This is a genomic window from Flavobacterium sp. KACC 22758 (assembly GCF_028736135.1).
In the GTDB taxonomy this organism is placed as follows: Bacteria; Bacteroidota; Bacteroidia; order Flavobacteriales; family Flavobacteriaceae; genus Flavobacterium; species Flavobacterium johnsoniae.
Window position 1 is genome coordinate 346,029 of the sequence record NZ_CP117878.1, and the last position, 57,671, is coordinate 403,699.

53 protein-coding genes and 3 tRNA genes (2 of these 56 cut by a window edge) are annotated in these 57,671 nt (G+C 33.5%); 34 read left to right on the forward strand and 22 right to left on the reverse strand.

Annotated features, from left to right (window positions below; genetic code table 11):
- A protein-coding gene (locus PQ462_RS01550; protein ID WP_274252123.1) for a porin family protein crosses the window boundary here: on the forward strand, positions 1 to 425 show its 3' portion. The gene continues 283 nt to the left of window position 1, outside the view; the window shows 425 of its 708 coding nt (coding positions 284–708); its start codon lies beyond the left edge, outside the window; the stop codon is at positions 423 to 425.
- On the opposite strand, the gene PQ462_RS01555 is transcribed toward PQ462_RS01550, so the two are convergent.
- Positions 420 to 1,025, reverse strand: coding sequence for a hypothetical protein (locus tag PQ462_RS01555; RefSeq protein ID WP_012023397.1), 606 nt, complete (start codon positions 1,023 to 1,025; stop codon positions 420 to 422). The two genes, PQ462_RS01550 and PQ462_RS01555, sit on opposite strands and share 6 nt — an antisense overlap.
- A 299-nt stretch (positions 1,026 to 1,324) precedes the next feature.
- On the opposite strand from PQ462_RS01555, the gene PQ462_RS01560 reads away from it, so the two are divergent.
- From PQ462_RS01560 to PQ462_RS01590, 7 genes are all read left to right on the forward strand, one after another.
- Positions 1,325 to 3,793, forward strand: a complete 2,469-nt coding sequence (locus PQ462_RS01560) for a bifunctional UDP-N-acetylmuramoyl-tripeptide:D-alanyl-D-alanine ligase/alanine racemase (RefSeq protein WP_274252124.1) — start codon at positions 1,325 to 1,327, stop codon at positions 3,791 to 3,793.
- 68 nt (positions 3,794 to 3,861) lie between these two features.
- On the forward strand, positions 3,862 to 4,242 hold the full coding sequence (mscL, locus tag PQ462_RS01565) for a large conductance mechanosensitive channel protein MscL (protein ID WP_274252125.1): 381 nt from the start codon (positions 3,862 to 3,864) through the stop codon (positions 4,240 to 4,242).
- 172 nt (positions 4,243 to 4,414) lie between these two features.
- The gene (locus PQ462_RS01570; RefSeq protein ID WP_274252126.1) at positions 4,415 to 5,404 is read left to right on the forward strand and encodes an aspartate-semialdehyde dehydrogenase; all 990 of its coding nucleotides are present in this window, start codon (positions 4,415 to 4,417) and stop codon (positions 5,402 to 5,404) included.
- Between the two features lie 169 nt (positions 5,405 to 5,573).
- Positions 5,574 to 6,500: an SMI1/KNR4 family protein gene (locus PQ462_RS01575; RefSeq protein WP_274252127.1), complete on the forward strand. Its 927-nt coding sequence runs from the start codon at positions 5,574 to 5,576 to the stop codon at positions 6,498 to 6,500.
- Between the two features lie 209 nt (positions 6,501 to 6,709).
- The gene (locus PQ462_RS01580) at positions 6,710 to 7,117 is read left to right on the forward strand and encodes an SMI1/KNR4 family protein (protein ID WP_274252128.1); all 408 of its coding nucleotides are present in this window, start codon (positions 6,710 to 6,712) and stop codon (positions 7,115 to 7,117) included.
- Positions 7,118 to 7,225: 108 nt separating this feature from the next.
- Positions 7,226 to 7,735: an SMI1/KNR4 family protein gene (locus tag PQ462_RS01585; protein WP_274252129.1), complete on the forward strand. Its 510-nt coding sequence runs from the start codon at positions 7,226 to 7,228 to the stop codon at positions 7,733 to 7,735.
- Positions 7,736 to 7,914: 179 nt separating this feature from the next.
- A complete protein-coding gene (locus tag PQ462_RS01590) occupies positions 7,915 to 8,463 on the forward strand; it encodes a YcxB family protein (RefSeq protein WP_274252130.1) in 549 nt (182 codons plus the stop codon).
- A 101-nt stretch (positions 8,464 to 8,564) separates the two neighbouring features.
- Here PQ462_RS01590 and PQ462_RS01595 read toward each other — a convergent pair whose 3' ends face one another.
- The 4 genes from PQ462_RS01595 to PQ462_RS01610 all read right to left on the reverse strand — a co-directional run bounded on the left by PQ462_RS01595 (position 8,565) and on the right by PQ462_RS01610 (position 11,076).
- A complete protein-coding gene (locus PQ462_RS01595; protein WP_012023404.1) occupies positions 8,565 to 8,882 on the reverse strand; it encodes a 2Fe-2S iron-sulfur cluster-binding protein in 318 nt (105 codons plus the stop codon).
- Positions 8,883 to 8,938: 56 nt separating this feature from the next.
- Positions 8,939 to 9,418, reverse strand: a complete 480-nt coding sequence (locus tag PQ462_RS01600; protein WP_012023405.1) for a hypothetical protein — start codon at positions 9,416 to 9,418, stop codon at positions 8,939 to 8,941.
- A 213-nt stretch (positions 9,419 to 9,631) separates the two neighbouring features.
- Positions 9,632 to 9,871: a NifU family protein gene (locus tag PQ462_RS01605; RefSeq protein WP_012023406.1), complete on the reverse strand. Its 240-nt coding sequence runs from the start codon at positions 9,869 to 9,871 to the stop codon at positions 9,632 to 9,634.
- A 74-nt stretch (positions 9,872 to 9,945) separates the two neighbouring features.
- Positions 9,946 to 11,076 carry an Mrp/NBP35 family ATP-binding protein gene (locus PQ462_RS01610; protein ID WP_274252131.1) on the reverse strand — a complete coding sequence of 377 codons (1,131 nt, stop codon included), beginning with the start codon at positions 11,074 to 11,076 and terminating at the stop codon, positions 9,946 to 9,948.
- Positions 11,077 to 11,453: 377 nt separating this feature from the next.
- On the opposite strand from PQ462_RS01610, the gene PQ462_RS01615 reads away from it, so the two are divergent.
- On the forward strand, positions 11,454 to 13,073 hold the full coding sequence (locus tag PQ462_RS01615) for a L,D-transpeptidase family protein (RefSeq protein WP_274252132.1): 1,620 nt from the start codon (positions 11,454 to 11,456) through the stop codon (positions 13,071 to 13,073).
- A 61-nt stretch (positions 13,074 to 13,134) separates the two neighbouring features.
- Here the strand turns inward: PQ462_RS01615 and PQ462_RS01620 are convergent, their stop codons facing one another.
- The 3 genes from PQ462_RS01620 to PQ462_RS01630 form a co-directional block, all read right to left on the reverse strand.
- The gene (locus PQ462_RS01620) at positions 13,135 to 15,564 is read right to left on the reverse strand and encodes an ABC transporter permease (RefSeq protein WP_274252133.1); all 2,430 of its coding nucleotides are present in this window, start codon (positions 15,562 to 15,564) and stop codon (positions 13,135 to 13,137) included.
- A 134-nt stretch (positions 15,565 to 15,698) separates the two neighbouring features.
- Positions 15,699 to 16,406 (reverse strand): ABC transporter ATP-binding protein, encoded by a 708-nt coding sequence (locus tag PQ462_RS01625; RefSeq protein WP_012023410.1) that lies wholly within the window; start codon positions 16,404 to 16,406, stop codon positions 15,699 to 15,701.
- Positions 16,407 to 16,526: 120 nt separating this feature from the next.
- Entirely contained in the window at positions 16,527 to 17,765 is a 1,239-nt protein-coding gene (locus tag PQ462_RS01630) for an efflux RND transporter periplasmic adaptor subunit (RefSeq protein ID WP_073408110.1), read from the reverse strand.
- Between the two features lie 157 nt (positions 17,766 to 17,922).
- Here PQ462_RS01630 and PQ462_RS01635 point away from each other — a divergent pair, with 157 nt between their 5' ends.
- Positions 17,923 to 19,278, forward strand: a complete 1,356-nt coding sequence (locus PQ462_RS01635) for a sigma-54-dependent transcriptional regulator (protein ID WP_274252134.1) — start codon at positions 17,923 to 17,925, stop codon at positions 19,276 to 19,278.
- Between the two features lie 122 nt (positions 19,279 to 19,400).
- Positions 19,401 to 20,726, forward strand: coding sequence for a sensor histidine kinase (locus tag PQ462_RS01640; protein ID WP_274252135.1), 1,326 nt, complete (start codon positions 19,401 to 19,403; stop codon positions 20,724 to 20,726).
- A gap of 28 nt (positions 20,727 to 20,754) precedes the next feature.
- Here the strand turns inward: PQ462_RS01640 and PQ462_RS01645 are convergent, their stop codons facing one another.
- The 5 genes from PQ462_RS01645 to PQ462_RS01665 all read right to left on the reverse strand — a co-directional run bounded on the left by PQ462_RS01645 (position 20,755) and on the right by PQ462_RS01665 (position 25,052).
- Positions 20,755 to 21,081 (reverse strand): MGMT family protein, encoded by a 327-nt coding sequence (locus PQ462_RS01645; RefSeq protein WP_274252136.1) that lies wholly within the window; start codon positions 21,079 to 21,081, stop codon positions 20,755 to 20,757.
- Positions 21,082 to 21,216: 135 nt separating this feature from the next.
- Complete coding sequence (locus PQ462_RS01650) at positions 21,217 to 21,855, reverse strand: LysE family transporter (protein WP_274252137.1); 639 nt, start codon at positions 21,853 to 21,855, stop codon at positions 21,217 to 21,219.
- A 39-nt stretch (positions 21,856 to 21,894) separates the two neighbouring features.
- Positions 21,895 to 22,572 (reverse strand): tRNA (guanosine(46)-N7)-methyltransferase TrmB, encoded by a 678-nt coding sequence (gene trmB, locus PQ462_RS01655; protein WP_274252138.1) that lies wholly within the window; start codon positions 22,570 to 22,572, stop codon positions 21,895 to 21,897.
- Positions 22,573 to 22,918: 346 nt separating this feature from the next.
- Complete coding sequence (locus tag PQ462_RS01660; RefSeq protein ID WP_012023417.1) at positions 22,919 to 24,301, reverse strand: ammonium transporter; 1,383 nt, start codon at positions 24,299 to 24,301, stop codon at positions 22,919 to 22,921.
- Between the two features lie 262 nt (positions 24,302 to 24,563).
- Positions 24,564 to 25,052, reverse strand: a complete 489-nt coding sequence (locus PQ462_RS01665; protein ID WP_274252139.1) for a nuclear transport factor 2 family protein — start codon at positions 25,050 to 25,052, stop codon at positions 24,564 to 24,566.
- A 256-nt stretch (positions 25,053 to 25,308) separates the two neighbouring features.
- Between PQ462_RS01665 and PQ462_RS01670 the strand changes: the two genes are divergently transcribed.
- Positions 25,309 to 25,977, forward strand: coding sequence for a hypothetical protein (locus tag PQ462_RS01670; protein ID WP_274252140.1), 669 nt, complete (start codon positions 25,309 to 25,311; stop codon positions 25,975 to 25,977).
- Positions 25,978 to 26,146: 169 nt separating this feature from the next.
- Here PQ462_RS01670 and PQ462_RS01675 read toward each other — a convergent pair whose 3' ends face one another.
- Entirely contained in the window at positions 26,147 to 26,461 is a 315-nt protein-coding gene (locus tag PQ462_RS01675) for an HPF/RaiA family ribosome-associated protein (RefSeq protein ID WP_012023420.1), read from the reverse strand.
- A 218-nt stretch (positions 26,462 to 26,679) separates the two neighbouring features.
- On the opposite strand from PQ462_RS01675, the gene PQ462_RS01680 reads away from it, so the two are divergent.
- A complete protein-coding gene (locus PQ462_RS01680; protein ID WP_337992968.1) occupies positions 26,680 to 27,036 on the forward strand; it encodes a hypothetical protein in 357 nt (118 codons plus the stop codon).
- A gap of 108 nt (positions 27,037 to 27,144) precedes the next feature.
- Positions 27,145 to 27,876 (forward strand): PmeII family type II restriction endonuclease, encoded by a 732-nt coding sequence (locus PQ462_RS01685; RefSeq protein WP_149205680.1) that lies wholly within the window; start codon positions 27,145 to 27,147, stop codon positions 27,874 to 27,876.
- Here PQ462_RS01685 and dcm read toward each other — a convergent pair.
- The 3 genes from dcm to PQ462_RS01700 all read right to left on the reverse strand — a co-directional run bounded on the left by dcm (position 27,849) and on the right by PQ462_RS01700 (position 32,138).
- Positions 27,849 to 29,096 (reverse strand): DNA (cytosine-5-)-methyltransferase, encoded by a 1,248-nt coding sequence (dcm, locus tag PQ462_RS01690; RefSeq protein ID WP_274253742.1) that lies wholly within the window; start codon positions 29,094 to 29,096, stop codon positions 27,849 to 27,851. The two genes, PQ462_RS01685 and dcm, sit on opposite strands and share 28 nt — an antisense overlap.
- A 106-nt stretch (positions 29,097 to 29,202) precedes the next feature.
- On the reverse strand, positions 29,203 to 29,697 hold the full coding sequence (locus PQ462_RS01695; RefSeq protein WP_274252141.1) for a very short patch repair endonuclease: 495 nt from the start codon (positions 29,695 to 29,697) through the stop codon (positions 29,203 to 29,205).
- The gene (locus PQ462_RS01700; RefSeq protein WP_274252142.1) at positions 29,676 to 32,138 is read right to left on the reverse strand and encodes an AsmA family protein; all 2,463 of its coding nucleotides are present in this window, start codon (positions 32,136 to 32,138) and stop codon (positions 29,676 to 29,678) included. The genes PQ462_RS01695 and PQ462_RS01700 overlap by 22 nt, the downstream gene beginning before the upstream one ends.
- 243 nt (positions 32,139 to 32,381) lie before the next feature.
- On the opposite strand from PQ462_RS01700, the gene trxA reads away from it, so the two are divergent.
- Complete coding sequence (gene trxA / locus PQ462_RS01705; protein ID WP_012023423.1) at positions 32,382 to 32,699, forward strand: thioredoxin; 318 nt, start codon at positions 32,382 to 32,384, stop codon at positions 32,697 to 32,699.
- A gap of 189 nt (positions 32,700 to 32,888) precedes the next feature.
- Here trxA and PQ462_RS01710 read toward each other — a convergent pair whose 3' ends face one another.
- Both PQ462_RS01710 and PQ462_RS01715 read right to left on the reverse strand, forming a co-directional pair.
- Positions 32,889 to 34,979, reverse strand: coding sequence for an ATP-binding protein (locus PQ462_RS01710; protein WP_274252143.1), 2,091 nt, complete (start codon positions 34,977 to 34,979; stop codon positions 32,889 to 32,891).
- Complete coding sequence (locus PQ462_RS01715) at positions 34,980 to 35,684, reverse strand: LytR/AlgR family response regulator transcription factor (protein WP_274252144.1); 705 nt, start codon at positions 35,682 to 35,684, stop codon at positions 34,980 to 34,982.
- A gap of 202 nt (positions 35,685 to 35,886) precedes the next feature.
- On the opposite strand from PQ462_RS01715, the gene PQ462_RS01720 reads away from it, so the two are divergent.
- The 11 genes from PQ462_RS01720 (at position 35,887) to PQ462_RS01770 (ending at position 48,085) form a co-directional block, all read left to right on the forward strand.
- On the forward strand, positions 35,887 to 36,450 hold the full coding sequence (locus PQ462_RS01720; RefSeq protein ID WP_012023426.1) for a collagen-like triple helix repeat-containing protein: 564 nt from the start codon (positions 35,887 to 35,889) through the stop codon (positions 36,448 to 36,450).
- A 65-nt stretch (positions 36,451 to 36,515) separates the two neighbouring features.
- Positions 36,516 to 37,100 (forward strand): DUF4082 domain-containing protein, encoded by a 585-nt coding sequence (locus PQ462_RS01725; RefSeq protein ID WP_012023427.1) that lies wholly within the window; start codon positions 36,516 to 36,518, stop codon positions 37,098 to 37,100.
- Positions 37,101 to 37,234: 134 nt separating this feature from the next.
- Complete coding sequence (locus tag PQ462_RS01730) at positions 37,235 to 39,823, forward strand: M1 family aminopeptidase (RefSeq protein ID WP_274252145.1); 2,589 nt, start codon at positions 37,235 to 37,237, stop codon at positions 39,821 to 39,823.
- Positions 39,820 to 40,746 (forward strand): DUF58 domain-containing protein, encoded by a 927-nt coding sequence (locus PQ462_RS01735; protein ID WP_274252146.1) that lies wholly within the window; start codon positions 39,820 to 39,822, stop codon positions 40,744 to 40,746. The genes PQ462_RS01730 and PQ462_RS01735 overlap by 4 nt, the downstream gene beginning before the upstream one ends.
- Before the next feature lie 86 nt (positions 40,747 to 40,832).
- A tRNA-Asp gene (locus tag PQ462_RS01740) sits at positions 40,833 to 40,906 on the forward strand.
- 437 nt (positions 40,907 to 41,343) lie between these two features.
- Positions 41,344 to 41,417, forward strand: a tRNA-Asp gene (locus PQ462_RS01745).
- A gap of 265 nt (positions 41,418 to 41,682) precedes the next feature.
- A complete protein-coding gene (locus PQ462_RS01750; protein ID WP_274252147.1) occupies positions 41,683 to 42,504 on the forward strand; it encodes an AraC family transcriptional regulator in 822 nt (273 codons plus the stop codon).
- A 428-nt stretch (positions 42,505 to 42,932) separates the two neighbouring features.
- Positions 42,933 to 44,288 carry a TolC family protein gene (locus PQ462_RS01755; RefSeq protein WP_274252148.1) on the forward strand — a complete coding sequence of 452 codons (1,356 nt, stop codon included), beginning with the start codon at positions 42,933 to 42,935 and terminating at the stop codon, positions 44,286 to 44,288.
- Positions 44,289 to 44,422: 134 nt separating this feature from the next.
- Positions 44,423 to 45,472 (forward strand): HlyD family secretion protein, encoded by a 1,050-nt coding sequence (locus tag PQ462_RS01760; RefSeq protein ID WP_274252149.1) that lies wholly within the window; start codon positions 44,423 to 44,425, stop codon positions 45,470 to 45,472.
- Position 45,473: 1 nt separating this feature from the next.
- Positions 45,474 to 47,057, forward strand: coding sequence for an MFS transporter (locus PQ462_RS01765; RefSeq protein ID WP_274252151.1), 1,584 nt, complete (start codon positions 45,474 to 45,476; stop codon positions 47,055 to 47,057).
- A 362-nt stretch (positions 47,058 to 47,419) separates the two neighbouring features.
- Positions 47,420 to 48,085, forward strand: coding sequence for an HAD family hydrolase (locus PQ462_RS01770; RefSeq protein WP_274252152.1), 666 nt, complete (start codon positions 47,420 to 47,422; stop codon positions 48,083 to 48,085).
- A gap of 314 nt (positions 48,086 to 48,399) precedes the next feature.
- On the opposite strand, the gene PQ462_RS01775 is transcribed toward PQ462_RS01770, so the two are convergent.
- Positions 48,400 to 48,630 (reverse strand): helix-turn-helix domain-containing protein, encoded by a 231-nt coding sequence (locus PQ462_RS01775; protein ID WP_274252153.1) that lies wholly within the window; start codon positions 48,628 to 48,630, stop codon positions 48,400 to 48,402.
- A gap of 86 nt (positions 48,631 to 48,716) precedes the next feature.
- Here PQ462_RS01775 and PQ462_RS01780 point away from each other — a divergent pair, with 86 nt between their 5' ends.
- Both PQ462_RS01780 and PQ462_RS01785 read left to right on the forward strand, forming a co-directional pair.
- Positions 48,717 to 48,950, forward strand: a complete 234-nt coding sequence (locus PQ462_RS01780) for a hypothetical protein (protein ID WP_274252154.1) — start codon at positions 48,717 to 48,719, stop codon at positions 48,948 to 48,950.
- Positions 48,951 to 49,348: 398 nt separating this feature from the next.
- Positions 49,349 to 49,804, forward strand: a complete 456-nt coding sequence (locus PQ462_RS01785; RefSeq protein WP_274252155.1) for a hypothetical protein — start codon at positions 49,349 to 49,351, stop codon at positions 49,802 to 49,804.
- A gap of 47 nt (positions 49,805 to 49,851) precedes the next feature.
- On the opposite strand, the gene PQ462_RS01790 is transcribed toward PQ462_RS01785, so the two are convergent.
- Positions 49,852 to 49,933 (reverse strand) — tRNA-Leu (locus tag PQ462_RS01790).
- Between the two features lie 110 nt (positions 49,934 to 50,043).
- On the opposite strand from PQ462_RS01790, the gene PQ462_RS01795 reads away from it, so the two are divergent.
- From PQ462_RS01795 to PQ462_RS01810, 4 genes are all read left to right on the forward strand, one after another.
- On the forward strand, positions 50,044 to 51,435 hold the full coding sequence (locus tag PQ462_RS01795; protein WP_012023440.1) for a dipeptidase: 1,392 nt from the start codon (positions 50,044 to 50,046) through the stop codon (positions 51,433 to 51,435).
- A gap of 523 nt (positions 51,436 to 51,958) precedes the next feature.
- Positions 51,959 to 52,921: a DUF6624 domain-containing protein gene (locus tag PQ462_RS01800; RefSeq protein ID WP_274252156.1), complete on the forward strand. Its 963-nt coding sequence runs from the start codon at positions 51,959 to 51,961 to the stop codon at positions 52,919 to 52,921.
- Positions 52,918 to 53,292: a BlaI/MecI/CopY family transcriptional regulator gene (locus PQ462_RS01805; protein ID WP_012023442.1), complete on the forward strand. Its 375-nt coding sequence runs from the start codon at positions 52,918 to 52,920 to the stop codon at positions 53,290 to 53,292. Before PQ462_RS01800 ends, PQ462_RS01805 begins: the two co-directional genes overlap by 4 nt.
- Complete coding sequence (locus tag PQ462_RS01810; RefSeq protein ID WP_274252157.1) at positions 53,289 to 54,509, forward strand: M56 family metallopeptidase; 1,221 nt, start codon at positions 53,289 to 53,291, stop codon at positions 54,507 to 54,509. The genes PQ462_RS01805 and PQ462_RS01810 overlap by 4 nt, the downstream gene beginning before the upstream one ends.
- A 137-nt stretch (positions 54,510 to 54,646) precedes the next feature.
- Here the strand turns inward: PQ462_RS01810 and PQ462_RS01815 are convergent, their stop codons facing one another.
- Entirely contained in the window at positions 54,647 to 56,011 is a 1,365-nt protein-coding gene (locus PQ462_RS01815; protein ID WP_274252158.1) for a saccharopine dehydrogenase family protein, read from the reverse strand.
- Positions 56,012 to 56,198: 187 nt separating this feature from the next.
- On the opposite strand from PQ462_RS01815, the gene PQ462_RS01820 reads away from it, so the two are divergent.
- Entirely contained in the window at positions 56,199 to 56,585 is a 387-nt protein-coding gene (locus PQ462_RS01820) for a DUF423 domain-containing protein (RefSeq protein ID WP_012023445.1), read from the forward strand.
- A gap of 204 nt (positions 56,586 to 56,789) precedes the next feature.
- Positions 56,790 to 57,671: the 5' portion of a phosphoenolpyruvate carboxykinase (ATP) gene (gene pckA, locus PQ462_RS01825; protein WP_121362528.1), read on the forward strand. It continues 723 nt past the right edge of the window; the window shows 882 of its 1,605 coding nt (coding positions 1–882); it begins with the start codon at positions 56,790 to 56,792; its stop codon lies off the right edge, out of view.

The following is a 57,671-nucleotide window of genomic DNA, read 5'->3' on the forward strand; positions in this document are numbered from 1 at the left end:
ATTATCAAAATTTTGCAGTTTCAAAAGATGGAAACGGAACAATAGTTTATAATGTTGTAGATGCTGGAGAAATTGCTTCAAACCGATACAGACAATATTCTGTTGATCTTCCAATAGAATTTAGATGGCGTAATTCAACTTATGAAAGCACAAAATTCTGGAGAATCTATGCAGGAGTAAAGTTGAGTTATTTATTCTCAAACTCTTCAATTTTAGATGATGGTGAGAATAAGTACAAAATAAATAACAACCCTGCTATTAATAAATTTCAGTACGGTCCGTATCTTTCTGCAGGATACAATACATGGAATTTATATTTGTATTATGGTTTGAGTCCGCTGTTTAAAGACGGAACCACAACATTAAACGGAGAAAAAATAAGCATGAAAACCTTAAATGCTGGATTAATTTTCTACATTTTATAACCACAAATATAAAAACAGCACCTGCGGTAAAACGCCTACAAACAATCCAATTAATAATTCTTTTGGAGTGTGTGCATTCATTTCTAATCGTGATGAAGCCGTGATTCCGGACAATAAAATTAAAAGCGCTCCCCAATACGGATTATGTAACTGCAGATGAAGGTTTAATCCAACTGCAAAAATTGTAAAACCGCTTATTGCTGCCATATGCAGACTTGCTTTAATTTTAAAAAGAGAAAGCACCAAGGCCAGAATAGTGGTAAATAAAGCGCCCAGAAAAAAGAAATGAAGTTCTGGATAACGCATAATCACAATGCTTCTTTTTACCAGTAGAATATATAAAAAACATTGTAAAATAAGAGGAATACGGCGCTGGGAGTTCTCTGGCAGCATCATCGATTTTACATGACCTGTTGAGCGAAGAAGCATAAAAAACAATATTGGAACGATGATCGTTATGACCAATATTTGAAATAAAACAAAGTATTTTTCCTGGGTTGTAAAAATGTCATCCTTGCAATAAAGATAAAACAATGTTGCGTACATCGATATAAAAATCGGATGAAGTATATAGGAGAATAGTGGAAGTATTTTTTTCAAAACGAATTATTTTGTGGTATTTAACAAATATAATAAATTAATGTTTTTTGCTGTGAATATTTAGTTTTCCGGCGCGAATTATACAAATTTTCACAAATTATTTATTCGTTGAATGCTTAAAAATTAGCCACAGATTAAAAGATTATCACAGATTAGAAATCATTTAAATCCTTTTAATCTGTGGCAAAAAATAAAAAATAATTTGTGGAAATTTGTGTAATTCGCGGCAAACTCTTTTTTATATCTAAAAATGAATTCGTGGCAAACCTTTTTTTAAATTTGACAAAAAGAATTTCTAAATGAGCATAAATTTAAAAAGCCTGATCCCGGTTTTAAATGCCGAGTGGACAGGCTCAGATACTGATATTTTTGTAGATCATATTTCGATCGACAGCCGTTCTTTACAAAACGGACCTCAAACATTGTTTATTGCCCTTTCCGGTGCTAATAATGACGCTCATTTATATATTGCCGAGTTAATAGAAAAAGGCGTTCAGAATTTTGCAGTTCAGTATATACCAGAAAATGTAAAAGGAAAAGCCAATTTTTTTGTTGTAAAAAATACGCTGAAAGCATTACAGGAATTAGCAGCTTATTATCGTGATATATTCGATTTTCCTATTATTGGTTTAACCGGAAGCAACGGAAAAACCATCGTAAAAGAATGGCTTAATTTTCTTTTAAGCCCTGATTATAATATTATCCGAAGCCCAAAAAGTTATAACTCACAAGTTGGTGTTCCGCTTTCTGTTATTGCTATAAATGAAAAACACAATTTAGGAATTTTTGAAGCCGGAATTTCAACGGTTAACGAAATGGTTAATCTTGAAAAAATCATCAAACCCAATATTGGAGTTTTAACCAATATAGGTTCTGCACACGATGAAGGATTTGAAAATCTGACTCAGAAAATCAACGAGAAATTATTGCTTTTCAAAAAGTCAGCAGTAATTATTTATCAAAAAAATGAATTGGTAGATAAATGTCTTTTAGACTTTTCTGCTCAATATCCGCTAGAAAACAGAACCTTATTTTCATGGAGTTTTGCAGATGCCTCTGCAGATGTTTTTATTCTGAAAAAAGAAACTAAAAACGATTCAACCACAATAAAATATCAATACAAAGACGAAATTTTTAATTTAGAAATTCCGTTCAGCGATTCTGCTTCTATCGAAAATGCCATTTCATGTTTATTGGTTTTACTGCATTTTGAATATGATTTTACCGTTATTCAAAACAGAATGGAAATGCTTTATCCGGTTGAAATGCGTCTTGAAGTTAAAAACGGAATCCACAACTGCAGTTTAATCGACGATAGTTACAGTTCTGATTTTCAATCGCTTAAAATTGCTTTAGATTTTCTGGAAAGCCAGAAAAAAAATGCTTCAAAAGCCGTTATACTATCAGATATTTTTCAAAGCGGATTTTCAAATGAAGAACTCTATTCAAAAGTTGCACAGTTAATTTCAGATAATAAAATAAACCGTGTCATTGGAATTGGAACTACAATTTCATCTTTTCAGGATAAGTTTCCAAACAGCACCATGTTTCAAAATACAGCCGAATTTATTGCTGAAATCGAAAACCTGAATTTCAATAACGAAACCATATTGATAAAAGGCGCAAGATCATTTCAGTTTGAAGAAATTGTTTCGCTGCTTGAAGAAAAAACGCATGAAACAGTTCTCGAAATCAACCTGGATGCTATAAATCACAATCTGAATTATTTTAAATCAAAACTGGCCGATGATGTAAAAATCATGGTTATGGTAAAGGCTTTTGGTTATGGAAACGGCGGACTCGAAATTGCAAAACTGCTCGAACATAATAAAGTAAATTATTTAGGTGTGGCTTTCGCCGATGAAGGAATTTCGCTGAAAAATGGCGGCATCAAACTGCCAATTATGGTTTTAAATCCAGAATCGACCAGCTTTCCTTCGATAATTCAATATAAATTAGAACCCGAAATTTACAGCATAAAAGGCTTAAATGCCTTTTTGAAAATAGCCAGAGAAAAGAACTTAAAAGATTTTCCTATTCATATAAAAGTCGATACAGGAATGCACCGTTTAGGTTTTGAGGATAATACGATCGACGAATTAATTGAGACTTTAAAAGGAAACTCAACCGTTCGTGTTCAAAGTATTTTATCGCATTTGGCAACGAGCGATGATCCGAAGCATTTTGGTTTTGTAGAAAAACAAATCAATTTATTTGAAAGATTATCTTCAAAATTAATGTCAGAATTAAATATAAACCCAATCCGCCATATTTTAAACACTTCCGGAATCAGTAATTTCCCAAATGCACAATACAATATGGTGCGTTTAGGAATTGGTTTATATGGCGTTTCCAACGATCCGGCCGAACAGAAATATCTGGAAAACGTAGGTACCTTAAAATCGATTATTTCGCAGGTTCGAACTATTCCCGCAGGCGACAGTGTAGGGTATGGACGCCGTTTTATGGCAGATAAAGAAACAAAAATTGCAACCATTCCAATTGGTTATGCAGACGGAATTTCGAGATTATGGGGCAATCAGGTTGGTTTTGTAAACATCAAAAATCAAAAAGCCTACATCGTAGGAAGCGTTTGTATGGATATGTTAATGGTTGATGTAAGTCATATTGACTGCAAAGAAGGCGATTCGGTAATTATTTTCGGCGAAAGCCCAACGGTTATAGAAATGGCTGAAGCATTAAAAACCATTCCGTATGAAATAATGACCAGTATTTCACAGCGTGTAAAACGAGTATTTTTTAGATAGAGTACCGAACTTTCAGGAAAATTGCGTATTTTCGATATTCAATTATTATAAACAAAAACAGATCGCATATGGGATTTTTTTCAGAATTTAAGGAATTTGCAATGAAAGGCAACGTGGTTGATCTTGCTGTCGGTGTAATCATTGGAGCTGCTTTTGGTAAAATCGTGAGCTCATTTATAGAAGATGTAATTACGCCACTATTATTGAAACCGGCTTTAGATGCTGCTAATTTATCAACTATTGAGCAGTTAACTGCTTTTGGAGGAGTAAAATACGGACTGTTTTTATCGGCTGTAATAAACTTTATAATTGTTGCATTTGTTTTATTTTTGATCATTAAAGCAATGAACCATGCTAAAAAGAAAGATGTTGCGCCGCCACCGCCTCCAGCTGGGCCAACTCAGGAAGAATTGCTTATACAAATTAGAGATTTATTAAAAAATAAATAAAAATATACCGCTGCACTAAGTCTAACTTAACCGCCTTCTAAAGAGGCGGTTTTTTTACAAATTGTTTAAAATATAACATTTTGTTATTTTTTGTGAATCACCTTGCCAAGACTTTTATTATACTTATTTTTGCGATATAAATTAGATTAATTGATTATTTAAAAATATAAAAATGAGAATTGCAGTTGTAGGTGCTACCGGAATGGTTGGCGAAGTAATGCTTAAAGTTTTAGCAGAAAGAAATTTTCCTGTTACGGAATTAATTCCTGTTGCATCAGAAAGATCAGTTGGAAAAGAAATCGAATACAAAGGAACCAAATATAAAGTAGTAGGATTACAAACAGCTGTTGATATGAAAGCTGATATCGCTGTTTTTTCTGCTGGAGGAGATACATCTTTAGAATGGGCTCCAAAATTTGCTGCTGCCGGAACTACCGTTATCGACAACTCATCTGCATGGAGAATGGATCCTACTAAAAAATTGGTAGTTCCAGAAATCAATGCTTCTGTATTAACAAGAGAAGATAAAATTATTGCAAACCCAAACTGTTCTACTATTCAAATGGTATTGGCTTTGGCTCCTTTGCATAGAAAATACAACATTAAAAGAATTATTGTTTCTACTTACCAATCAATTACTGGAACTGGTGTAAAAGCAGTTAAACAATTAGAAAACGAATACGCAGGAATTCAAGGTGATATGGCTTACAAATATCCAATTCACAGAAATGCAATTCCACACTGCGACAGTTTTGAGGATAACGGATACACTAAAGAAGAAATGAAATTAGTTCGCGAAACTCAAAAAATCCTAGGAGATAACACTATCAGAGTTACAGCTACTGCAGTTCGTGTGCCAGTTGTAGGTGGACATAGTGAGGCTGTAAACGTAGAGTTTACAAATGATTTTGATGTAAATGAAGTTCGTGAAATCCTTCATAATACAGACGGAGTAACGGTACAAGATAATTTGGATACCTTTACGTATCCAATGCCATTATATGCAGAAGGTAAAAATGATGTTTTTGTTGGAAGAATCCGTCGTGACGAAAGCCAGCCAAATACATTAAACATGTGGATTGTTGCCGATAACTTAAGAAAAGGTGCTGCAACAAACACAATACAAATCGCTGAATATTTAATTCAAGCAGGTTTGGTATAATTGAGAGATTAAATAAAATTGTTATAAAGAGAAAACCGTAATTGCAGTAATGTGATTACGGTTTTTTTGTTTTGTATAATTGTCTTATTTTGATAGTTTTATGTCTTTCGTCGACATTTTTTTAATGGCTTTGAAATTATTTTTGTATAATAATTTTAATTAATTTGACATGGATTTAATTCAAAAATGGAATGCAATTTTAAATAAGAGACAAGATGTTTTAAACCTTAATGATACTTTAGTAAACAAAGGAATTACTCTAGAAGAAATTAATACGATAGAACAATTATCAGGTGAAAAATTGCCAGACTCTTTTAAAACATTTTATACATATTCAAATGGCCAGCCTGATAAAAGTCCCCTGCTTTTTTTTAACGAAAAGTTTATGGCTTCAGATGATATTATCAATACTTTAGAGTTTGCAAAAAAGCTCCAAAAACCCGAGATTCGAACAATAGTTAATCCAGAAAAATCAGATTATTATTTAAAAAAAATTATTGAATTTTATGTAATAAACGCACTTGTAAAAAATCAAGAATCTCAAAGTTCCTGGTATAAAATGGTCTTTTCTTGTGGGGTAGGTTTCTTCAGTCACCCTTCATTATACAGAAGCAAGGATACAGAACCAAGAGAAAAAGAATTTATAAATATTGCAGATTATAGCCCTCTGATAAGTATAATTAATGAATTTCATCAATTAGAATATGAATGTTACAATTGGGATAAACTTAATTTTACAATATTTTCTGACGGTAGATTTGAAGTAAATAGAACAGATAACGATTACAATGAAATGTCATTTACATCGCTACCGGCAAATGCAATAAAAAAGAAATATTTTAATCATAAATGGATACCAATATTCTCAGATTCTGGAGGAAATTTTATAGGAATTGATTTAGATCCCGATGTAAATGGAAAGAAAGGGCAGATAATAATTTTTGGTAGAGATGAAGAAGATATGTGTGTGATAGCCAATGATCTGGAAAGTTTTTTTGCTTTTATTTTAGATGAATTTAATTATAATAATGGTGAATCTTTAGTGAAATATCATTTACATGATAGTATAAGAGAAATAATCAGAAATAAACAGTAAAACCAAATATTTGAATATTTAATTAAAGCTGGTTTGGTATAATCGAGAGATTAAATAAAATTGTTATAAAGAGAAAACCGTAATTGCAGTAATGTAATTACGTTTTTTTTGATTTTATAATTGGCTTATTTTGTTGGTTTTAAAATTTATCTAGGTAATATTTTAATTCATATAAAGTTATTTTTGCTGAAAATATAAATTAAAAATTTATGGCATTTCCAATAGATATAAAATATATAATTGAAACTGAAGAAGAATTAGACATTAAATTTCCTCCTTTATTTAAAGAAAAAATGATAGAAGAAAATGGTGGTGAAGCAGTAACCGAAGATGATGATTGGAATCTTTATCCTTTTTTTGATAAATCTGATAAAAAGAGAATCAGTAGAACTTGTAATCATATTGTTTTAGAAACTAATGAAGCAAGAAAATGGTCTAATTTTCCGTTATCAGGAATTGCCATTGCGAGTAATGGTTGTGGAGATCAATTAATTCTTCTTCCTTTCGATAATAATAGTCAAAAACTAAGCGAAAAGATCTATTTCTGGAGTCATGAAACAGGAGAGATAAAAGAAGTGGCAGAAAATATTCAAGAACTAATAGGACTAAATAGTTAAATAGTTAATTGTTATAAAGAGAAAACCGTAATTGCAGTGATGTAATTACGGTTTTTTGTGAGAAATATTTTTAATAAATAGTAACTTAGCAATTAAAACTTAAGCGTTATGAATTTCGATAACTACAAAATAATCCCTAATTATAATACCAATAAAACAGATCTTTTTATAGCTGATGAAGAAGATATATTGGCTTGCGAAAAAACATTAAACATAACTTTTGACGAAGATTATAAAGAATATGTTCAAACCTACGGAAGTGGAATTTTAGGAGGAACTTATGTAAGGGTTTATCTTCCTGAGAATATTATTTTAACTCTAGAAGAATGGAAAAACCGTATTACTGAATATTGGTTTTGGGACGAAGGAAAAGAAGTTTTAACGAAAGAAGAAGTGCTAAAATCGATTAGAGTTGGAGATACTTTTGATGGAGATGAAATAATTCTTCTAAACAATCAATATTATGTGCTGCCAAGATATAGTGAAATGATTTATAAAGTTGGAAATACGTTAGAAGAAGCAATTACCTGGTTGTGTTCGTCTGGTATTTTGACAGAAGCATTTTCAGAAAGAGAATTTGAACCTTTTGATCCGGCAGATTTTTTAAAAAATAACTAAAGAAGAAAAGAAGATAAGACAAAAGAACCGTAATTACATTACTGTAATCACGGTTCTTTTTATGTTTTATAAATGGCTTATTTTGATAGTTATAAAGCTGATTAAGGCTTCTTTAAAAAGTTATTCCCGGTATTTTTGCTTTTTAAATAAAAGCAATTATTGTGTTATAAATTAAAGAAATGGAACTAAAATATACTTTAACAGAAAACGATTATTTACAGCAGCAATTATATCTCGCGTCAAAAAGCAAGTTGATCAAGAAACAGAGAATAAAAAGCAGACTCCTTGTGTTTATAATGCTATTAGGGATAGGGTTTATATTTTATATGGCTCAGAATACACTCTTAACTTATTATTTTGGAGGTTCTGGTATTATTTGTTTTTTCCTATATCCTATTTATTTAAAAGATTATTACCAGAGGAACTTTAGAAAATATGTAAAAGAGAATTTTAAAAATAGAATAGGAATTATTTCTACATTGTTGTTTAAAGAAGATATACTAGAAGCTTATAGTGAGAATATTGGAAGTTCGGAGATAAATTTTTCTGCGTTTGAAAACATAAGTGAGATAAAAGATTATTTTTTTATCGCCTTAAAAACGGGTGTGAGTATTATGATTCCAAAATCTGAAGTTATTGATGTTGAGGCTGTGAGAACTGAATTAAAAATGATTACTGAAAAAATTGGAATCAATTTTATATCAGAGTTAGATTGGAAATGGAAATAAGATTTATTAGTCAAGTAAACCCGATAGGTTTCTAAAACCTGTCGGGTTTAACATGTAACAGCATAAAAAAAGCGGGAATCAATTGATTCCCGCTTTTTTTATTAATATTCTGGAGCAAGCTCCAGTTCTAAACCTTCTAATTCTTCAGTAATTGGTATCTGACAACCTAAACGGCTGTTAGATTTAACATAAAATGCTTCCGACAGCATGGCTTCTTCTTCATCTCCCATTTCTGGTAATGCAACATCATTTAGAACATAACATTGGCAGGAAGCACACATTGCCATTCCTCCGCAAGTTCCTTCAACAGGAAGTTCGTATGCTTTGCATAACTCCATTATATTCATTGCCATATCAGTTGGAGCTTGTAATTCGTGTATAACTCCTTCTCGATCTTTAATCTTAATTAATACATCCATTTATTATGGGATTTTATTGGTAGGATTCTATAACGTGAAAAAATCCTGTATTTATACTAACTAGCAGGTTTAGTGCTAAATGCGTATTCCTTTCTGTTACCTTCTTTAAGGCGCATTTTTACTCCTAAAACACTGTCGCTTTTTTCAAGGATTGTAATAACTGCAATAACCGAATAATAATCTCTATCTGATTGAAAAATCAATGTACCTTCATAAGTAGAGTTTAAAACTCCCTGCTTGTCTGTAGTTACAGAAATTTTTCTTGGATTTGAAAACTGGGCAGCACTATAAGTTGCCTTGTTTGAAAATTTACCCTTTCCGTCAACAAAGTCATATAAGAAATCATAATTTCCAATACTTAAGGTTCCTGGAGTATCATTAGGATTAATTGAAAATACAATTTTTCCTGAATATGTAAAATCTGACCATTCTTCAGATTCGCTTACCCAAGCTTTGTCAACAATAACTGTTTTGTTCTGAGCATAATTCACAGCTGCAAAAAACAATAATAAAAATAGAGCGTAAAACTTTTTCATAGATTTAAGATTTAGGTTATGTCACAAATTTAAGTTAAAAATGTAACAAATAGTTAACTAAAACTCTTAAATCTTCATATTGTTTTTTGCTAAATCCTCAAAAAACTATGATTATTAAGCTTTTTATTGAATTTTTACAAAAGTTATTGTATAAAGGCCTATTATTCTTGTTAATTCAGCAGAATCAATTCAGGGGCCTAAATACGGCTTTTGTTACATAATATTTACCACAGTTTCAATTTGCGGTGCATACTTTTTTATAGTTGTTTCTACCCCAGCTTTAAGTGTCATCTGGTTAACGCTGCAGCTTATGCATGCGCCCTCAAGACGAACTTTTACATGCTTATCATCGTCGATAGAGATTAGTGTAATGTCTCCGCCGTCGGATTTTAAGAATGGCCTGATTTCATCTAAAGCCAATAAAACATTATTTGTTAATTCTTCTGTTGTCATAATTATAATGTGTCAATTGTGAAATGTGCCAATTAGAAAATAGTATCTAATTGGCAGATTATCTCATTATCTAATTAATTTTTCTTTACTGCAGAACAACCTGCCATTGTTGTAATTTTGATTGCCTCAGTAGCCGGAAGACTTTCGTTTCTGTTTACTGTTTCCTGAACTACATTTCTTGTAATTTCTTCAAAAACAGCTTCGATTGGCGAAGCCGTCTGCAATGCTGCCGGGCGTCCGTAATCTCCTGCTTCACGAATAGACTGTACAATAGGAACTTCACCTAAAAATGGAACGTCTAAGTCTGCTGCAAGATTTTTTGCTCCCTCCTGACCAAAAATATAGTATTTGTTATTTGGTAATTCTTCGGGTGTAAAGTAAGCCATGTTTTCGATAATTCCCAAAACAGGAACATTAATATTGTCCTGCATAAACATCGAAATTCCTTTTTTAGCATCGGCAAGAGCCACAGCCTGCGGTGTACTTACTACAACAGCTCCGGTAATTGGAAGCGACTGCATGATAGAAAGGTGAATATCTCCTGTTCCCGGAGGTAAGTCTAGTAACATGAAATCTAATTCTCCCCAGTCAGCATCAAAAATCATTTGATTTAAAGCTTTTGCAGCCATTGGACCTCTCCAGATTACAGCCTGACTTGGTGATGTGAAGAAACCGATAGAAAGCATTTTAATTTCATAACTTTCAATTGGTTTCATTTTTGATTTTCCGTCAACTGTAATTGATACTGGTTTTTCATTCTCAACATCAAACATAATCGGCATAGATGGTCCGTAAACATCGGCATCTAAAACACCAACTTTAAAACCCATTTTAGCAAGCGTAACGGCAAGATTTGCAGTTACGGTAGATTTCCCAACTCCTCCTTTTCCAGAAGCAACAGCAATGATATTTTTAATTCCAGGAATAGCACGACCTTTAATTTCTGCTTTTTCCGGAGTTTCTACTTTAATGTTAACTTTAATTTTTGCATCGGCAGATATTAATTCGTGAATCGTTTTTTTAATATCGTCTTCTGCTCTTTTTTTGATATGCATAGCCGGCGTGTGCAATACTAAATCGACAACAACTTCGTCGCCAAAAGTAAGTACGTTAGCAACCGCACCGCTTTCAACCATATTTTTTCCTTCTCCGGCTATAGTAATTGTTTCTAAAGCTTTAAGAATTTCTTTTCTATCTAATTTCATTTTATTGTGCTATTATATATGGAAAGAAATCAATTTAAAATTTCTATGTTAATTTAAACTGATTTCAGACTGCAAAGATAACAGATTAAGTTCGGATTCAAACGCTTTTAAATTGTATTTATTGATATTGAGATTAGTCAAAATGATGCATGTTATTTTAAAACCTCAATTTTTAACGCTTTTCATTTTTTAGAATTCGTATGAAATTTACATCAATAAATACAAAAATGTCAATTATCTTAGTTAAATTTGAGCTCCCTAAATCGAAGATTTCCAAATAAAACAAAAAAGTTATGAAAACTTGTTTTGGAGCTTCATTATAAGTTTTCGGTATTTTTTAAAATAATTTTTGTTCAAAAAATTTAAAACTTAAAAATATGCGAAATTTTACTTTTTTATCTGTAATTATTGCCTGTAGTTTTTTAATGTTTTCCTTTAACTCGGCAGGCAATGCTCTTAAATTTAAAAACGAAATCAACGAATTTGATAACATTTTAAATGTCAAGACAACTATTGTTTTTGGAACAATCGATGCGGCTTCTATCAATTCTTTTTATAAAAAATATCCCAAACTAAAAAAATACCAAAAAGATGTAGAAGATCTTTATAAAAAGAAAGACTATAATACAATTTGGTACGACGATAAAAGTGTCAGCGAATTTGGAGCACTGTTATATCACAAAGTCGGTCTTTTAGAAGATCAGGGAATAAATGCCGAAATGCCTTATATGAATTTGGTTGATGATGTTTTTAATGAAAACGTTACAAACAAACTTCCTAAAGCAGATACAGAATTGTTATTGTCTAATATGTATGTTTTTTATGCCAGTAATGTTTACTCTGGTGTCGATCCGCAGACTTTAAAATCAATTGGCTGGTTTCTGCCAACAAAAACTATTTCTTATGATAGAATTTTAGATTCATTAATGGGCGATCCAAGCCGATTAAATAAAGATGAAAATCTTCTTTTTAGTCAATATTATAAACTTCAAAATGTATTGCAGAGATACCGAAACATTGAAAAAAACGGACTTTGGAAAAAAATTGAAATCGACGAAGCAAATTATAAAGAATTAAAACCTTTAGACAGTGGTAAAGTTGTCCAGCAAATTAGAGAACGCTTATTTGTTGTCGGCGATTTAAAAGAAGATTCAAAAAGCCAGTATTATGATCAGGAAATGATGGATGCTGTTTTAAAGTATAAAAAACGATATGGACTAAAATTGAATTATACTTTTACGAAAGAGCAGATAGACCAAATGAACGAACCAATCAGCAACAGAATTAGAACTATTATGCTGAATATGGAACGATGCAGATGGATTCCTGCTAAACTAGCTAAAGCAGACGAATATGTAATGGTTAATATTCCTTCGTTCAGGCTGATTTATGTTAAGGATGGAAAATATGATTTAGTTTCAGATGTTTTTGTGGGAACCCGAATGACAGAAACTGTAATTTTTAGCGGCAATATTGACCGAATCGTTTTCAGTCCTTATTGGTATGTTCCGGCAAGTATTATTAAAAATGAGCTGAAACTTAAAATGGCCGAAGATAAAAATTACCTTGCCGATCATAATATGGAGTGGAATGGGGGAAACGTAAGACAAAAGCCTGGGCCTAATAACTCTTTGGGATTAGTAAAATTTCTGTTCCCTAATCCAAACGATATTTATCTGCATGATACACCGGCAAAAAGTTTGTTTGATTTTGAAAAAAGAACTTTCAGCCACGGATGTATTAATGTAAGAGATGCTAAAAAATTAGCATTAGAAATACTAAAAGACAATCCAGACTGGCCTGTCGATAAAATAAATGATGCCATGAGCGGTGAAAAAGAAACTACCTGCATGCTCAAAAATAAAATTCCAATTTATATAGGTTATTTTACAGCCTGGGTTACAGACGATGGCGAAATTGGTTTTTATCCTGATGTTTACGATCGTGATAAGCAATTAGACAAACTTTTGTATGGAGATTCCGTTGCCTTAAAATAAAAAAGAAACCCTCGTTAGAATTGATTTCCGGCGAGGGTTTTTTAAAAAAATGGTCTACAAGTTATTCATATTTTAAATATTTCAAAATATCGATTTTAGTAACCTGATAGGCTTTAGTTATTACAATTAATAATGTAAGGACTAAAAGCGAAACCAATGCAATACTAAACGGAACGATTGAAATATTGACTCTAAAAGCAAAATCCTCCAGCCATTTTTGCAATAAAATATATGCTGGAACAATTCCAATTAAAAATCCCATTCCGCAGAAAACTATATATTGTCTGGATAATTCTTTCAATAAAATATCCGTTTCTGCTCCTAAGGTTTTTCTAATTGCAATTTCTTTCAATCTTCTCTCCATCGAAAATGATGCCAAAGCAAACAATCCGAAGATAGCAATTATAATTACGACTAAATTTAAGATAAAAAACAGATTTTTTTGTTTGACCTGTTCTTCATAAGTTTTGGCAAATCCTTTGTTAACAAATTCATAATCAAAAGGATAATCAGGATTTATGTTTGTCTCCCAATAAGTTTTTAATTTTGCCAGAGTTTCTGATAAATTATTTGGAGAAACTTTTAAATATACATTTTGAAAATTATTCCATTTTAAAGTTTTTAAGTTTATAAAAACCATTGGCGGAACTTTATTCTGCAGTCCGGTAATATGAAAATCTTTAACAACACCTACTACTTTAAATTTTAAATTTCCTTTTTCATTTCCCCAGCCCGAAGAAATAACAGTATTTATAGGGTTTTTAAGGCCCAAAGTTTTAGCTAAAGTTTCGTTTATAAGCCAGTTGTCAATTGTATCCGAGGCAAATTTTGGAGATAAATCACGGCCTTGGACAATTTTAATATTCATCATTTCCAGAAAATCAAAATCCATTTCAACATTTCTAGGCTGAACAGAAACCCCGTTATGCGTAAAACCTGAGCTCGAATTTGTACTGTTTCCAAAAGTACCGGCAAAAGTAGAAACCTGCTGTACTCCGGGCATTTTAAGAATTTCCTGTTTTGTTGTTTGGTATTTTTCTCCTTTTTTATCGTAATCCTGATAGTTAAAAGGAATTCGTATTACCTGATCGCCGCTAAAACCAAGGTCTTTATTCATCATAAAATCTACCTGAGAATTTACAATTAAAGCACCAATGATAAAAAATGCCGCGATTCCGAATTGAAAAATAAGCATCGAATTTCGAATCCAGATACCACTTTTACTTCTCGAAAAATTACCTTTTAAAACTTTTAACGTCTCAAAATTTGAGATATAAATGGCAGGAAATATACCCGCAAGAATGATTACTAATCCAAAAATCAAAATGAGCTGCAGATAAAATTCACTGCCATTCATAGTCAAAGTTTTTCTTAAAAAGGTATTGTAATAGGGTAATGAAAGTTCTACAATGGCCAAAGCAAACAAAATCGCAATGGTTACAATTATTGCCGTTTCAAATATAAACTGCGCAATAATCTGCTTTTTTGAAGCTCCCACAATTTTGCGTACGCCTACTTCTTTAGCACGTTTTATAGCAGAAGCCGTAGCCAGATTAATATAGTTTACTAATGATAAAACTAAAATTAAAAGAGATAAACCGGCCATAATATAAAGAAGCTGTAAATTTCCTTTTCCTTCAGGAGTGGCTGATCCAGAAGATTTTGTACCATGAAGATGCAGCGTTTTTAACTGATCAAGATAAATTTTAATTTCTCCGTTTTCTTTAATGTATTGTTCGATAGGCTGTCCGCTTTCTTTAGCATCCTTCAAAGTTCTGTTTACATAATTTACATGATGCATTTTCTTTGAAACCGTTGCAAGATCAGCACCTTTTTTGGTCTTAATCATTAACCCGTAGCTGAAATTTCCCCATTGAGTAAGATCATGCTCACGAACAATGCCTCCAAAAACATAATTTGGCTCAACAGAAGAAGGGCGCATAATTCTGTAAACCGCTTTTACAGTGTATGGCTTATTGTCATAAGTAATAGATTTTCCTATTGGATCCTCATTATTTTTAAAAAGCAGTTTTTCCTGATCTTCAGAAATTGCAACACTATTTTCTTCTTTTAAGATGTCTTTTTTGGCACCTTTTAAGATTGGAAATGGATAAAAATCGAAAAAGTTATTATCAGAAACAGTTATCTTTTTATCGATTACTTTTTTGTTCTGATATTTTATTACCCCCTGACTGTACCAATCATTAAGAAAACAAATTTGATCTATTTCGGGAATAGTTGCTTTACAAGTCATACCAAACGGAATTGTGCTGGTAGTCCATATATCGCCCGTTTTGCCCATTCCGTTCAGTACTTGATATACATTCTCTTTTTCAGGATTCCATTGATCGTATGCATGTTCATTATTCCAGTACAAAATCGCGAAAATCACACCTGAAATCCCGATACTTAATCCTAAAACATTTAAAAACGAAAACAATTTGCTTTGCTTTAAATGATAAATAAATATTTTAAACCAGTTAAAAATCATGGTATTTTATAATTATGTTAGTTATTTTTTTGATCTAAAGGCTGGTTCTGCCTTTTTAAAGAAGAGTAAAAATTTTGCACACAAATCCCACCAGAACTAATATTGCAGTAATAACAAATTTTATCATTTTCGAATTATTTAGCGTCCATAAAAACATCAACATTTCGCTGATTTAGCTTTTCAGAAAAAATAACACCGTCTTTCATATGAATTGTTTTTTGTGAAAAAGAAGCATCATAATCAGAGTGGGTAACCATCAAAATTGTAGCACCTTTTGCGTGCAGATCTGTTAGAAGTTCCATTACTTCATTACCATTTTTACTGTCCAGGTTTCCTGTTGGCTCATCGGCAAGAATAATTTTAGGATCGTTTACCAAAGCTCTGGCAACAGCAACTCTTTGCTGCTGACCTCCTGAAAGCTGCTGCGGGAAATGTTTTAATCGGTGTGAGATATTTAGTTTTTCTGCAATAGCTTCAATTTTTTGTTTTCTTTCAGAAGCTTTTACATTGTTATAAAGCAAAGGAAGTTCGATATTGTCGTAAACTGAAAGTTCATCGATTAGATTAAAATTCTGAAAAATGAATCCGATATTTTCCTTACGAACCTGAGCTCTTCCTTTTTCTTTTAAACCAATCATTTCCTGATCCAGCAATTTATAACTTCCGCCGTCTGCACCGTCCAAAAGACCGATAATATTCAATAAAGTCGATTTTCCGCAACCAGAAGGCCCCATAATAGTTAGGAAATCCCCTTTTTTAATCTCTAAGTTAATTCCGCTTAGTGCAGCAGTTTCAACTTCTTCAGTTCTAAATACTTTGGTTAAATTTTGTATCGTTATCATATTTTTTTAAGATTAGTTATTGATTATGTTTTTTGATTGATGATTGAAACCTTGTTTTATAATTGTGAATTGTAAATGATTAATTGTGAATTGTAAACTGAGACTGCGACTGAAAACTAATTACTGTATCGAAAGCTCCTCAATATCCTTATAATCTGAATAAGAGGAAATCACTACAGATTCGCCTTCTTTTAATCCGTCCAGAACTTCATAATACGAAGGATTTTCGCGTCCTAATTTTATATTTCTTTTTTCGGCTTTATTTCCTTTTACTACAAAAATCCATTTTCCTGCTGTTTCCTGATTAAAGCTTCCTTTTTGAACAACCAGAATTTTATTTTTCTCAGATAAAATCAGCTTAACTCCAAAACTTAAACCGTCTTGCAGGGCAATATTTTCTTTAGATGTAAAAGCCAGTTCTACAATAAAATGACCGTTTTTTACTTCAGGAATCACTTTAGTAACCACAACTTCAAGCGTTTTTCCTTTAAATTCTACCTGGCCTTTTAAACCTTCACGTATTTTTTCCAGATAAAACTCGTCAACATTGGCAGATAATTTATAACCTTGTTTTGAATCAATTCTACCAATACTTTCTCCAGCCTGAAATGTTTTTCCCAGTACAGGTTCAAAAGAAGTTAATCGGCCGGATTCTGGAGCGGTAATCAAAAAGTTCTTTTTGTTGTTTCTTAAAATATCCAAACTTTTTTCCATGGTTTGAATCGAACGGTTAATTTGCGAAATCTGCAATTGATTGGATTGTTTTTCCTTTTGAATGCTCTGCTGAATTGTTTTGCGACGTTCTTCCTGAAAACGTAAACTTTCTTTAAAAGTATTCCAGTCGTTTTTAGAAATCACATCTTTAGCGAACAATTTTGCATTTACATCGTATAATCTTTTGGCATCATTATAATCATGTTCGATTAAAACCAAATCTTTAGTCAAATTCAATTCCTGATTTCTAATGTTTAGTTTTCCTGTATTTAAATTATTGATTTGCTCAATAATAGCCGTTTCCTGAGTTAAGTAATTTAGTTCTGTATTTGGGTTGTACAAACGAGCCAGCGATTGGCCTTTTGTAACCGTTGCACCATTTTCTACAAAAATCTCTTTTACAGATCCTCCTTCTGTAACGTTTACAAGCATAACGTTAAGAGGTTCAACTTTTGCCTGAAAAACAACAAAATCTTCAAAGAAAGCTTTTTCGACTTTTTGAACCGAAAGTTCATCGGCTTTTACATTTAAACTTCTTTTTGAATTAAAAGAAAAAAACACGATTACAGCCAAAGCTAAAAAAACTCCAATTGCTATTGTGAGATATCTAAATTTTCTATTTTTACGAGGAATTACCTTGTCCATTTTTTAAATAATTTACTGATAATCAATAGGTAAATACTGTGCCATAAAATTTATTTTTTGTAAAGTACTGATTTTAAAGAAGCTCTAAAAACCATTCAAAAAACAAGTGTTCGATAATGAACAGTTGACCGTTCAAAAGCGGACAAAAAAATACAGCATGAGAAAAAAGCAAGCCCAAATATTAGTTGTTGACGACCAAGAAGAAATTCTTTTTTCGGCAAAAATGATTCTCAAAAAACATTTTGAAACCATTTTTACGACCAACAGCCCCAAAAAAATCATTTCAATTTTGAATGAAAATGAAATAAATGTGGTTTTGCTGGACATGAATTACCGAATTGGTTTTGAAGACGGACGCGAAGGAATTCATTGGCTGAAAGAAATAAAAACGCTTTCGCCTAATACAATTGTAATTTTAATGACCGCTTTCGGAAAAATAGAAACCGCTGTTGAAGGCATTAAAATTGGCGCTTTTGATTATGTTTTAAAACCATGGCATAACGAAAAATTACTTGAAATTATTGATAAGGCTGTCGCCGAAAGCAGAAAAAACACTAAAAAGGTAATTACAGAAAAAACAGAAAAACGATATTTTACAGGAACTTCCCAAAAAATAAAACAAGCCTATTCTGTAGCCGAAAAAGTCGCCAGAACCGATGCTAATGTTTTGATATTGGGAGAAAACGGAACCGGGAAATATGTTTTTGCCGAATTTATCCATCAAAATTCTGAAAGAAAAAATCAGCCTTTTGTACATGTCGATTTAGGATCGTTGAGCGATAATTTATTCGAAAGCGAATTGTTTGGCTATGCAAAAGGAGCTTTTACAGATGCTAAAACCGATACGCCGGGAAGATTTGAAACAGCGCAGAACGGCACTATTTTTCTGGATGAAATAGGAAATATTCCGTTGCATCTTCAGGCTAAACTACTTCATATTTTACAAACCAAAACATTGACCAGATTAGGAGAAAGTAAACCACGTCTGTTAAATGTTCGTGTTATTGCGGCGACAAACAGTGATATTAAATCTGAAGTAAAAAATAAAACTTTCCGAGAAGATTTGCTTTACCGAATTAATACAATGGAAATAAATCTTCCGCCTCTGCGTGAACGAAAAGACGACATCGTTCCGATGGCAAATTTTATATTAGAAAATATTGCCGAAAAATACAATCAAGGTCCCGAAGCTTCGGGATGGCGTTTTGACGAAAACGTATCGACATATCTGGAAAGATATCCGTGGAAAGGAAATGTTCGTGAAATGGAAAACAAAATCGAACGCGCTCTTATTTTAGCTGAAAACAATACGATTTCTGTAACCGATTTAGATATTCTTGATTTTGAGGAAATTCAGGAAAATGACGATAATCCGTTATCTGAAATGGAGAAAACAGCAATCGAAAAAGCACTTTTTAAACATCACGGAAATATCTCTAAAACCGCCGAAGAACTAGGATTGTCAAGAGCTGCGTTGTATAGAAGAATTGAGAAGTACGATTTGAAGAATTAAAAAGAAAAAGCAAGAGGCAAGAATAAAGGTTTTTTTATCGACTTAAATCTGCAAAAATCTGTGTGAAAAAAAATAAAGACAAGAGCTAAAATCATTTTAATCTGTGGCTAAAAAATAAAGGAATGAAAAACTGGAAATTTTATAATGCATTTTTTGTGAGAGTTCTGTTCGTTATGACACTCTTCTTTATCTGCTTTTTCCTTATCTATAAAATGTTTTATTTCAATGCGCTTTTGGTTGGTTTTTTCGCATTTTTAATGCTCGCCGAAATGTATTTTTTTGTAAAAAACCAATTGCAGTTTTACGACAGAACTTTGTTTTCGATTTTACAGAATGATTTTTCAACCAACTTTCCTGAGGAGAATAAAAGAGATAATTTTAAAAGTTTATATCTTTTATATGAAACGCTCAAACTACAGCAGCAAGAACAAAAATCGAAAGAATTAATTTATCGTTCGCTTTTAAACAATATTGATTCTGCAGCTTTAATTCTGGAAAAAGAAAATAATGACTGGAATATTTTCCTGCTGAATGACTGCTTCTCGGACCTATTTAAAGTGCCAAAAGTAAGTCATTGGAAATATCTTAAAAACTACCTGCCTTCGCTTTGCAATGAAATTGAAAAAACGGAATTTGGCGAATTAAAATCGGCAATTTCGATTAAAATTGAAGATCAGGATCTACAGACTTTTATGCTCCAGACTTCCAGAACACAAACCTATAACAAAGAATATTATATTATTTTATTAGACAGCATTCAGCGTGTTATTGAGAAAAAAGAAAAAGAAGCCTGGATTAATTTGATGAAGATTATTTCGCATGAATTAATGAATTCCTTAACGCCAATTCGAGCGCTTTCGCAGAATCTGCTTCATATTGTCGATCAGGAAAATTTAGAAGAAGATGATTTTGATGACATTAAAAGCAGTATTTCGACCATTATAAACCGAAGCGATCATTTGCAGGTTTTTGTTGAAAATTACCGAAAACTGGCCATGCTGCCAACTCCATCTAAACAAATGACGCCAATTAATGCTTTATTTGATGACTGTCTTAGAATCATGAGTCCTATTTTGAAAGCAGAAAACATTGAATTAATAAGTGATATTCATAGTTCGCGTTCGATTTTAATAGATAAAAACCAGATGGAACAAGTAATTATTAATTTGATTACCAACAGCGTTTATGCTTTAAAAGAAAAGAATGAAAAGAAAATGTATGTGTCGAGTTATACCGAGAACAATCGTTTTTTTATCACGATTTCTGATAACGGAAAAGGAATCGATCCTGAAATTCAGGACAAAGTATTCCTGCCTTTTTTCACCACCAGAAAAGACGGTGCGGGAATTGGTTTAACGCTTTCTAAAAATATCATCGAAGCGCACGGCGGTTATTTAAGCTACCAAACCGATGAAGATAAAACCAGTTTTGTGATCTGTTTGATCTAGTTTTTTGAACCATATAAGTGATATAAGTCTAACTCTGGATTTCCGGTTTCCAAAAGTGCTTTTCAAAATCTACAATTTGATTGTCAACCACTTTAATGCCTTCGCTCTCTAAAAGCTGCTGCATTAAATTCGTTCCTTCAAAATGATGTTTTCCTGTCAAAAGTCCTTTTTGGTTTACCACTCTGTGTGCCGGAACATCGTCCATGTTATGACACGCGTTCATTGCCCAGCCCACCATTCGTGCCGAACGTGCTGTTCCTAATGCTTTTGCAATTGCACCATAAGAAGTTACCTTTCCGTACGGAATTTGTCTGGCAACTGCATAAACTCTTTCGAAAAAATTTTCCTCAGCCATAAATAAGTCTTTTGCTGCAGATTAATTGGATTAATATTTAAAAAAAAATCCTTTATATCTGCAAAATCTGCGGGAAAAAATATTTACCACAAAGTAAAATAATCAATTTAATTCGTGTAATCTGCAGCCCTATTTTTATCCGAAATAATAATTCAAAATATTAAAGAGTGTTACAATCGCAACAAGGCCTGTAATGCTTCCTATAATTGTGTTCATGTTTCGCATTAGATAATCGGTTTTCTTTTCAATTTTTCCAAAGAAAGCGATGTAACTGTATAAAACGGCAAAAGAACCCAGAATAGACCCTAAAACAAAGGTGAAAATAATTATATTTTCAAATACAAAAAGATGGTATGAGGCCAAAGTTACACTCACAACAACATAATACGGAATGGGAAAAAAGTTCAATGCAGAAAGCAGCATTCCTAAAAAGAAACGGCTTTTTTTACTGCTTTTTTTAATCTTTGATTTTTTCTTGGTTTTGGGGTCTTTGGCAATAAACAAAAAGTAAATCGTTAAGATCGCAAAAATAACAAAACCAACTTCACGCAATAAAGTTACAACATCTGGTCTGTTGTCGATTACTCTTGCAAATAAAACCGCAACATAAACCTGAAAAAATATTACCAAAACGGCACCAATAACAAACCAAAACGCATTCTTTTTTCCTTCTTTCAGGTTTATTTTGGCTGCCGTCATGTTGATTAGACCTGGCGGAATAATCCCAATTGCAGCAGCAATAAAGCCCGAAAGTAATGGAGTAAGATATACCATTCAGTTGTTTAAGCGGTTAGAAATGTTTCGAAAATTAAATTAGTCTTTAATTTTGAAACGAATATACGTAATTGCCTTGTTAATTTCTAAATATTGTTTCTCGTAAAAAGTCTGGATAGAAGTTACAACTTCTGGACTTCCTTCGTTTTTGTAAACATTATGATTGGCATATAAAACTTCGTGTCCTTCACCATGAAGAAGCCCAAGCGTATAGCCATGCATAAATTCGCTGTCGGTTTTTAAGTTTACGACACCGTCTTTTTTAAGGATTTTTTTGTACAATTTCAAGAACTCAGAATTAGTCATTCTGTGTTTTGTTCTCTTGTATTTAATTTGCGGGTCCGGAAAAGTAATCCAGATTTCGTCTACTTCACCTTCGGCAAAAATATGATTAATTAATTCGATTTGAGTTCGAACAAAAGCAACATTATGAAGGCCGTTTTCGACAGCAGTTTTCGCACCACGCCAGAAACGCGCACCTTTAATGTCGATTCCGATAAAATTTTTGTTGGGATATTTTTCTGCTAATCCAACTGAGTATTCACCTTTTCCGCATCCTAATTCTAAAACCAGAGGATTATCATTTTTAAAGAAATCAGAATTCCATTTTCCCTTCAAAGGCATTAAGTTGCCTACAACTTCTTCTCTTGTTGGTTGAAAAACGTTTTGAAATGTCTCGTTTTCTCTGAATCTTTTAAGTTTATTTTTACTTCCCACTTTTTATAAAAATTTTGAGCAAAATTAAGGAATATAAACGAATGAAAATAGCAGAATTAGGTTTAAAAAGTTTTTGCCGCAGATTTTGATGATTAAAAAGATTTTTTTTAAATACTAATCTGGTGTAGTCCCTACGGGAGAACTTCAAGATGATGACGTTGATTTTACCAATATATAATCTCTACGAGATATCTTCCGTTAGGAGCTAAATATTTGGTAGAAAAAAGGTATGTTAAGAGTAAAATGTCCCGTGAGGGTATATGGATATGAAATTTTAACCGCAGATTTCACAGATTTCAAGGATTTTTTAATCTGTTTAATCCGTGAAATCTGCGGCCTATTCTTTTTAACCGTAATGCGGTTCAGTAATTGGTTTTAATTTTGGATCAAGGGTTTCGTCGTGCTGTGATAAATCCAATCCAATGTGTTCAGATTCTTCTGAAACTCTCAAAGGAATAATGAAATTGGTTACTTTAAATAAGAAATAAGCGCCGAAGAAAGTAAATACAGAAACTAAAACAAGCGCCATCATGTGATGACCAAAAACGTTCCAGCCTCCGTGCAGTAAACTTGCATTTTCACCATGAGCAAAAATCGCCGTTAAAATCATTCCCATGATTCCGCCGACACCGTGGCAGGCAAAAACATCAAGCGTATCATCAAATCTTTTAGAGTATTTACAATTTACAGCTGTGTTTGAAACCAAAGCCGTTACAAATCCGAAGAACATACTTTCTGGCACAGAAACAAATCCTGCAGCCGGAGTAATAGCAACCAGACCCACAACAGCTCCAATACAGGCGCCAAGAGCCGAAACCTTTCTACCGTTCATTCTGTCGAAGAAAATCCAGGTTAACATTGCAGCGGCAGATGAAGTAGTGGTAGTAGCAAAAGCCATTGCAGCAGTTCCGTTAGCAGCAAGAGCAGATCCGGCGTTGAAACCAAACCATCCAAACCATAACATTCCCGTTCCTAATAATACAAACGGAATATTAGTTGGAATATGCTGGCTGTTTTTTCTTTTACCTAAAACAATAACTCCTGCCAAAGCAGCAAAACCAGAACTCATGTGTACTACAGTTCCTCCGGCAAAATCTTTTACGCCAAAATAACTTCCCAAAACACCCGTTGGATACCAAACGGCGTGACATAAAGGAGCATATATAAAAATGGTAAATAAGCTGATGAAAACTAAATAAGAGATAAAACGAACACGTTCTGCAAACGAACCAGTGATAATTGCCGGACATATAATGGCAAATTTCATTTGGAACAAAGCAAAAAGCATAAACGGAATCGTACTTGCCAATTGTTTATGAGGCAGAACGCCAACATAATCCATAAAGGCAAAAGTAGCTGGATTTCCAAAAAAGCTGTAAAAATGATCTCCAGAACCAAAACCAACCGGTTCTCCAAAAGCAAGACTAAAAGCGACAACAACCCATAAAAGTGTTACAACTCCCAGACAGATAAAACTTTGAAGCATGGTAGAAATAACATTTTTTCTGCCCACCATTCCGCCGTAAAAGAAAGATAATCCCGGCGTCATGATTAAAACCAGACAGCTCGACGTAAGCATCCAGGCAACATCGGCAGGTACAATGTGGTCTGTAGTTCCAAATTCAGATAAAACATAATTATTTTCAGTCACCGTTGGCCAAAATGCACCTATCGTGCAAACGACACTTATCATAATAAAGGAAATGATCCAGCGTTTTTCTATTTTCATTTTTAAAATACTTTAATGAACCCTATTTTTTTTGGGGTCAAAGTTATAAAAAATTAAATATTTTGATTTTAAGGGCTGTAAAAATAGTGGCTAGGCTTTTATTTTAGTCAATTTTGTAAAATACAACTCGTTTTTTTGACGGAATTTCATTTTAAGGACTCAAAAAACGACCAATATTGTCAATTGTATTATAATTTATTTGATATCTGAATTTGTAACGTACTAGAAAAGTTATGTTTATAAGAATAAAACCGAAAAATGTTTATTTTTTTTGAAGCTTCGCAATCAAAGCGTCTTCAATAGGTGCTTTAATTTTGGTTACAGCATCAACCTCATCATTCGGGATTGTCATAGATAAAACATAGTGCTGGATTTTCCATTCTTTCCCTACTTTTACCAAAACGCCAGAACCACGGCAGATTTTCATTTGTGTATCTAATAATTCATCAAACCAAGCCAGTTTTCCTGATTTGTCAAAAAAGATGTGACGTTCTAAAGCTTTAAAATTCCAGGTTGTTCCTTTATCAAAAAATGGTTTTGCCCAAACAGCAAACTCTTTTTTAGTCCAGTTTTCGGTTGCATCAGTTCCAATGTAAACCGCATCATCTGCCAAAACATTAAAATAGGCATCAAATTTTACTTCGCCTGCCGCTTTGTGCCACGCATCAAGAGTTTGATTGATTTTGTCTTTGTCAGTTTGAGCGTTTGCAAAAGAAACCATCAATAATAATAGTAAAAGTGTTTTTTTCATGAGAGATTTTATTTGAGTTTAAAGGTAAGAATTTTTTAAACTGATGTGAGAATGGCACACGGATTTTACGGATTTAAGCCGGCTAACAGCAGATAAAATTATTTAATTATCCGTCTAATCTGTAAAATCAGTGGTCCACAATTTACAGATTAGTCAAAAACATATTCAAAGTTAAACTTAAATTATTCTTACATTTCTTATATGGTGTAATCCTAAAAAAACAAGTATATTTGAGAGCTTTAAAATATCCCAAATTATGAATCCAAAAATCTTTATAAGCTCACTTGCTATAACATCATTACTTTTTGTTTCCTGTAAGAAAGAATTAGAACCTCAAGAAAATACCTCGACATCTGAATTGGTTAGACTTGGACTTGCAAAAGATACAACCAAAACACCTTCAGTAGTACAGCAGACTCAAGCTTCACCATCAAATCCAAATACAGTTTTAAGTGATACAAAAGGATTAAATCCGGCTCACGGACAACCGGGACACCGTTGCGACATTGCCGTTGGAGCGCCTTTAAATTCGGCACCAACACAGCAGGCTCAGGCGACTCAGGCGCAAACGGGACAAACGGTTCAGGTAAATCCGAATCAAAAAAATGTGGTTACTACAACAACAACGCCAGTAAAAACAGCAAAAGGAATGAATCCGCCGCACGGACAGCCGGGTCATAGATGTGATATTCCGGTTGGAGCGCCTTTAAATTCTCCGGTTGCAAAAACTACCACAACGTCGACAGCACAAAGCGGAACATCTACACAAAATTTTACAGTTTCGCCTCCGCCGGCAGGGAATCCGGTTCCGGCATTATTGAGTACAGAAGCTAATCAAACTGTTGCTGAAGGAATGAACCCGCCGCACGGACAACCAGGACATCGATGTGATGTTGCCGTAGGAGCACCGTTACCAAAATCATAGAGGAGAGATACAGAGATTCAAAGATACTAAGTAAAAAAGACGCAAAGTGACAAAGTAAAACAAACGCAAAAAAAAACTTTGTCACTTTGCATCTTTGTCACTTCAAAATAATAAAAAAAAGACGTTTCAATTTGAAACGTCTTTTTTTTATTATTTATCTATTTAAAACTTAATGCGCTTTCAATTTTTCGAAAGTCGTAGTAAGAGATTTTTTAATTTTACTCAAAGCACCGTTAAAAGCTTTTTCAAGAGTTTCTGCATGTTCTGTTACAGTGATTGGCTGTAGTTTTGCAGTGCGGACTTCAAGAACACATTTTTTATCATTCAGGCTGAATTTCTCGCCATTTTCATCTCCAAAATGAACTTCGATTCGCGTGATTTTATCTTCAAAACGCGCTAAGCCTTTTTCTAATTCTTCAGAGAAATATTTTTCTAATCTTTGGTGTCCTTCGATGTTTTTGTCGGTGTTGATTTGAATTTTCATAACGGTTTATATTTAATGATTGTTTCTCAAATCTATCTATTTTAAAAGGAAAAGCCAAGCGAGTTAATAAAACATTATGATATTTTTAGGGTTAATTTTTCATTCTGAAGAAGGAGGAATCGCACTGCAAACTCTGTATCAGCAGATAAAGTAAATTGTAAGAAAAACAAAACTCTCTTAGGATTTTTAATATCTTTGCAGTCCTAAAATTTCAGATTATGAACACAACAAAACTTCTTGCCCGTGTGGTACGCTGGCGGTATTGGAAACAACTGCACGCTCTGAAATGCGTAGGACAGCTAACCCATGCGGGTTTATATTCCTTAAAATTTCAGATTATGAGTTTAAACACCCTTTCGAAAGAAACCGAAATGCGTTTAGCCGAATTTTTCAATCAAGCGACAGATCCTAAAAGTTTCGCAAAAGCAATTCGAAAAGTAAATTATCTTCTCGCTATGTCTCTAATGCGAGAATGCGAAACCCTGCAAATTGATCCAAAGTCAGTTGAACAAGGTTATTTTTGGTTGAACGAACTAGCCGAGATTTTAAATCCTTATTTTGAGATTGAAGATTAATAAAACAAAAAAGCCACTAGTGAAGTGGCTTTTTTGTTTTAAGAATATAACTTTCGAGGGATATAGATTAAAATGTTATTTTAGCAATCTAAAAAAGAAACTAAAGAAATGGAACAAATAACGAAAGAAGAAAAAATTAAGGAAGTTGTAGAATATTTTAAAATATATATATTTGATAACCATATCACGGCTTCAATTAATACTCATTCTAAACTTAAAAACTACAATATAAATCCAATCGTTGTAAAATATTTATCTAAAGTCTTAGAAAATGATTATACTCCAATTGGAGTTGCAAAAGCATTATATTATCCAAGAGTTCTAGGAACTTCAATAAATACCTCATTTGGAACAAGAATACAAAATATGTTTGTAGACTTAAAAATTGCTGAAGGCTCCTTAATAAAAGGAATGGATATTGAATTTATAGATAAAATTGATAATCGTAAAAAATGGTGTCAGTTAAAATCTGGGCCTAATACTATTAATTCTGAAGATGTTAAGCCTTTAGTTAATAAATTTACAGATACAATTAATCTTGCCCGTACTAATAAAGCATTTAAAAACATTAACAATAATGATTTTATAGTTGGTGTTCTTTATGGAGAACAATCCGACTTGAGTATGCATTATAAAGTTATCGACAAAACCCATCCCGTAATAATAGGTAAAGAATTTTGGCACAGAGTTACAGGTTTTTCAGATTTCTATGAGGGATTGGTAGAAAATCTTCAAATGTTAATTGAGAATATTGATACTCAAGATTTAATAAATAAAGGTGTTGAAGAATTAGCTAAAGAAATAGAAATTTCTCAACTTTTTGAATTTAGAGAATCATAATATAGGTTTAAAAACTTAACAATTGAATATCCAACTTCTTTACCTAAATTAACAGGAACTGCATTTCCAATTTGTTTGTATTGTTGAGCGAGAGATCCAGCAAATTTCCAATCATCTGGAAACGTTTGTATCCTAGCATATTCACGTACTGTAAATGGTCTTGTTTCTTCTGGGTGACATCTTTCGGTTTGTTTTTGTGCAGGACTACAAGTTAAAGTTAAACAAGGTTCATCCCAGCCAATTCTTCTTGCAATTCCTGTTTTTCCCCCACCGAGATAAAAGCTTCCCCCCATAAATTCTTTTTGAATCTCTACAGGCAAATCTCTCCAATATCCTTTTTGTGGAACTAATTTTAAAACATCAGCTTTGCTTTTAGGATATTTAGAACCTCCTGAATGTGGAACGTCAGAATCAAATAAGTCACCTTTTTTTAAAGCATCTTTTAAATTGTAAATCTTTTTATATGGTTTTGGGTATTCATATTTCAAATCAATATCTTTTCTAATACCAACTAAAATTAATCTTTCTCTTTTTTGGGGAACGTTAAAATTAATTGCTTTCAAGACTTGAATTGGTACGACATTGTAGCCAATTTCATCTAAAATTGAAATCATACCTTGAATTGTTTTGCCGTTGTCATGGTTTAATAAGCCACGAACATTTTCTCCAATACAAATTGGAGGATTTACTTCTTTTACAGCTCTAGCAAATTCATAAAATAATGTTCCTCGAGCATCAGCTAAACCAAGTTTTTTTCCTGCATAACTAAATGCCTGACATGGAAAACCACCAGTAACAACATCTACTTTATTATGATATTCAGAAAAATTGAATTGTTTTATATCTCCTTCTAACACGTTCCAATTTGGCCTGTTAGTTCTTAATGTTTCACATGCCCATTTATCGATTTCATTAAGAGCAACGCATTTTAATCCAGCTTTTTCCATTCCTATTGCTAGTCCACCTGCTCCGGCAAAAAGCTCTAAAACGGTATAAGTATGTTCTGGTTCTACATAATTGGAAACCGTTTCTTGTATTTCATCATCAATAAAACTTGAAAAGAGACTATTAATTTCTGATTTTTTGTACATTCTATAATTACTCATAGGTTCGCGTACAGCATTCAATTTACCTTCATTATCCCAACGTCTTAAAGTTTCTTTACTTTTTCCTAATAGTTCTGATGCTTCAGACAATGAAATATAATCACTCATAACCAAGTTGTTTAACATTATACAATGGTTACAAAAATAAATGAAAAAAACTCATAATTAAGCGTATTTTTTGTTCTAAATTGGAACAAAAAGTATTTCATTTTTTAATTCGCTAAAGATCATTTAAATACGAGAAAACTAACTCCACACATTTTTTAGTTTCTTTCTTTATCTCATGTTCCCAAAATCGAAAAACTTTATAACCTAGTTGTTCTAGTCGAATATTGTTTTCAATATCACGTTGTATATTTCGCTCTATTTTGGGTACCCAAAATTCTCGATTAGTTTTTATTTTTGCTTTCTTTTCATCCCAATTATACCCATGCCAAAACTCACCGTCAATGAAAATCACTAATTTATTTTTTTGGTTAACAATGTCTGGATTTCCGGGTAGTTTTTTATTGTGTTTTCTATACCTTAATCCAGCTTTCCATAATTCTTTTCTAAAGAGAATTTCCGGTTTTGTATCTTTTGATTTAATTTTTGACATAAGATGGCTTCGTTGAGGAGTTGTATAAAAACCATTTTTCTCTTCAAAGCGTAAAACCTTTATTTTATTTTCTGGATATTCCATTCTTTTTAAAATTACTTCTCCTTCTTTCCCCACTTAATTTTCATTTTCCCTTCATCATCAACAGCAAGTAAATGCAGTACAATACCACGTTCACGAACCGCGTCACGTTCGGCTTTGCTGGCTAGTTTGGCGTCGTTTTTAGAATTTCGAAGTGGGATTGTGAGAGCGAGATTGGTGCCTCGGCCAAAAGAGTAAATTCCGTCAACATCAATATTTAGAACGCTGGAACTTATGGTTAAATTATTTACGTCTATTTGCTCACCGCGCATATTTAAATGACCAGACAAATCACTGAAAGTAATATTATTGACATCACGAAACGGAAAAGCAAATTTGCCCACTTTTACAATTGGTTCAAAGTTGAGCAATGCACCTTGATTAACTTTAAAATCGAGCTTTCCGTGCATGGAGTTGGTAATTAATTCGCCTTGACTATTTATGAAACCACTTACGTTTGCAGTGCTGGTTAATTTTCCTTTTATGTTATTTGGATTAAAAGAAGTGATTCCGAAGTTGTTGAATGATCTTAAAAAACTCGCAATATCAACTCGGTTTACCTGCGCGTTTGAACTAAAAGCGTAGTTTTTTCCACTTGGTAAAACTTCGCTGTTAAAAGTAATATTTCCGCCAGAAGTTTGGAGGGAACCATTTTTTATAACCAATTTAGAATTCAGCATTGAGATTGTTGCTTTGGTATTGGTTGCGGTAAGTTTATTATAATTGATTTTATCTGCTTTAATGTCGATTACCACAACACAATTTTCGATTACGTTTCGCAAATGGTTAGAAATCGTAGTTCTTTTATTGTTTTTAATTGCTGCTTTCTTTTTTTGTGAAGAAGCCAAAACGCCCAGAAATTGTTTAAGATCGATATTCGGGCAATAAATATTCCAGTTTACGACCATTTTTTCGGGTGCGTCGTAATAGAGGTTTAAGAAATTATCGATTTTTCCGTCTATAAAAATGGTGTTCTTTTTATGTTTGTAGGCAATTTGTTTAATGATTAAAGCTTTCTCTGTAAAATTGAGGTGAATATTGGTTTTTACAGCCTGAATATTTTTTGGGATATAATGAAACGAAGCGTCATCAATATCAATATTTCCTATAAATCTTGGTTTAGTAATGTACAAATCGACAATGTCAAACTGAAATTTCAAATTGGCCTTGGCGTGGCCATCTTCAAAATGAATCCACTTTTCGTTGCTTACCTGATTGAGCCTTTCGATATCAAAATCAGAACTTACGTTTCCGGTTGCGATTGGTTTTTCGAGATTGCTTATTACAACTTGCGGAATGGTAAGCGGAATGTTTTCATATTCTCCCGAAAATCGGGTTAAAATTACAGCCGAATTTGGATCGTTAAATCCGTCTTTTGGTTTGAAATTATTGGTAAAAATTCCTCTGAAATTGCATTTGTCAATTTGCCCGTCGGGAATCGTAAGTTCGTTGTTTTTGGCTACGGCCTGAACCACAATTTTAGGATCGTCATGAACGTTTAAATCGCCTTTTAGATCGCAGTTTACATCGATTGGTTTCTTCAAATCAAACCGATTCAATTTTGAGCTGATATTTCCAGACAATAAATTAGAAGCGTTACTCCATAAAATACGCGTATTAATATTGATTCCGAAAAGGGAATTGGTTTTGCCAATATTAAAATATGCCGCAATATCAAAAGAGTCAGAACCAATTTTTAGGTTTTTGGTCGAAACATCAATTTTTTGTTTGTCGGCATGGTACGTAACAGAAAGCGTTCCTTTGAGTTCTTTTTCTTTGGCAAAACTTCCGTGAACGGTATTAAAAGCCAGACTTTTAATTTGGGTATCGAGAAACAAATCAGTATTCCAGTTGTCTCCATCGTAATCTACTTTTGATTTTAAACTGTGAACATCAAAATCAAATAATTTATTTCCCAATTGATTATCTATAATAACATGAACATCGCTCAGGTCGATTTCGTCAATTGTAGTTTCGGGTTTTGATTTGCTTTCGAGTGTTTTTTTCTTTTTTGGTTTAAAAATATCCGAGTTTGTGTAGCCGTCTTTGGTTTTGTAAATGTAAATATCGGCATCGTTAATCAGGATTTTATGAATGTTGACTTCTTTTTGTAATAAACTCCAAACATTTAAACGCGCTTCGATTTCCTGTGCTTTCAGTAAAGTATGATGATGTGTATTCCATTTGTTGTCTTTGAGTTCGACATCTTTTAAAGCCAATGTGAAATTTGGGAAACCAGTTAAAAACTTGTACTGAAAATCGCCAATATGAAACTTTCCGTTTATGTTTTCGTTGATTTTGGTGTTGATCTTAGCGATAATTTCGGTTTTATTTTGATTGAAGTAAATCGATAATCCTCCGCAAGCTAATAAAAGCAGTCCAATAAGTACCAAAATAAAAATACCAAAACGTTTGGCGTATTTTTTAAAATGAACCGATTGGAAATAGTTTTTTATTTTAAGTAAAGTTTCCTTCATTGTTGTGGATTTTCGGGATCATTAAAGATAAGAATAAAAAACGAATATGTTTACCTGTAGGTTATGGCTTGTAAATAAAGCACATGGAAATGTTATAACTATTGACGATGCATTTATAACCAAAACTAATTTGTGAATGGTGTATGATTTGTTTTTAATTTTTAACTTTGTACCTCAGTTCTGAAAGTTTTTAAAAAGTCTCCCCGAGATAAGAGCTGAAGATAACTTTAAAGAAAAATAATTATGGCATTAGCAATAACAGATGCTACTTTTGACGAAGTAGTTTTAAAATCAGATAAACCAGTAATGGTGGATTTTTGGGCAGCATGGTGCGGTCCTTGTAGAATGGTTGGTCCAATCATTGACCAATTAAGCGATGAATATGCAGGAAAAGTTGTGGTTGGTAAAGTTGATGTAGATGCTAACCAGGAATTTGCTGCTAAATATGGTGTGCGTAACATACCAACCGTTTTGGTGTTTCATAACGGTGAAGTAGTAGGAAAACAAGTTGGAGTTGCTCCAAAACAAACCTACGCTGACAGCTTAGACGCTTTGTTGTAATCGTAAGATTATGATTTATATAAAAAAGGCCTGATATATTCAGGCCTTTTTTATTGGAGGATATATTTTAAACACATAGAGACATAGCTTTTTGTAAACTCAATAAATAAAAGGCATTTCATTTTATTTAACAAACATAGCTATGTGTTTTAAAAAACAAGTGAAACGCCTTTTATGCACAATGAAAAACTATGTTTCTATGTGTTTAAAAACAATAGTAAAAGTTGTGCCTAAATCTGGTTTTGAAGAGACTTCGATTTTACAATTGATTGCTGTTGCGAGATCACGTATAAGATGTAATCCTAATCCGGTTTTAATTCCGATAACCTCTGAATCGTCGTAAAGAGCCTTGAATTTTTCCTGATTTCCGCCCGAACCGTTATCGGTTATAGAAAGCAATGTTTGGTTGTCTGCCTGCTGGGCTTTCCAGATTATTTTTGGATTTTCTCTTTTTTCGAGTGCTTTTATGGCATTTCCCGTTAAGTTTCTGATGATGGTTTTTAGATAATTTTCATCTGTATGTAGAAGAAGATTTTCGGGGTTCTCAAATGAAATTGAGATGTTCTCATTACTCGAAAAATGTTTCTGCGTATCTGAAAATATAGATTCTACAGGAATTTCTTTAAAACGAGGTTTGAAGTTTTCCATCTGTCCCTTGCTCCAAAGCAGAATGTCTTCCATTGAGGATAATAAATTCTCTGCTCCCGAAATAATTTTAGTCTGCATTCTCGCCGCGGTTTCTTCATCTAACAATTCAGGATTTTCTTTTTGCAGATGTAAAAAGTGAATCAGATTTGAAATAGGACTTCTTAAATCATGATTTAAAATACTGAAGAACCTTGCTTTGATTTTATTGGCTTCGTCCAGTTCCTGATTTAAAACCTGTAATTTCTGATTGGTTTTTTTTCTGTTTTGATTTTGCCTGAACAGCAATAATCCGATAATACCAACCAGTGCAAGTCCTGAAATTAAATAAATACGCTGCTTTTTAGCCTCTGCAATCTGAATATTTTTGATTGTGTTTTCGCTCGCAAGATTCTTGATTTTCTGTTGTTTCGTTTTATTTTGATAACGGGCTTCGGCATTCGCAATATTTTGTTTCGCCGATTCGTTCAGTATTTCGTCGTTGTATTTGCTGTAAATTTCGTTATAATGAAATGCTTCTTTCCAAAGACCAAGTGCGGCATAACTTTGAGATAGCTGTTTGTTAATGTTTACAAACGATTCTTTATCATAATTGAGTGCATTTACAGATGCTTTTTTAAGTGTTTCAATAGCATTTTTATACTCTCCTTTTTCATATAAAACCCTTCCCATTATTGCGTTGGCTTCCATTAAAATTTCTTCATCTGTTGATTTTTGTCCAAATGAAACCGCTTTTTTAGCATAATCATAAGCTGTATTTATCTGACCTTGACCTGCATAAAATTTAGACATACTTTGATTGGCAAAACTCAAATTAAGAAACAAAGAATCTTTGGCAGTGGGGTAGGAATAAACTAAGGCGTAATACTTTTTTATGCTGTCTGGTTTTTTCTGCGCTGCAAAACACTGCATATAATAGTTACATGAAAATGCGCTTACATAAGGAGATGTTTTTATATAAGGTCTTGCTTCATTTAAGTATTCAATTGCTTTATCAAATTGTTTCATTTTGATGTAAGCACTCGCAATCTGACAATAAGAAACACCAATATTTTCGGTATTTGCGACGCTTCTTTCAAGTTGTTTTTTATAATTGATCGCTTTTAATTGATAATTGATAAAATTTTCATATTGAGCATAATCAAGGTAATATTCACCTAAACTTCCGTTAAGAACAGCCTGAGTATAAATATTTTTTGTAGTATCAAGAACTTGTTTTATATAAACAATTAAGTCTTTTCTTTTTAAAGTATCATTCAGCGAATAATAAATATAATTAAGCCTCATTAAAGCCGAAGTTTCATTTTGCAGATGATGTGCCTTACGGGCATATTTTAAAGATTCTTCATAATTAATCAATGCTTTTTGATATTGATTATTGCTGAATTCATAAGCAGTTCCTATATAAAGATAAAACCTGCTTGTATAAACAGGATGATTTTTAGATAATATTATTCCTTTTTGAGAGGCAGCGATGAGTTTTGGATAATCTTCTAAATCTAAAAATTCTTCAGTGTATTTGAGCCAGGCTTTTAGTTTTTCGTTTCTGGTTTTAAGTCTTGCTAAATTTGGTTCCTGCTGTGCAAAAACAGAAATACTGATAAAAAACAAAAACACAAATCCGGCTTTTTTCATCTAAATCAGGTTTAGGTTTTCTTTATAGCTTCTGCCAACCGGAATTGTAATATTATTGTTTAAAATGATTTCTGTCGAATTCATTTTTTGAATAAACTGCTTTTGAACGGCATAACTTCTATGAATTCGTATAAAAGATTGAAAATGATCTTCTTTTAAAAGATTGCCAATGCTTGATAAAACACAATGTCTTTTTTTATCGGTAATAATCAAAGTATAGTCCTTTAAAGCTTCGAGATATAGGATCTCGTGAAGTTTAACTTTGGTCTGGTCGTGGCCTTCTTTTATATAAATAGTATCACCGCCAATGCTGGCTTCAAAAAGAGAAGCTTTCAGCCGAACTTCCATAAACTCTTCAATTCGGTTTACAGTTTGGGCAAAACGGTCCAGTTTTAATGGTTTTACAATAAAATCAAGCGTTTCTATCTGAAAACTTTCAACCGCATGTTCAGGATGCGCGGTAATAAAAATACAAACCGGAATTTCCATTGCTTGTTTTCTGAATTCAATACCGTTTAATTCTGGCATATCAATATCCAGAAACAAAATATCAACTTTTTGTTTTTCTATAAAAGGAAGTGCTTCTTCGGCAGAATCAAAAACACCTAAAATATCCAGAATCGGGAATTTTTTAGCAAAAGACAATACAGTCAGCCTGTCGATTTCGTCGTCATCAATAATAATACAAGTGTATTTTTTCATCATCCAAACTTAAATTATGTCGTCTGTCTATTTAAAGTGTTGTTTGTCTATTGGCTGTTTTTACCGCGGTTTTATTGACGCAAATTTGTCTTGTAATTAATTCACGAGCTGAATATAACTATCCCTGACAGCCTTCTGATTTTTACAAAAATAATGTTATTGAATTAAATATGAATCATTTGACAATTTAAAAACCAAAATTATTATGAAATTTTCAAAAACCATTCTTACAATTTTATTTGTTGCAATTTCTACAATTTCATGCAGCAGCGATGACGGAACAGACGGTGTTAATGGAGTAGATGGTGCCGTTGGACCAGCAGGTCCAGCAGGTCCAACCGGAGCAACGGGATCAGCAAATGTTATTTACAGTGCATGGATAACAGCTCCTGCGGCAGCTGCAGAAACAATTGATGGAACTTCAGGATTGTCTACAACTATTAATGCTCCGGAGCTATCAGCAGACATCGTATCTAAAGGAACGGTATTGGTCTATATGTCTTTTGGAGGAGGTGTTTACACACTGCCTTATACATCAACAGCAGGAGGATATATTAACACAATTACTGCCATTGCAAGCGTGCAAAAAATTAAACTTTTTAGATTTAAACATGCCGCAGACGGCACTACGGTAAATCTTCCAACAACACTTAGCTGGCGCTATATTTTAATTCCCGGTGGAGTTGCCGCAACAGCAAAAGCGGCAAAATTAGATTATTCTAAAATGAGCTACGAAGAAGTTTGCGCACGTTTAAACATTCAGCCATAATTTCTAAAAAGCAAATAATAACCCATTTATCCAACTAATAAGAACTAATCAAAAAATAAATTATTATGAAAACTTTAAAAATACTTTTTACCATATTATCTGCGGCGATTTTTACTGTTTCGTGCAGCAGTGACGACGATAAAGACAATACACCAAAATTTGAGACAGAAAATCCACTGGCGGTTTATTATACTCAAACAGGATTTACAACCGTAACCAATTTTGTAAACTCTGGAGATTATGAATTTGGGCTGGTTTTTACACCAACTGTAAAAGGGAATATAAAGGCAGTCACTTTAAAATTGCCTGCAGTGAATTCGGCAGTGCGTGTAACGATCTGGGACTATACAACAAAAGCAGTACTTCGTTCTGAGACTATAAATGCTGCATCTGCAGATGTTGAGGTGAAAAAAGAAATAAGCGTTTTAGCTCTTGAAAAAGACAAAAAATATTTGATAAGCATGAATTCTAATGACTGGTACAAAAAGAATAAAGCAGATCTTAGTAATGTTACTTATCCAATTGTTGCCGGACACATTACATTTAACGAATACAGATGGATAAGCGGAACTTCACAAACTTTCCCAACCAATGTTTCAGCTAATTACAATGCAGGAGATTTAAGTTTTGATTTTCAACAAACTGAATAATTTTATTTTTGGATAGCTTTGAATTAGTAAGTTTGGAAAAAGGTTTGGCAGTCGTCAAGCCTTTTTTTATTGTGTATGACTTTTTTTAAACGCTTGATTTTTGCTATTTTTAACCCATCTTATATCCCTTAAAAATGAAAATTCTATACACCTTTCTTTGTTTTGTTATGTTGATTCCGAGTTGTTTTTCGCAGTCTAAAGAAAAAGAAAGTGTGATTTTAGAGGAAGGCGTTTCAGAACAATTAGCACATTTTCGTAAAAAGCAGGTTTCTGATGTTCGATATAATATGTATTTCGAGATTCCCTATAAAAAGGCGGAAGATATTAATACCAGGCTAAATCTTAATTTAACGATATCAGATTTAAGTCAGCCGTTATATTTAGATTTTAAGGAGAAAACTTCAAACATAAAATCTATTAAAGTAAACTCAAAAACGGTAGTAATTGTTCATGAAAAAGGACACATTATTATTTCTCCCGAAGCATTAATTTTAGGGAAAAACAAGGTTGAGATTTCTTTCATTGCAGGGAATTTATCGTTGAATAGAAATGATGATTTTCTTTATACTTTATTAGTTCCGGACCGGGCAAGCACCTTATTTCCATGTTTAGATCAGCCGGATATTAAGGCGGTTTACACTCTGGCTTTACAAGTGCCAAAAGACTGGAAGGTTTTAGCTGCTGCTCCAATTACAGGAGTGCACGAAATGGTAATTGATGGTGTTGATTTTATGGTTTGGGGATTTGGTCAATCAGATAAAATGAGTACCTATTTGTTTTCTTTTGTAGCAGGAGAGTTCAAAAGTGTAAAAAAGGAAACTGGTAAGTTAGAAATGACGATGTTGTATCGTGAAAATAATCCCGAAAAAATACAAGTAAGCACTGATACGATTTTTAAGCTGCATCAGCAATCCTTAGATTTTTTGAAAGAATATACCAATTATAAATTTCCGTTTCAGAAGTTAGATTTTGCATCAATTCCCGTTTTTCAATATGGCGGAATGGAACATGTTGGCGCGATTCAATACAGAGAATCGACTTTATTTTTGGATAACAGCGCAACCGACAGCGAAAAATTAAACCGTGCAAAACTCATAGCACATGAAACTTCACATATGTGGTTTGGCGATTTGGTAACGATGAAATGGTTTGACGATGTCTGGATGAAAGAGGTTTTTGCCAATTTCATGGCCGATAAAATCATGAACCCAATTTTTCCGAAAGTCAATCATAATCTGCAGTTCTTTACCGCGCATTATCCTAGCGCTTACGCAGAAGATCGATCTTTGGGAACGCATCCAATTAAACAACATTTGGCTAATTTAAAAGATGCTGGGTCGCTTTACGGCGCTATTATTTACAACAAAGCACCAATTATGATGCGTCAGCTTGAAGCTTCTATGGGAAAAGATGCTTTTCAAAAGGGAATTCAAAAATACATTCAAAAATACGCCAACGACAATGCTGATTGGAATAATCTCGTAGAAATTCTAGATGACGAAACACCGCTTGATATGAAAAAATGGAGCGAGGTTTGGGTAAACAAATCAGGACGAGCCATTTTTACAGATAAGATTGAATACGATTCTAAAAAACGAATCAGGAAATTTGAAATTCAACAGCAGGCAGAAGATAAATCGAATAACGTTTGGCCGCAGGTTTTTCAGATAGGTTTAGTGTATGCTAATGATATAAAGGTTATAAAGGTTAATATTAATGATAAAAGCCTAACTTTAAAAGAAGCAATTGGACTTGAAAAACCAGAGTCGATTGTTTACAATTATAATGGTTTTGGATATGGTGTTTTTCCGCTTGACGGGAATAACTTAAATTATATCGCTGATTTAAAAGATGAGGTTGCTCGAGCATCAAGTTACAGCAATCTTTATGAAAACACATTAATTGGAAATGTGCCGGCAGATAAAGCTTATGATTGTTTTTTAAAGGGAGTTCAAGAAGAAGAAAACGAATTGGTTTTAAGAATTGCTTCTAATAGTCTGAACACAATTTATTGGAGATTTTTTGCCATAAAGCAGCAAAATAAAGTTCAGAAACAGCTTGAAGATATTTTATATCAGCGTTTACAAGGCAATTTATCGGCAAATATTAAAAAGACTTTATTTGGATTGTTTAGTTCGATTGCATATTCAGATTCGGCGAAAGCCAAATTATATCAAATATGGAACAAAGAAATCGTAATTCCGGGTTTAAAATTAAATGAAGATGATTTTACTAATATGGCGATGAATCTGGCTATTTTCAAACATCCAAAAGCCGATGAAATTTTGGAGAAAACCAGAACAACAATTACAAATCCTGACAAACAAAAGCGTTTTGAGTTTTTATTACCTTCATTATCAAAAGACGAATCGGTTCGAAATGCCTTTATGGAATCTTTAAAAGATGATAAAAACCGAGAGAAAGAATCTTGGGTTGATGTTGGTCTAGCCAATATTCATCATCCGCTTCGTCAGGAAAGTGCGCAGAAATATATTAGATTTTCATTAGATTTGGTTGATGAAATTCAGCGAACGGGAGATATTTTCTTTCCAAAAGACTGGCTGGATAATACGGTTGGAAGATATTCGTCTAAATTTGCTTTTGATGAAGTACAGCGATTCTTAAAAGAAAACCCTAATTTTAGTCCAATCTTGAAACGCAAATTGTTTCAGGCAACAGATTTGCTTTATAAAGCACAAAATATTAAAAAAGAAACCGAATGAAAATCGAATCGGAAATAGAAAAAGTCTCCAGTTTTAAGCATCTCGAAATGCTGGCGAATCAGGTTGTGGAAGGTTTTATATCGGGAATGCATAAGAGTCCGTTTCATGGATTTTCGGCCGAATTTGCCGAACATAAAGTCTATAACGCTGGAGAAAGCACCAAACATATCGACTGGAAATTGTTTGCCAAAACCGATCGTTTGTATACGAAACGTTTTGAGGAAGAAACCAATTTGCGCTGTCATCTAATCGTTGATAATTCGTCATCGATGCATTATCCTGAACTCAAATCAAATCAGCCTTTTTATGAAAAGAAGATTGGTTTTGCGGTTTTGGCTTCGGCGGTTTTAATGAATATTTTAAAGAAACAGCGTGATGCTGTAGGTTTAAGCGTTTTCTCGGATAAATATGAATATTACGCTCCAGAAAAAGGAAGCGATCGCCATCATAGAATGTTATTGAACAAACTGGAAGAATTATTGGTGCAGCCAAAAGTCAAAAAAACGACCGATACGATTACGTACTTGCATCAAATAGCAGAGAAAATGCATCGCCGTTCGATGATTATTTTGTTTACTGATATGTTTCAGACAGAAGATGATGAAAAGCTTTTTAGTGCTTTACAACATCTTAAACACAATAAACACAAAGTAGTTTTATTTCACGTAGTAGATAATGAAACTGAATTGAAATTTGATTTTGACAATGCACCAAGAAAGTTTATCGACTTAGAATCAGGAGAAGAGGTTTCGATTTTTGCCGATAATGTTAAATCAGAATATGAAAAAAGGGCAGCAGAGTATTTTAAAAACCTGGCTTTAACGTGTGCAAAGAACCAAATTAAGTACGTTCCGGTAAATGTTGGCGATAATTTTGAAAAAATATTGACTACATATTTAGTTGAAAAACAAAACTTTGGATAAATATTTAAAAATTTATTTCATTTTTTTTACAAAAACGCTTGCAGAAACGAAATTCTGTTATATCTTTGCAACCGCAATAACGCAGAGGTTTGGTAGTTCAGTTGGTTAGAATACATGCCTGTCACGCATGGGGTCGCGGGTTCGAGTCCCGTCCAGACCGCAATATTGGGAGAAGCCTTTCTTAACAGAAAGGCTTTTTTGCCCAAAAACGGTATCTAAGATTAGTTGTGTTGTTTTGCTGCGACTTTGTAACTCGCAGCTGGTTTAGTAGTTAGACCAATGAAAAGCTTTCCACTTTTGTGGATGGCTTTTTTGATTTAAGACACTTTTGGTTTTTTGGTTTTACCGCAAAAAGCACTATCCTGATAGCTATCGGGAATGCAAAGTCCGCAAAGTTTTTTTAAGCTTTGCGGACTTTGCGTTTTTAACTTTATGTATCTTTCCGTTAAGAAAAAGAAAGAAAGTTCTTCTTTTTTGGTTTTATTGTCAATTTTTAAAATATTGGAATTTAGCCGATTAAAAATTTCTCAAATTTTATTCGTAAAAACGCTTGCAGAAACGAAATTCTGTTGTATTTTTGCACTCGCAATAACGCAGGGTTTGGTAGTTCAGTTGGTTAGAATACATGCCTGTCACGCATGGGGTCGCGGGTTCGAGTCCCGTCCAGACCGCCTAAGTTGTTAAAAGCCTTTCTTAACGGAAAGGCTTTTTTTTTTTGGCTTAACCGCAAAGGTCGCAAGGGTTCTTTCTTAAGATCATGTTTATAAACGCAAAGTTCGCAAAGCTTTGTGGAAACAGCTTTGCGAACTTTTATAAATCTTGCTTTAAAAAAAAACTTGCGACCTTTGCGTAGACCTTAGCGCTCTTTGCGGTTAAATCTACAATCCAATTTTCTTCTTATCTTTAATATCACAAAAAGTGCTATATTAAACACCAATGGAACATTCCGGTCAAAAACTCGATAAATACTACATTAAGAAAGTAGATGCCGATAAAAAAAGCATATACTGTCACCACGATTTAATGGGGGAATTATTTATTCCGCCACACAGGCATGTTAAAGCGCAATTGCTTTATGCAGAAGGTGATGTTGTTTTTGTGACTACAGAAACCAAAACTTATTTTTTGCCAGCTAGACATTTTATCTGGATTCCGAGTGGAGTGGAGCATAGCATCGAACCGAAATCGGAAAGTGTGACAATGCGAAATCTGTATTTTCCGGTAGAAAAAGACGAAGATGACTTTTATAAAGTAGAAGGAATTTATCCCGTTAATAATTTACTGTTACAAATGATGCTTTTTACCAATCGATGGAACGGTGATCTTAAAAAAGGAACTCCGAACTTTGCCATTGCTAAAGCGATAAAAGCGATTCTTCCGCAAATATGCACCAATAATCTTCCTTTAGAATTACCACAGCCAAAAGACAAACGACTTGGAAAGATCCTTCGTTATATTGAAAATAACCTGGGAGAAACGATTCTTTTTGCCGATGTAGCTCACGAATTTGGTTTTAGCGAACGCTCTTTGTATCGCTTGTTTCAAAAAGATCTAGGCATGTCTTTTATTCAATATTATACCATTAGAAGAATTCTAAAGGCAATCGAACTTTTATTAGAAAGAAAACTTTCGGTAAAAGAGGTAGCCGAAGAAGTTGGTTACAATAGTGTTCCGACTTTCAGCAATACTTTCTTCAAGATTTTGGGGCAAAGACCTTCCGATTACTTAAACGGTGAGGAGATTTTAGAAATTAAATAAAATTTTGTTGCACGCAGATTTATACAGATTTGGGCAGATTCAACAGATATTTTTAACACATAGAAACATAGTTTTTATTGTGTTGAAAGGCGTTTCACTTAGCATTAATACACATAGCTATGTGTGAATGATGTATCACTTATTTTTAATTTTTATTGATTAGTTAAAGCCTATGTTTCTATGTGTTAAATAATTATTTCGGGGAAAAAAGTAAAATCTGCGCGCATCTGCTAAAATCTATTAAAATCTGCGTGAAATATCACAATCAAAATCTATTTCGTAATAAATTGTTTTTCAATGTTTTAATATAACGTTTTCGAAAAATAGAATTTTAACATTTGTCTGAAATGAATATGTTGTTGGCTTTTTAGAATTATCAGTCACCAGAAAAATGAAGGAACTTTGCAGTATCAAATATTTAATTATTCATGTTCCTTAAAACAACAAATTCTACAGACGATTGTTTTCCCAGAATCCTGCTGTTATTCTTAATTGTATTAGCATTCAATGGCTTACAAGCGCAGGAAGTTCATACTGTTTCATTGCAAGAAGCTTTGAAACTGGCTAAAGAAAACAACAAAAAAATCCTCAGATCTCAATTGGAGGTCACGCTCTCAGAGCAGAATATCAAAGAAAGAAAAGAACTTCGACTGCCAGACGTACAGTTAAACGGCATGTATTCTCGAATTACGAATATTACCGAATTCAAAGGAAGCGGGTTTTTAAAAGACAAAGAAGTTACACCGGCAATTCCTGAAATTTATGAGGTCAATACGACTTTTAAAATGCCAATTTATGCTGGAAATAAGATCAATAATGCCATCAAAATTGCCAGTCAGGAAAGCGAAATCGCCAAAATAAAAACCGAAAAGGCCGAAAATGATATCGAGCTTGAGGTAGTGGCAAACTATCTGGCAATTTATAAAATGATGGAACTTCAGAAAATATTCGAAGAAAATATCAAAGAAGAAAAAAGCCGATTGAAAGAAGTGCAATCGCTTCAAAAACATGGAACGGTTACGAAAAACGAAGTTATTCGTGCCGAATTACAGCTTTCAGATCGCGAATTGAATGCGCTTACAAACTCCAAAAACATAAAAATCGCACTTCACGATCTGAAAACGCTGATCCAGATTCCAGAAAACGAAGAAATTGCGATTGATACAACGTCGAGTTTGGACGAAATGAATGGTTTAGATCCGTATGATTTTTATATGACTAAAGCTTTGCAAAACGAAGAAATGCGTATTGCAAGTCAGGAGCTGAATATCAGTAAAACCGAACTGAAAATGGTAAAAGGAAATTATTTGCCAAGCGTTCATTTCTTTGGGAATTACGGTTTTTATTATCCTAACTATAAATTCTTTCCGCCCAATCCGTATTTGTACACTTTAGGACAGGTTGGTATTGAAGCTACTTTTGATCTTTCGTCTTTATATAAAAATAAAACCAAAATGGAGCAGGCGAGCACCAAAATCAAATGGCAGGAAATGCAGAATGAAATTGTAAAAGAGGAAATTCAGGACAAGTTGTATAAAGAACATACACAATACCAAGAAATTCTTGAAAAGTTTGTTGTTGTTGACAAAGCACTGGATTTGGCCGACGAAAATTACCGAATTGTAAAACTGAAATACTTGAATCAATTGGTTTTAATTACCGAAATGGTCGACGCAGATAATGCTTTGCTTCAGGCAAAATACAACAAAATTTCTACGCGATTGGATGCGGTTTTAAAACATTACGAACTGCTTCATACGGCTGGAATGCTTCCGCAGAGCTAGATGGTGAGGGATTAGGCTAAGGCCTTAGAGGAAAGAAGCAAGAAGCAAGACTTGATAAGAAAAAGACTTAATAGAAGAAAGAAGCTAGAAAAAAGACATTTTAGAAAAGAACTAAGTAAAGAGATTAAAGAGATATGGTTAAGATAAAAAATGAAACTAGAAGAAATAAAACGTTTCATATACTAATAACAATTATTGCGTGTGTGCTTGTTATAAGCGGTGTTATTTTAGGAATTTGGTTTTATGTGTTCAACAGAAATCACGAAGAAACCAACGACGCGCAAGTCGAACAATATGTAACACCAATTATGTCGCGTATTACGGGTTATGTGCAGGAAGTTCGTTTTAACGAAAATCAGTTTGTGCACAAAGGAGATACTTTGGTTGTGATTGACAATCGTGAATATAAATCAAAATTGAATGTGGCTCTTGCCGATGTTCAAAACGCACAGCAAAACAGCATTGTGGCACAGAAAAATGCTATAAATACGGCAAGTGCAACTGCGATTAACGAAGCGCAGTTAGAAGCAGCAAAATCGAATCTTTGGAAAACCAAATTGGAATACGAAAGATACAAAGCTTTGGTAAGCGAAGAAGCGGCTACTTCTCAGCAATTAGAGAAAGTAAAAGCTGATTACGAATCGGCTCAGGCGCATTTTCAGGAAATGAAAAACAGAATTCATTCATCTGCTTTAAGTACTTCTGTTGCCGAAGCAAATGTTCCGACAACGCAAACCAATATTGCATCCAAACAAGCTGTTGCCGATAATGCGGCTTTATTTCTTTCGTACACCATAATTACAGCGCCTTATGACGGCTGGGTTGGAAAACGAACTTTACAGCCAGGACAATTAGTAAAAGAAGGTCAGTCTTTATTATCAATTGTAAGTAAAGAAAAATGGATTACAGCCAATTTTAAAGAAACGCAATTGCAATATTTAACCGTTGGGCAAGATGTTGAAATTAAAGCCGATGCTTTGAGCGATAAAACTTTTGTTGGTACAATTGCCTCTTTATCGCCAGCGAGCGGGGCAAGATTTTCATTGCTTCCTCCAGATAATGCAACGGGTAACTTCGTAAAAATCGAACAAAGAATTCCGGTTCGAATTCAGTTGAAAGACAGCGACAAGCAAGCCGACTTTTTAAGAGCGGGAATGAATATTACTGTGATCGCAGCACACTAAAATGGAAGATAAAAGTATTTTTAAGTCATGGGTTCCAAAATGGGCAATTATAACGATTTTGTTTGTTTGCCTTTTGCATTCCATGATTTTATTGGGAGTTTATACGTCAAACGTAACGTATGCGGCAAGTTTTCTGGACATTGAGCCCGAAGATTTGCAGTACGCGATGTGTGTTACGTATGGAACTCTGCTGGCTACAATTCTTATAGAAAGCCGATTTTCGAGTTTTTTCCCTGCCAAAAATTACCTCATGGGCGTTTATTCCTTAATTGGAGTTACGATTGTGACGTCGGGTTATGTCGATAATTTTGCGGTTTTTCTATTGCTGAGAGTTGCCGAAGGAATTTTAATGGCGCTTCCTGCCATTACCATCAGACAATTGCTTATTGAGCAGTTTGATTCTAAAAATGCCATCATAATTGGTTTTTCCTTTTATTATGGTTCTCTACTGCTGTCAACGCCTTTTATTATGAATATTGCGGTTTGGTTTCTGGATCATTACGACTGGAAATACATGCTGTATGTTTCGGGCGGACTGCAGGTTTTAAATGTCTTTTTAATCTTGGTTACTTTTCGTGGGCACCGAACAACAAAGAAAATCCCGTTGTATCAAATCGACTGGATGAGCTACTTTTTGGTTTTAACAGCTATTCTTTGCGGTGCCTACTTTTTTGTGTATGCCGAGAAAAAATATTGGTTCGAATCTTCTCAAATGGTTTTAATGCTTATTACGGCACTTATTACGGGAGGTTTGTTCATCTTCAAAGAGCTTTTGGTTAAAAGGCCAACTTTTAATTTTGAAGTTTTTAAATATGCCAATCTGAGAATTGGGTTTTTATTGTTTTTCTTGTTTTACATCAGCAGAGCAACGCTGAGTCTTTGCCATTCGGCGATGTATTCGATTTGGAATTGGGATCCGTCTCGAGTTGCGGGCGTGCAATACATTAACGGACTCGGAAATATTATCGGATTGGTTTTGGCGGCTTTTTTCCTGATGAAATCGCTTTCGACCAAAATCATTTTTCTGATTGGCTTTTCGCTGATTGCGTTGTATCACTTTTGGTTTACGTTTCTATTTGTGCCCGATGTGGCCTTGTCAGATATTATTGTTCCGTACTTTTTGCAGGGGATCGGAGTTGGATTGTTATTTGTTCCGTTGATTTTATTTACTACTTCTTCGGTTCCTGCAAATATGGCGGTTTCTTCGGGAATTGTAGGCGTTTCGGGACGTTTCTGGGGAAGTACGATTGGTTTTTGCGTCATGCAGAATGCAACCGTATTTCTAAACAAAAAACACTTTTTGAAACTTAGTCAGTTTGTAACGGGCGAAAATCCTGAAGCACAACAAAACATTGCAAACGCCACGCAGAGTTTTATTGCCAAAGGATATTCCGTAGATAATGCGAATGTTCTAGCTATGAAAAAGATTTTTGGAAGCATCACCAAACAATCGACTTTATTGGCAGATATGGAGATTTACACCATTGTAGGTTATGGTTTATTGGTTTTGATTATTCTTATTGCTTGCAACCAGCATTTGAGACAGACTATGACTTTGGTGAAAAGTAAGATTTGGATTGGGTAAAGATTTTGTTTCAGGTTTAATGTTTCAAGTTTTTGCCAATCTTTGTCTATCATTCTCGCAATCCCGATAGCCATCGGGAGTAGAGACGCAAAGAGTTTTATTTTTAAAGCCACAGATTATAAAGATTTAAAGGATTTTGTTTCACGCATATTCGGCAGATTTTAGCAGATTTAATTTTGATTTTAATAATATCTGCGCTTATCTGCTTAAATCATTTTAATCCCGATAGCTATCGGGAGCGTGAAATAAAACTCTGCGACTTCGCGAGATTCAAAAAAATCTTGCTGAATCTCTGTGAGAAACCTCTGTGTAACTCTGCGGAAAAACTTATCTTGCATCCGTTAAAAACAACAAACAAAATTATGAGCCAGCAATGTGTAATTTTTGATATGGACGGTGTGATTTCGCATACAAATCCGCATCATGTAATCGCTTTTGAAAAGTTTTTCGATAAATATAATATTCCGTACACGCAGGAAGAATTTGAAGAACATATGTACGGAAAACACAATAGTTATATCATGACGCATTTCTTCAAACGCCCAATTGCGGGAGAAGAACTGATAAAATTAGAAGACGAAAAAGAAGGAATGTTCCGTGAGATTTACAAAGACAAAGTCGAAACGATTCCGCATTATATGGACTTTCTAAACGAATTAAAATCTCGTGGTTTCAAAACGGCTGTTGCGACATCGGCGCCTCGTGCAAATCTGGATCTAATTGCCAATTTCCTGAAACTAGACGAAAAAATGGATTCGATGATGTCGTCAGAAGACGTTACGTTTCATAAACCAAATCCAGAAGTATATTTAAAATCAGCAGAACGCGTTGGAGTTTCTCCTTCTGATTGTGTGGTTTTTGAAGATTCTTTTTCGGGAATTACAGCAGGATTAAATGCGGGAATGAAAGTAGTAGGCGTTTTGAGCACGCATACAAAAGAACAGCTTCCGCCATGCGATTTTTATATTAATGATTATAGTGAAGTGAATGTGGATAAGATTATTGAGATATTAAATTCCAAAAAATAAATTCCTCCCGATAGCTATCAGGACCAAAAATACTATACGAGAGACCTTTGTCAAAGTTTTAAACATTGACAAAGGTTTTTTTTCATATTGTAACCACAATCTTGTCATTTCGACGAAGGAGAAATCCCCACAAGTAGCTCCATAAAGTAATGTGTCAATCTGTGTCGAGCTTCTCACGAAGATTTCTCCTTCGTCGAAATGACAAACTACACAGATTCACTTTGTTTAATAATAAAACTATATGAATTGCCTCCTGCTTTAGCTGGAGGTTTTTTTATGTTTTAAAAGGAGAAAAGGCTTTAGCCGAATTATTTCTATTTCAAAGGTAAGTCAAACAATTCTTTAGGTTCAATATCTAAAGCGTTGGCTATTTTTACAAGAGTTTTTATTGTAGTATTTATTTCAGCTCTTTCTATTCTTCCAACTTGATTTTGTGTAATACCGCAATCATCACCTAAATCTTGTTGAGACATACCTTTCTTTTCACGTAATTGTCTAACGTGAATGCCAAGATTTGCTATAAAAGTTTCTTCTGAAATATTCATATTTCAAAAGTGGAAAGATTTATTTTTCAATTACACCCATATATGGGTGTAATTTATTATATTTGTCCCATACAAAAAATAAGATAATGGCTACAGGGAATTTTTCTAAAGAAATAGAAACCAGATTAAAAGATTTTTTCACTGAAATTCTAGATCCAAAAGATATGGCGAAAATGATACGAGAGGTAAATTATGCGCTTACTTTATGTTCTATGCGCGGATGCGAAACATTAGAATCAGAATTACCTAATATCGATGATAATTTTTATTGGTTGAATAGACTGGCGGAAGTTTTCGATCCTTATTTTGATGTTGAGTAAATAAGATATTATTTTCATTTCGACGAAAGGAGAAACCAAAACAGCAAACCGACAAAAAAATTCAGATTGATTTCCGTAATTTTTTTCATGTGTACAACCCGTTGGTTATGCTGAAAAGCTCCTTTCGTCAAGATGATTGATAAATATAAATTTTCGCAAAGTTTGTCATTTCGACGTAAGGAGAAATCTTCGCAAGTAACTCCGCAACGAAAAACCAATCTTTGTCGAGCTTCTTGTGAAGATTTCTCCTTACGTCGAAATGACAATATTATGGTTACGTTCTTGAAATAATATGTATGAGTAGTTGATAAATAAATTTCTCATTTTACGATTTTCCGTAAAACAGTCAGTTTAAGCCAAATTAAATTTGATCATTATTAATTTAAATGGAAAAAGAAATGAAAAAATTATTATTGGCAGTTGTTTTGATTTTGGGTTTTAATCTTAATGCGCAAATAATGAAACGTTCCGAGGAAAGCAAGCCAGATGAGGTGATTTCTGTAAATATGGGAACAACAAAAATGAATAGGTTTGGTGAAATATATGTTTTAGATATGCCAGATGGAACTTCTAAAAACGATGTAAGATGGCATTTTATGTTTAAAAAGACAGAAATTATAGAGATTTACAATGAAGTGTCTAAGACGATGAATAGTGCTGAATATAAAAAAGGAGAGAGTTTTATTTATAAGAATTGGAAGGGGGATTTAGTGGGCATTCTTTATGATAAAATGATGGGAACTAAAAGTATTCAGTTTGTGACAATGCAAAACGAATCAGTAGCGCATATTGGTGGACCGCTTACTTTGAAAAATTTGCAAAAATTATTTGGAATAAATGATGTGCAAAAATAGGTGTAAAACAAAAAAGCTTCTGAAAAATCTTCAGAAGCTTTTTTTTGTGCGGATAATAGGACTCGAACCTACACGCCTTGCGGCACCAGATCCTAAGTCTGGCACGTCTACCAATTTCGCCATATCCGCGGTAATTGTGGGTGCAAAGATAGGCATACTTTTGAATTATCAAAGCATTTTTTCAAAATTTTTTTTAATTCTCTTTTTTGTACTTTTGGGTTTCTATAAAAATAATTTAAATGGAAAATATTAAGTCCTACGTTCAACAACATAAAGATCGGTTTATCAATGAATTGATCGAATTATTAAAGATTCCGTCGGTTTCTGCCGACACTGCATATTCTCAAGATGTTATTGACACAGCAGAGGCTGTAAAAGAAAGTTTATCAAAAGCAGGGTGCGATTATGTCGAAACTTGCGACACTCCAGGTTACCCAATTATCTACGGAGAGAAAATTATAGATCCAAATCTTCCAACGGTTTTAGTTTACGGCCACTACGACGTACAACCGCCAGATCCATTAGAATTATGGACTTCACCACCTTTTGAACCGGTTATTAAAACTACAGATATTCATCCAGAAGGCGCCATCTTCGCGCGTGGAGCTTGTGACGACAAAGGTCAGATGTACATGCATGTAAAAGCGCTTGAGTTAATGGTGCAAAGCAATACGCTGCCTTGTAACGTAAAATTCATGATCGAAGGTGAAGAAGAAGTAGGTTCCGCAAGTTTGGCTTGGTTCGTAGAACGCAATCAGGAAAAACTGAAAAACGACGTAATCTTGATTTCAGATACAGGAATGATCTCTAACCAACAGCCGTCTATCACGACAGGTTTAAGAGGTTTGAGTTATGTTGAGGTAGAAGTTACAGGTCCAAACCGCGATTTGCATTCTGGTTTATACGGTGGAGCAGTGGCAAACCCAATTAATATTTTGGCAAAAATGATTGCTTCGCTTCACGACGAAAACAATCATATTACCATTCCAGGTTTCTACGATAAAGTAGAAGAATTATCTGCAGAAGAAAGAGCAGAAATGGCAAAAGCGCCTTTCAGCTTAGAAAAATATAAAAATGCTTTAAACATTGCCGATGTTTATGGCGAAAAAGGATATGTAACCAACGAACGTAACTCAATCCGTCCAACATTAGACGTAAACGGAATCTGGGGTGGTTATACTGGCGAAGGTGCTAAAACGGTTATTGCGAGTAAGGCTTTTGCTAAAATCTCGATGCGTTTGGTTCCAAATCAGGAATGGGAAGAAATTACAGAACTTTTCACAAAACATTTTACAAGCATTGCTCCGGCTGGAGTTACAGTAAAAGTTACGCCTCATCACGGTGGTCAGGGTTATGTAACGCCAATTGACAGCATTGGGTATCAGGCGGCAAACAAAGCGTATACAGAAACGTTTGGAGTTCCTGCAATTCCAGTTCGTTCTGGAGGAAGTATTCCAATTGTGGCTTTGTTCGAAAAAGAATTAAAAAGCAAAACGATCTTAATGGGATTCGGTTTGGACAGCGATGCTATTCACTCGCCAAATGAGCATTTCGGAATCTTTAATTACTTGAAAGGTATTGAGACTATTCCGTTGTTTTACAAGTATTTTGTGGAGCTTTCTTCTAAGTAGTTTTTTTAACCGCAAAGAACGCAAAGGTCACAAGGATTTTTTAAGTAAGATTATAAAAGTTCGCAAAGTTTAATCCTATAGCTTTGCGAACTTTGCGTTTATGAGTGTAATCTTAAATAAAAACCTTGTGCTCTTTGCTGTTAAGTTTTTTTTTACCGCAAAGAACGCTAAGAATTACGCAAAGTTCGCTAAGATTTTTTAAGTAAGATTTATAAAGGTTCGCAAAGCTTCATCACATAGCTTTGCGAACTTAGCGTTTATAAGCGTAATCTAAATAAATGTCTTGCGTTCTTTGCGGTTAAATTTTTCAGAAGCATTTTTAAGATATAAATCCGTTCAGAAATGAGCGGATTTTTTTGTTCCCCATGTTTTAAAATTCAAAAGAAAAACCTTTGTCACTTTGTCTCTCTGAACCTTTGTTCCTAAAAAAAAGACCTCTTTTTCTTGCATATTTAAAATTTAACTCTACATTTGTAGAGCAATTTCTATAAATGTAGAGAATAACCGCTAATTAAATAAGTCTATGAAAAAACTAATTGCTTTCTTTTTTATCACAATGAATATTGGTGTAATGCAGGCTCAAACTTATAAAGAATGGGTTCGAAAAGCAGATTCTTGTTATACGGCAAAAAACTATGAATTGTCGGTTTCATATTATGATAAAGCTTTTAAAATAGAACAGAAATCATGGTCAGATTTATACAATGCCGGCTGTTCTGCTTCTATGGCAAAAGAAAATAAAAAAGCATTTAAATGGCTGAATCTTTCTATCGATAACGGATACGAGAATATTGCACATATTAAAGTTGACAACGATTTAAAGCCTTTGCACTCAGAAAAAGAATGGAATAAAACAATTGAAAAACTGCAGAAGAAGTTAGATGTTATTGGAGCCAATTATGATAAAGTGCTTGAGAAAGAACTTGCAGAGATTTATACCGAAGATCAGGAAATTCGCGGCGAATTTATGAGTGTTTACAGAGCCTCAAAACCTGATAAAAAGAAAATTGACAGCATTGGTAAAATTATGCAAAGAAAAGACAGTATTAATCTTATTAAGGTTATGAAAATACTGGACGAAAGAGGCTGGTTAGGAAAAAATGTAGTGGGAACACAAGGAAATCAAACGTTGTTTCTTGTAATTCAGCATTCTGATTTAAAATACCAGCAAAAGTATCTGCCTATGATGAGAGAAGCAGTTAAAAACGGCAATGCAAATCCTGGAAATCTGGCGTATCTGGAAGACAGAGTAGCGCTGAGAGAAGGGAAAAAACAAATTTATGGCAGTCAGAGTTCAAAGAATAAAAAGACTAATAAAATTTGTATTGCGCCAATGATAGACCCGGATAATGTAGACAAAAGACGCGCAGAAGTTGGACTTGGCACAATGGCCGAATATGCCGCAAAAATGAATATTGAATGGAATTTGGAGGAATACAAAAAAGAATTAGCTGAAACAGAAAAACTTGAAAATACGAAACCATGATACAATTATCAAACGCAGAAGAACAATTAATGGAGCATTTATGGAAGCTTGAAAAAGCTTTTATGAAAGATTTGCTCGAAGCGTATCCAGAACCAAAACCGGCAACGACAACCGTGGCGACGCTTTTAAAACGAATGATCGACAAGAAATTTGTAGCGTATAACGAATTTGGAAATTCGAGAGAATATTATCCGCTGGTAAAAAAGACAGACTATTTTGCAAAACATGTAAAAGGGCTCATTAGTAATTTCTTTAATAATTCGGCATCGCAGTTTGCTTCGTTTTTTACTACCGAAACCAATTTAACAGCTTCGGAACTGGAAGATCTCAAAAAAATAATCGATTCAGAAATTCAAAAGAAGAAAAAATGATAACCTATCTTTTAAAATCAGGAATACTGCTTTTTGTTTTTTATGCAGTGTATAAATTGTTGTTGGAGAACGAAAGAATGTTTCGTTTTAACCGTGCCTATCTTATTGGAAGTTTGATTTTTAGTTTTGTAATTCCGCTGCAGCTGTTCTCAATAAAAACCACGTTTGAAACGGGAATAAACAATATTCAATTAGAAGGAATAGTGATTCAAAAAGGACGCGCTCCTTTAAATGAAAATTATATCATGTATACTATTTTCTATTATTTAATTCGTGTTTATGTTATTGTTTCAATAGTACTGGCTTTTCGTTTTGTATTAAACCTAATTTCATTTTTTATAAAATTAAAAAGAAAAGAAATCCGCTTTGTAAATGGTGCAAAAGTAGTTTTAACCAATGAGGCGGTTTTACCTCACTCTTTTTGGAATGCCATTTTTGTCAATAAAACAGATTTTGAAATGGGAAAAATTCCATCAGAATTAATTGCACACGAAAGAGCGCATTTAGAACAGCGGCATACTTTGGATGTTCTTTTTGTTGAAGTACTGCAAATTGTATTTTGGGTTAATCCGTTTCTTTCTCTTTTAAAAAAAGCAATTAAGCTCAATCATGAGTTTTTGGCTGATGAAGCTGTAAATAAACAGTTTAATTCGGTTTCAGATTATCAGAATTTATTACTTGATTTTGCTTCAAATAAAAATACGATTTCGCTTGCTAGTAATATTAATTATTTAATAACTAAAAAACGTTTACTTATGATGACTAAAAAAGAAAATTCGACAAAAATTGTTTTAAAAATGGGTTTTGCAACTGCGATTTGCGGTTTAATATTATTTATTTTTTCTACAAAAACTACAGCTCAGACAAACAGTTTAAAAGATCAAAATGATTTTAAAGTTAGTTATGATACTACTAGTGTAAATGAGCCTCAATTTCCTGGCGGTATAACAGAATTCTATAAGTTTATTGGTAAAAATTTTAAAATGCCTGCAGAAGCTTCAAAAAACAAAGTACAGGGAAAAGTATTAATGGAGTTTATGATTGAAAAAGACGGAAGTTTATCTGAAATTAAAGTTAAAAAAGATTTGGGATATGGTTTAGTCGAGGAAGCTGTTAGAGTTTTAAGACTTTCTCCAAAATGGATTCCCGCTACTGAAAATGGAGAACCGGTTCGTGTAAGTTATGGATTGCCAATTACTATTCAAAGTGAAAAGTAGAATTACTAAGACTCTAAGATGCTAAGTTTTTCTCTTTGTTTCTCTGTTACTTAAAAAAATAAAAAAATCCGCTTTTAAAAAGATAAAAGCGGATAAAATAAACTAAAAAAAAATCTAAAAAAAATGAAGAATCCAGATTAAAATAAATCTGGATTATATCCAAAATAAGGTACTTTTTGTTCGTTAAAAATAACACCGTACTCCTCTAATTCTTTTAATATAGGTTCGTAAACTTCTTTCTTAATAGGAAGCTGAACACCTGGTGTAGTGATTTTTCCGTTTAAGATTAACAACGTTGCCATTGCCACCGGAAGTCCAACCGTTTTTGCCATTGCCGTATAAGTTTGGTCGTCGCCAATGCAGACCATTTTCGAATCGATTTGCTTTTTCTCGCCGTTTAGTTCATAACCAAATTTATGATACATTACGATCATATCTTTATCTTCTGGTTCAAGAGCCCAGCTGTCTGTTAAGATTTTTTCCAAAATTTGAGCCGGAGTAGCATTTGGCAGATTTACTTTTTTGTCTGGGTTAAATAAATCCAGTTCCAGAAGTTTGTCCCACATAATATCGTCCTGATCGATTTTTAAAATCAGTCGGGTTTTAATTTCGACAGAATCTGTTGGGTGATACGGAAGGAAAGAATTAATAAACTGGCGATAACTCATGTTTTCAGAACCTTCAAGAATATAACTGTCATCAGTCATTCCCAGTTGTACAAACATATTCCATGCCCTCGAAAAACCAACCCTTCTAATTGTTCCTCTGTATAAAGTCAGAACATCATCTAAACCATAAACTGAACGATATTTAAGAGAATCCCGGTTAGAATAGGCTTCAAATTTTCCGTAACCTTCTACTTCCAGAAATTCGGTTCTTCTAAACAAAGCACTATACGGAATGTATTTATAAGTGCCTTCCTGAATAAACTTCGCAGCGCCGCCTTGTCCAGCCAAAACCACGTTTCTTGGTGCCCACGTAAATTTATAATTCCACAAATTGTTATCCGATTCCGGAGCTACTAAACCACCGCAGAAAGATTCAAACAAAAGTATTTTACCGCCTTTTGACCTGATTTCGTCAATAACTTTCATCGCGCTCATGTGGTCTATGCCCGGATCAAGACCAATTTCGTTCATGAAAATCAAATTGTTCTTTTTTACCTCCTGATCCAGAGCCTGCATAGCATCACTAATGTAAGAAGCCGTTACGAGGTGTTTTTTAAACAGAATACAATCTTTAGCAATTTCGATATGTAAATGTGCAGGAAGCATTGAAATTACAATCGAAGCTTTTTCAATAGCCGTTTGTCTTTCTTTGGTATTAAAAATATCTAAAGCAATTGGAGTCGCATTGGGATGCTTTTGTGTCTTTTTTTCGGCTAAGGCCAAAGACAAATCAGCAACAACAAGATGCAGGTTTTCGGTTTCTGATTTTTTAAGCAGATAATTTATCAAAGATGAAGCAGATCTGCCGGCTCCAATTATTAAAACGCTTCTCATAATTCTAATATTTTAACACAAACATATTTAAATGTTATAAATATAACAAATTTAATTTGAAAAATGATATTCTTTTATTTCTATCTCACATAAAAAAATACGTTTTCGAGAGCTGAAATAATTGAGAAACTAAAACGAAAATTGAATAGGATGAAGTATTTTTGTTTAAAATTAAAGTTTAGAAAATATGAAAAGAAAAATTGTTTTAACTGGTGCTTTTATAGGGATGTTAGCTATTATTTTTGGAGCTTTTGGAGCCCATTTATTAAAAAAATATTTGTCTATTGAAGAGTTAAACACTTTTGAAGTTGGGGTTCGTTACCAAATGTACCACGCTCTCTTTTTACTTTTTCTTTCTACCCGAAAAGATATTGCCGAAAAAACCGTAAAAACAATCTATAATTTAGTTGTAGCAGGAGTTGTTCTTTTTAGCGGATCGATCTATATTTTAGCTACAAAAAGTCTTACAGTTTTTGATTCTAAAATTATCGTATTCGCAACACCTTTAGGCGGATTTTTATTAATTATAGGCTGGGCGGTATTATTTCTTACTATTTTGAGGAAAAAATCATAAAATCCCGAAAAAAAAATTCTGTATTAAAATTAATCTTTAATTTTGTCTCATAATTAACATATAAGGTTACTTATGTGAATTTTTATTACTTTTCATCATCTTGATAAAAAAATATAACAATTTGCAAACTTGGACTTTACGTTTAAGATTAAGTAAAATTATATTTTGTTGCACCCAAAAAATAACACACACAACATTAAATTTATGGACAATAACACACTTTTCGCGCAATCGATTTCGTTAAAAGAATTAGGAATAGAAAATGCAACGGTTCGTTACCAGTTATCAGCAGATGAGCTTCATGCAATAACTGTGCAGTCAGGACAGGGTGTTGAGGCCTCTACAGGTGCTTTGGCAATTAATACAGGTGAATTTACAGGACGTTCTCCACAAGATCGTTTTATTGTAAAAGACAGCATTACAGAAGATAAAGTATGGTGGGGAAATGTAAATATCCCGTTTGCACCAGAAGCTTTTGAAAAATTATATAATAAGGTAACAAAGTTTTTATCAGACAAAGAGGTTTTTGTTCGTGATTCGTATGTTTGTTCAGATCCAAATTACAGATTAAATGTTCGCGTTGTTACAGAAACAGCGTGGTCGAACTTGTTTTGCTATAACATGTTCTTGCGCCCGGAAGATTCTGAGCTGGCAAACTTTACTCCAGAATGGACAGTAGTATGCGCTCCAAGTTTTATGGCAGATCCTGCTGTAGACGGAACACGTCAGTCAAATTTTGCGATTCTTGATTTTACTAAGAAAATTGCTTTAATTGGAGGAACAGGTTATACAGGAGAAATGAAAAAAGGAATTTTCTCTGCTTTAAACTTCATTTTGCCGGTTTTCGAAAACACATTACCAATGCACTGCAGCGCTAATGTTGGTAAAGATGGCGATACAGCAATTTTCTTTGGTTTATCTGGAACAGGAAAAACAACTTTATCTGCAGATCCGGAACGTAAATTAATTGGAGACGATGAACACGGATGGACTGCTGAAAATACAGTTTTTAACTTTGAAGGCGGATGTTACGCTAAAGTAATCAACTTAACAGAAGAAAATGAACCAGACATTTTTAGAGCGATT

Coding starts and splice junctions, on each gene's coding strand:
- PQ462_RS01585 (WP_274252129.1), top strand. CDS start 7,226: ATGAATTTCGATAACTACAAAATAATCCCTAATTATAATACCAATAAA.
- PQ462_RS01660 (WP_012023417.1), bottom strand. CDS start 24,301: ATGAAAATAGAAAAACGCTGGATCATTTCCTTTATTATGATAAGTGTC.
- PQ462_RS01605 (WP_012023406.1), bottom strand. CDS start 9,871: ATGACAACAGAAGAATTAACAAATAATGTTTTATTGGCTTTAGATGAA.
- PQ462_RS01640 (WP_274252135.1), top strand. CDS start 19,401: ATGAAAAACTGGAAATTTTATAATGCATTTTTTGTGAGAGTTCTGTTC.
- PQ462_RS01670 (WP_274252140.1), top strand. CDS start 25,309: ATGAATCCAAAAATCTTTATAAGCTCACTTGCTATAACATCATTACTT.
- PQ462_RS01590 (WP_274252130.1), top strand. CDS start 7,915: ATGGAACTAAAATATACTTTAACAGAAAACGATTATTTACAGCAGCAA.
- PQ462_RS01785 (WP_274252155.1), top strand. CDS start 49,349: ATGAAAAAATTATTATTGGCAGTTGTTTTGATTTTGGGTTTTAATCTT.
- PQ462_RS01665 (WP_274252139.1), bottom strand. CDS start 25,052: ATGAAAAAAACACTTTTACTATTATTATTGATGGTTTCTTTTGCAAAC.
- PQ462_RS01725 (WP_012023427.1), top strand. CDS start 36,516: ATGAAAACTTTAAAAATACTTTTTACCATATTATCTGCGGCGATTTTT.
- PQ462_RS01775 (WP_274252153.1), bottom strand. CDS start 48,630: ATGAATATTTCAGAAGAAACTTTTATAGCAAATCTTGGCATTCACGTT.
- PQ462_RS01645 (WP_274252136.1), bottom strand. CDS start 21,081: ATGGCTGAGGAAAATTTTTTCGAAAGAGTTTATGCAGTTGCCAGACAA.
- PQ462_RS01710 (WP_274252143.1), bottom strand. CDS start 34,979: ATGAAAAAAGCCGGATTTGTGTTTTTGTTTTTTATCAGTATTTCTGTT.
- PQ462_RS01610 (WP_274252131.1), bottom strand. CDS start 11,076: ATGAAATTAGATAGAAAAGAAATTCTTAAAGCTTTAGAAACAATTACT.
- PQ462_RS01615 (WP_274252132.1), top strand. CDS start 11,454: ATGCGAAATTTTACTTTTTTATCTGTAATTATTGCCTGTAGTTTTTTA.
- PQ462_RS01620 (WP_274252133.1), bottom strand. CDS start 15,564: ATGATTTTTAACTGGTTTAAAATATTTATTTATCATTTAAAGCAAAGC.
- PQ462_RS01730 (WP_274252145.1), top strand. CDS start 37,235: ATGAAAATTCTATACACCTTTCTTTGTTTTGTTATGTTGATTCCGAGT.
- PQ462_RS01815 (WP_274252158.1), bottom strand. CDS start 56,011: ATGAGAAGCGTTTTAATAATTGGAGCCGGCAGATCTGCTTCATCTTTG.
- PQ462_RS01715 (WP_274252144.1), bottom strand. CDS start 35,684: ATGATGAAAAAATACACTTGTATTATTATTGATGACGACGAAATCGAC.
- PQ462_RS01685 (WP_149205680.1), top strand. CDS start 27,145: ATGGAACAAATAACGAAAGAAGAAAAAATTAAGGAAGTTGTAGAATAT.
- PQ462_RS01780 (WP_274252154.1), top strand. CDS start 48,717: ATGGCTACAGGGAATTTTTCTAAAGAAATAGAAACCAGATTAAAAGAT.
- PQ462_RS01800 (WP_274252156.1), top strand. CDS start 51,959: ATGAAAAAACTAATTGCTTTCTTTTTTATCACAATGAATATTGGTGTA.
- PQ462_RS01650 (WP_274252137.1), bottom strand. CDS start 21,855: ATGGTATATCTTACTCCATTACTTTCGGGCTTTATTGCTGCTGCAATT.
- PQ462_RS01680 (WP_337992968.1), top strand. CDS start 26,680: ATGAACACAACAAAACTTCTTGCCCGTGTGGTACGCTGGCGGTATTGG.
- PQ462_RS01570 (WP_274252126.1), top strand. CDS start 4,415: ATGAGAATTGCAGTTGTAGGTGCTACCGGAATGGTTGGCGAAGTAATG.
- PQ462_RS01675 (WP_012023420.1), bottom strand. CDS start 26,461: ATGAAAATTCAAATCAACACCGACAAAAACATCGAAGGACACCAAAGA.
- PQ462_RS01575 (WP_274252127.1), top strand. CDS start 5,574: ATGGATTTAATTCAAAAATGGAATGCAATTTTAAATAAGAGACAAGAT.
- PQ462_RS01795 (WP_012023440.1), top strand. CDS start 50,044: ATGGAAAATATTAAGTCCTACGTTCAACAACATAAAGATCGGTTTATC.
- PQ462_RS01595 (WP_012023404.1), bottom strand. CDS start 8,882: ATGGATGTATTAATTAAGATTAAAGATCGAGAAGGAGTTATACACGAA.
- PQ462_RS01805 (WP_012023442.1), top strand. CDS start 52,918: ATGATACAATTATCAAACGCAGAAGAACAATTAATGGAGCATTTATGG.
- PQ462_RS01810 (WP_274252157.1), top strand. CDS start 53,289: ATGATAACCTATCTTTTAAAATCAGGAATACTGCTTTTTGTTTTTTAT.
- PQ462_RS01760 (WP_274252149.1), top strand. CDS start 44,423: ATGGTTAAGATAAAAAATGAAACTAGAAGAAATAAAACGTTTCATATA.
- PQ462_RS01700 (WP_274252142.1), bottom strand. CDS start 32,138: ATGAAGGAAACTTTACTTAAAATAAAAAACTATTTCCAATCGGTTCAT.
- PQ462_RS01630 (WP_073408110.1), bottom strand. CDS start 17,765: ATGGACAAGGTAATTCCTCGTAAAAATAGAAAATTTAGATATCTCACA.
- PQ462_RS01750 (WP_274252147.1), top strand. CDS start 41,683: ATGGAACATTCCGGTCAAAAACTCGATAAATACTACATTAAGAAAGTA.
- PQ462_RS01765 (WP_274252151.1), top strand. CDS start 45,474: ATGGAAGATAAAAGTATTTTTAAGTCATGGGTTCCAAAATGGGCAATT.
- mscL (WP_274252125.1), top strand. CDS start 3,862: ATGGGATTTTTTTCAGAATTTAAGGAATTTGCAATGAAAGGCAACGTG.
- PQ462_RS01625 (WP_012023410.1), bottom strand. CDS start 16,406: ATGATAACGATACAAAATTTAACCAAAGTATTTAGAACTGAAGAAGTT.
- PQ462_RS01580 (WP_274252128.1), top strand. CDS start 6,710: ATGGCATTTCCAATAGATATAAAATATATAATTGAAACTGAAGAAGAA.
- PQ462_RS01770 (WP_274252152.1), top strand. CDS start 47,420: ATGAGCCAGCAATGTGTAATTTTTGATATGGACGGTGTGATTTCGCAT.
- PQ462_RS01755 (WP_274252148.1), top strand. CDS start 42,933: ATGTTCCTTAAAACAACAAATTCTACAGACGATTGTTTTCCCAGAATC.
- PQ462_RS01560 (WP_274252124.1), top strand. CDS start 1,325: ATGAGCATAAATTTAAAAAGCCTGATCCCGGTTTTAAATGCCGAGTGG.
- PQ462_RS01635 (WP_274252134.1), top strand. CDS start 17,923: ATGAGAAAAAAGCAAGCCCAAATATTAGTTGTTGACGACCAAGAAGAA.
- PQ462_RS01720 (WP_012023426.1), top strand. CDS start 35,887: ATGAAATTTTCAAAAACCATTCTTACAATTTTATTTGTTGCAATTTCT.
- trxA (WP_012023423.1), top strand. CDS start 32,382: ATGGCATTAGCAATAACAGATGCTACTTTTGACGAAGTAGTTTTAAAA.
- PQ462_RS01735 (WP_274252146.1), top strand. CDS start 39,820: ATGAAAATCGAATCGGAAATAGAAAAAGTCTCCAGTTTTAAGCATCTC.
- PQ462_RS01820 (WP_012023445.1), top strand. CDS start 56,199: ATGAAAAGAAAAATTGTTTTAACTGGTGCTTTTATAGGGATGTTAGCT.
- PQ462_RS01600 (WP_012023405.1), bottom strand. CDS start 9,418: ATGAAAAAGTTTTACGCTCTATTTTTATTATTGTTTTTTGCAGCTGTG.